Below are 40,463 nucleotides of genomic sequence, written 5' to 3'. Positions count from 1 at the left end.
TAATGGCAGCCAGGTGCGCTGCCTGCACAGATTTAAGCAGTAGCGTTGATCCAAAGCGCATGCCATCACTTAAGTCAGTTAAGATAAATACTGGCCGTTCTTTTTCTTCCCGAAATAGCTTGGTATGCACCTTACCGGTGCGCGCGGTGACCCGCCAATCAATAGCCCGCACATCATCACCAGGTTGATAATGCCGTACTTCGTCAAACTCCATACCGCGGCCTTTGCTTTTGGCCAGATAACTACCTGCTAATTTACTCTGAATAGCAATAGTCGGGCGCAGATCTAATAGCTGTGTATGGCGTTGATACCAGAGTAGCTCTGGCAAAGCCAAATTAACGCCATCGGCTTGCAAGGTGTTTAACCACTGCGTCGTAGTAACTTCAGCCGGTACGGCTGTCTTTGCGTGTTGCATGATCATTAAGGCACGGCAACCTGTTGCAAGATTTCATCCAATACCTGATCGGTACTGATGCCCTCTGCTTCAGCGGCATAGGTGAGAATCAATCGATGACGCAGCACATTATGAAACACCGCCTGAATATCATCAGGGGTAACAAAATCGCGGCCATTTAACCAGGCTCTTGCTCTGGCGCAGCGATCCAGTGCTATGGTGGCGCGTGGGCTGGCGCCATAGCCTATCCAACTCGCCAATTTTGCACTGTAGGCGGCAGGTTGGCGACTGGCCATAATTAACTGCACAATATAATGTTCTAAACTTTCTGCCAGATGCAGTTTTAAAATTTCCTGGCGAGCGGCAAAAATATCATTTTGGCTAATTTGCGGGGCTTTTGCCATGGCATCATGCCGAGCTTCTGCTCGGGTCAGACGTAATATTTCCAGTTCAGTTTTGCTATCTGGGTAGTCAACTTTTAAGTGCAGTAAAAAGCGATCTAACTGTGCTTCAGGCAGAGGGTAAGTACCTTCCTGCTCCAACGGGTTTTGAGTTGCCATCACTAAAAATAACTCGGGTAGCTTATAAGTGTTGCGGCCTACCGTCACTTGTTTCTCGGCCATGGCTTCTAGCAAAGCCGATTGCACCTTGGCTGGGGCCCGGTTAATTTCATCGGCTAAGATGATATTGTGAAATAAAGGGCCAGACTGAAAAGCAAATTGTCCGGTTTCAGGCCGGTAGATGTCGGTACCAGTCAAATCAGCAGGTAGCAGGTCTGGCGTAAACTGGATACGGTGAAACTCGCCTTCTACGCCATGCGCCAGGGCATTAACGGCGCGGGTTTTTGCTAAACCTGGAGGCCCTTCTACCAGCAAGTGGCCATTGGCCAACAGCGCCAGTAAGATGCCTTCGGTGAGTGCCGGTTGCCCAAGAACCTGACTATCCAGATAAGATTTTAGTGATGCAAATGCCTGAACCATAGTTATTTGTCTTTTTAGTGATTAATTAAGTAATTTCTGTTTAGCAAGAGCCTGTATCCTAACAGCTTTTCAAAACTTGTGCTTCAAAGCTGTTTGGGTAAAGCAGCTAGGCTTTGACGGTGAGTCCTTTATAAGGTTCCCTGCATCAGAAAACAAGAGGTTTGAATAGTGCGGACTTTAGGCTAAGTTTTAAAACAACTGTTTTAATTTTGGCTGACAGTGGTTACAATCAATTAAGATATCAGAGGTCAGACCTGTGATAATGCCTAACACAGCTAACGAGGATAACTATGGCCGCGCCAATAAATCTAACGACTCGCCAGGGCGAACGAATTGCTATCGTTGCCGGGTTACGTACACCTTTTGCTAAGCAAGCGACTGAATTTCATGGTGTCTCAGCATTAGACTTAGGGAAACTAGTCGTCAATGAACTACTTATTCGTTCTGAACTAGACCCTGCCTTAGTAGAGCAAGTGGTATACGGTCAGGTTGTGCAAATGCCGGAAGCGCCCAATATCGCTCGTGAGATAGTGTTAGGCACCGGCATGCAGGTCCATACCGACGCTTATAGTGTAACCCGGGCTTGCGCTACCAGTTTTCAATCGGTAGCGAATATTGCCGAATCAATGATGGCCGGCATCACGCAAATCGGCATTGCCGGTGGCGCCGATTCCAGCTCAGTGCTGCCGATTGGTGTCAGTAAAAAATTAGCCCGTGCACTGGTTGATTTAAATAAAGCTCGGACCTTTGGTCAAAAATTAGCTATTTTCCGTCGCTTAGGTTTAAAAGATTTATTCCCGGTACCGCCGGCTGTCGCAGAATACAGCACAGGCTTGTCGATGGGTGATACGGCCGAACAAATGGCAAAAAGTCATGGCATTAGCCGGGCGGCACAAGATGAAATGGCGCATCGCTCGCATAGCCTGGCGGCCGCAGCTTGGCAGTCAGGTAAGCTAGCTGGCGAAGTAATGACCGCGCATGTTGAGCCCTACAGTCGCTTTTTGCAGATGGATAACAACATCCGGCTTGATTCCAAACTCGAGTCATATGCCAAATTAAAACCGGTATTTGATCGGGTACATGGCACCGTCACCGCCGCCACCAGCACACCGCTGACGGATGGCGCCTCTGCGGTGCTGATGATGACCGAAGGCCGCGCTAAGGCACTTGGCTATAAACCGCTGGGGTATATCCGCAGTTATGCTTTTGCCGCTATAGATGTGTATGACGATATGTTGATGGGGCCGTCTTATGCTACACCACTGGCGCTTGATCGGGCAGGACTAACGCTGGCCGACTTAACGCTAATTGAAATGCATGAGGCCTTTGCAGCACAAGCGCTCGCTAATATGAAAATGTTTGCCAGCCGTAAATTTGCGCAGGAAAAGCTGGGACGGGATCAGGCCATTGGTGAAATTGATATGGCAAAATTTAACGTCAACGGTGGTTCCTTGGCTTATGGTCATCCGTTCGCTGCCACGGGTACTCGCTTAATCGTGCAAACATTAAATGAATTGAACCGCCGCGGTGGTGGTATTGGATTAACCACCGCCTGCGCGGCAGGTGGCCTCGGCGCTGCCATGATAGTGGAGACAGAATAATGAGTGAGCAACTAGCGCAAAGCTTTACCTTAAGTGTACGCGAAGATAAAGTCGCCCTGTTAACCATGGATATTGCGGGCGAGAGCATGAACGTGCTTAAAGCCTCCTTTGCCGATGAAATTGAGCAGATCTTAAAGCAGATCGCCAGCGACAGCACCATTAAAGGAGTGGTCTTTATCAGCGGTAAAAAAGATTCCTTTATTGCTGGTGCCGATATCAGCATGCTGGATAGCTGCACCACGGCAGAGCAGGCAGAAAATATTGCTAAAATGGGCCAGCAAATGTTTGACCGGCTAGAGCAATTGCGCCTGCCGGTAGTGGCAGCTATTCATGGCCCCTGTTTAGGTGGTGGTTTAGAGTTGGCAATGGCTTGTCACGCCCGCGTTGCTACCAGCAGCCCGAAAACGGTATTGGGATTGCCAGAAGTGCAGCTGGGTTTACTGCCTGGTAGTGGCGGTACTCAGCGCTTGCCTAAGTTAGTCGGCGTGCAAAAAGCCCTGGATATGATTTTGACGGGCAAACAACTGCGCGCGGCTCAGGCGAAAAAGCTAGGGTTGGTAGATGAAGTGGTACCAGAGAGTATTCTACTTGAGGCAGCGGTTAAAAAAGCCCTGGCCGGTAAGCCCAAAGCAGCACCTAAAAAGCTGAGTTTAATTAATAAGCTACTAGAGCAAACTGCACCAGGGCGGAAGCTTGTGTTTAACATGGCAACTAAGCAGACTCTGGCGAAAACCCATGGCAACTATCCGGCAGCGTTAAAAATTCTTAACGTGATCCAAATTGGAGTAGAGCAGGGCTATGTGAAGGGCTTAGCCGCTGAAGCCAAAGCTTTTGGTGAGCTTTGCATGAGTGAAGAATCAGCCGCGCTACGCAGTATTTTCTTTGCCACGACCCAAATGAAAAAAGAATCCGGTGCCGGCGATGCCAAACCGCGCAAAGTGCGTAAAGCTGCGGTATTAGGCGGTGGCCTGATGGGTGGTGGTATTGCGAACGTTACAGCGACCAAGGCCGGTTTACCGGTGCGGATTAAAGATATTTCGGAGCAGGGCATTAGCAACGCGTTGAAATATAGCTTCGATATTTTAAATAAAAAATTTAAAAAGCGTTTTATCAGCAAAGCTGAGATGCAGCAGCAATTGCTAAGAATTACTGGTACTACCGATTACAGCGGTTTCCATGATGTCGATATGGTGGTCGAAGCGGTATTTGAAGATCTGGAATTGAAACAGCGAATGATTGCCGATATTGAGCAGCACTGTGGCGAACACACCATTTTTGCTAGCAATACCAGCTCTTTGCCTATTCACAAAATTGCGGAGAAGGCGAAGCGGCCTGAGAATGTGATTGGTCTGCATTATTTTTCACCGGTAGACAAAATGCCACTGGTAGAAGTGATCGCTCATGATAAGACCTCGCCGGAAACTATTGCCACCACGGTAGCTTTTGCCCGTAGACAAGGTAAAACGCCGATCGTAGTAAAAGATGGGGCTGGCTTTTATGTTAACCGTATTTTAGCGCTCTATATGAATGAAGCCGCTAATATTCTGCTAGGCGGTGAGCCGGTAGAGAAAATTGATAAAGCCTTAGTGCAGTTTGGCTTCCCGGTTGGACCTGTCACTTTGCTAGATGAAGTGGGTATTGATGTTGGTGCTAAGATTTCACCTATTCTGACTACCGAGTTAGGTGAGCGTTTTGCTGCGCCCGCCGCTTTTGATAAACTATTAGCGGATGGTCGCAAGGGTAAGAAAACTGAAAAAGGGTTTTATCTGTACGGTAAAGCAGCGAAAAAAGGCAAAAAGCAGGTTGATGAGTCGGTGTATAGCGTATTGGGTGTCACTGCCGCACCTGCACTGAATGCCGATGAGATTGCCAGCCGTTGTACCGTACAAATGCTTAATGAGGCGGTGCGCTGTCTGGACGAGGGTATTATTGCCTCAGCCAGGGATGGTGATATTGGTGCCATTTTTGGGATCGGCTTCCCGCCATTTCTGGGTGGACCATTCCGCTATATTGACAGCCTGGGCGTAAATAACCTGGTGGCCACTTTGCGTCAGCTAGAGGCGCGCTTTGGTACCCGTTTTACACCTTGTCCGCTGTTATTAAAAATGGCTGAGCAAGGTGAGCGTTTTTATCATTCAAGCTAAATAGTGGTCATAAACATCGATTAAAAAAGAGCCTGCGGGCTCTTTTTTATACTAAAGAATAATGTTTGGCCGTCTAGATTTCTGATATAATGCGTAGCAACTTTTACGTTTACATTGGGTTGTATTCCAAGGGGGTTTAGGTGTTAATGGTGCCTGTTATTTGGTTAATGGTTGTCATTGGGGTTTATATTGCTGCGTTACGTAGCGGCATGCGCGCGCTACAATGGGCTGTAGCAGCGCTATTTACAGGCCCCTTGCTGTTACCCTTATTTAATAGTTACAAACGCTTGGCGATTCACCGGGCTCGTGTTAAAAATGCCAGTCTTTTTCGACCTTAGTGAGCTAGGGCATGTCCTAGGCATTACTTAACTGAGCCGTGGTAAATTGTTGTTGTAGCAGGCCGACCACAGCCTGTAGCTCTTGATTGTACTGGTTATCAGTTAAGTAAGCGGCATAGAGCTCCAACGCTATAGTTGGCATTGCGCTGAGCTGTCGCAAGCTGCCTTGTGCAAGGTGTTTTTTTACCATCATTTCTGGCAAGTAAGCACTGCCTGGAGCCTGTAACAACCAGCTGAGCGCTAAATGGGCGCTGGAACAGCGTAGTTTTACTGGAGCCTTTTCAATAAAAAAGCGGCCATGCAGGGTCTCAAAGGTGCTACCCCAGTCTACATAGCAATAGGGCTGTGACGTTAAGTCTGTCAATCTCTCATCAGTGCAACTGGTCACAGCAATCAGCTGTACTTCGCAAAGCTTCTCTATGCTAATCTCATCAGTCTTCGGTGGGTCGAATAAAATGGCTAAATCTAACTGATGCTCGAGGAGCTGCCGGGTTAATGTCTCGCGAGTAAGATGATCTGTGCGCCAACTCAATTCCGGTTTTTGCTGTTGTACGTCGATAAAAGTGTTGAGTAGTAATGCATCCCAAATGGTGGTGGGCGCGGCCATAGCGAGTTGTCTGGGCTGCTGCGCGCTAAGGGCAACATCGTGCCGGGCCCGTTGTAATGCGCTTAACACCGTTTGTGCATGAGGGAGCAAGCGCTCGCCAGCTGCGGTCAACTGAATGTTATTACGATACCGGACGAAGAGGTTCACCCCAAGTTGTTGCTCCAGTTGGCGGATCCTAAAGCTGACTGCCGATTGGGTTAAATAGAGGTTTTCTGCTGCCTTGCCAAAATGCCGGGTACGTTGCACTTCCAAAAAGGTTTTCAGTAACTCTGTATCCAAAATGCATCCTTATTTATTTTTATCGTAACAATAAAAAATTTTTGTTTTACGACAGGAATTTTGTTAACCATACTCCGCACAGTTTAAACTGGCTAGCTTGATATTCAACGACATGAGAGGAAAAAAGTGATGCAGCAAAGTTTTGTCGCTAATCGTCGCTTTTTCGATGACCGGAATTTCCCACGTGGCTTTACCCGGTCCGGGCGCTTTACTCTGGCAGAAGGCAATTTGCTAGAGAAACATGGTTTAGCAATGCAACAACTGGAGCAAGGATTAAGAGAGCCCATTAATGAGGAAGAGCAGCGTTTTCTGCTGGTCTGCCGCGGCGAATCTGAGGCCACTACAGTATTTGAGAAAACCTGGCTTAAGTATAAGCAGCGCTTGGCTGAAAAGCGGAAATTTCATACGGTGTTCGGCAAAAAACGTATTGCCGATGGTTCCGACGATTTCTCCTACGTAGAAACCGACACTGAATAAAAAAGGCCCTAACGGGCTTTTTTTATTAAACTGAAATTAATGGCTGGCGCTGTTTTTTTTGCGCCATTAAAAAGGCTGCGAAATCGTCAGCAGACAGCGGTTTACTGTAATAGTAGCCCTGAATAATTTCACAGCGCAGTTTGCGTAGTTGCTCGAGCTGCTCGTGTGTTTCGACCCCTTCGGCGACAACGCTCAAACTTAAGTTATGTGCAATGGTTACAATGGTATCTACCATATTACGGCCGCGTGCGCTGCTCATATCATCAATAAAAGCTTTATCTATTTTTAGTGTGTTAAGCGGAAATTGCTTAAGGTAAGCTAAAGACGAATAGCCGGTGCCAAAATCATCCATTGCCAAGTGAATACCACGAGCGCGCAGCTTTTTCATTGTATCAATAGCAAGTTTTGGCGACTCCATGACTGTACCCTCGGTGATTTCTAACTCCAGATGGTAAGACGCCAGGTTGGTTTGTTGCAGAATATCGTCAATTTGATCACATAAAAATGGCAGCATAAACTGCTTTGCTGAAAGATTTACGGCGACCCGACCATGAAACAATCCTTGGTCTAGCCAGCGTTTCACATCCAGACAGGCTTTACGCAGCACTACGGTACCAATATCGACGATTTGCCCCGTTTCTTCTGCGACGGGGATAAAGCTACCAGGGCTAATCAAGCCCCCTTTGGGCGTGATAAAGCGCACCAACGCTTCCATACCGACAATTTTGCCGGTCAGTAAATCCATTTTTGGCTGATAATAAACGGTAAAATAATCTTCTTTTAAACCATGGCGGATCAAATTCTCAATTTGTAGCCGCTTTACTGCCTGCTTATTCATGGTGTCGTTAAAAAATAAATAACGGTTAGCGCCCGCATTTTTGGCGTGGTACATGGCAGTATCTGCATTGCGCAACAGGGCTTGCGGATCTTTACCATCTTCCGGGAATAAGACGATACCGATACTACTGGTAACGACTAACTCATGCTGATCAACCGCAAAGGCTTTATTGATTTGTTGCAGTAGTAGCTTGGCTACGCTGGTAATAGCATGAATATCGTTGGTATTGTCTAGCAAAATAGCAAATTCGTCTCCGCCAAGACGGTATAGTTTTTGCCGGAATACTTTATTGTTGTGCAAGCGCTCAGCCAATTTACATAACAGGGTATCGCCCAGTTCATGGCCGAGCGAATCATTAATTTTTTTAAAATTATCTAAATCAAATACCAGCAAGGCGTGTTCGGTTGTATTCGTCACCAGGCTGGCCAGTTTAGTCATAAATACGGCGCGATTAGGTAAGCCAGTCAGTGTATCACTGTTGGCTAGGCGGCTGAGTTCAGCTTCTCTGCGCTTGCGGTCTGATATGTCTGAAAAAACGGCAACATATTGAGTAATTGAGCCTTGTTCATCCTTAATCACATCAAAGGTCAGCTCTGCCTGATAGTAATCACCATTAGTTTTCAGTTCACGAACTTCGCCACTCCACCTGCTGTGTTTTACCAAGGTTTTTTCGATATCTTGCATAAAACGGGTTGGGTAAAGCGTAAGCGTAAAGCGGCTTTGTAATACTTGGTCCCGTTTTTTGCCAGTAAGACTACTGTATGCCGGGTTGACTTCAATGATATTAAATTTGGTGTCACAGATGACAACGGCATCAGAGATATTCTCTAAACAGCGTGAGAATAATTGCATGCGCGCTTCAGCCTGCTTGAGTTGACTGATATTTTTCAACGTGCCGGTCATGCGACGGGCTTTACCTTCGTCGTTATAAGCAACGACCTTACCGCGGTCTAATACCCAGAGATAATTATCTTTTGCTGTCAATAAACGATAGCTAGCTTCAAAGAAAGGGCTGTTACCGGCAAGGTGTTGTGACAAGGCGTTAGCAACGCGTTCTACATCTTGTGGATGGATCAGGTTTTTGTTGGGTGGAAAATCTTTTAAAGCAACCTCAGTGGTGACGGCTTCTAACCAACTGCTTGAGCGATAGACTTCACCGGACTCCAGATCCCAATCCCAAAGCTCGTCGCCACTGCCCCAAATGGACAAGCGTAAGCGTTCTTCACTTTTGGCTAATGCTTTATGGTACCTGCGCATTCGCACCAGGCTAAATTGCGCCAGCAGTAACGCTGCAATAGCTAATGCTAGTAAGCTATATAGCATAACTGGTTGGATTTGTTGCCAAGAAAACACCGCCGCGGCAAGTGGCCACGAAAAAACAGCCAGTGTGATTAGGCTAAAGAGCAAGATTATTAGATAGCGCACATTATTATTTTTATATACTGCAAGTTAGCTTAACTTAACGAAGATTGGCAAGGCTGTCAAAAGCAATTTCAACTACGGCTTAATATTTTAGTGAGTTGATTTTTATTCATCGTTTTTACATAACTTTGCAATGGTGCTGGGTCAGTGGCTAAAAATAAGACGTCGTAGTCTGCTGCTAATAATTTTTCCAAAAAGTCGATGAAATCTTGCTTGGCTAAGGTTTGCAATGCTAGCTGAATTTGGCTGGTTAAGCTAAATTGATAATCGCCTTGCCCCAAGGCCAGCCATAAGCGTTTGGCACGGGCACTTAAACTGGTGTCGCGCTCGGCCAGCTGTGCTAACAAACCTTGTTTAAAAGTACAGAACTCGTCATTTTTCAGTTGTTGTACCTGCTGCAAAAATTCCCGAAAGAACGTTACCGTTGCGTGGTATAGCGTCGGGGCAGGGTGATTGGGTGATTGAATATAAAAAGCTAAGCCAGGTAATGTATTGATAGGCACATAACCCGTACCCACTAAATACCCCAGCTGTTGCTCGGTTCTAAGTTGGTGAAAATAACGTGGTGACATTACGTGATTGGCTAGCATAAAACAGGCCATTTGCCCGGCGCTTTTTTCTTGTGCTGCCAGATAGATAACCAAGGCATGATCACTTTGCTCATCATTAGCACTTTTCAGCCATACCGGACCCAGATTGGCAATGCTATGCTGGCGGGCCGGTATAGCACTGCCATAGCTTGCCTGTTGCTGCTGCCATTGCTGTAATAATAGTTTTAAGTATTCAGCTGCGGATGCTGGCCAGTTGCCAACCAATAAGGCTTCGAGATGTTGATGTTGTAATAATTGCTGTTGAAATTGTTGGAAATGCGCAAAGCTTAGCTCTTGCAAGGTACTTTCTAACAGCGCTAGCTCTGGATTTTGCGGCTGTAACAAAGCGGATAATTGGCTAAATAACTGGGCAACAGGTTTATTTTTACTGCTGTTTTGCCAATGCCGGCAAAGCTGTTGTTTAAGCTCTGTAAAACGTTGTTCGCTAAAGTTGGGATCAGGTAATTGTTGTAGAATATCAGCCAGCAATTGCAGTTGATTCGCTGTAAGACCTGAAGTCTGGATGCTCACCCCCTGGCGATGTACATGGATATAGTAATTTAATCCCGCCGTGGTTGCCGCATAAAGTTGCTGGTTAAAACGATCTTGCACCAGCTCCACCCAAAGACGACATGCGGCAAGTTGTACAATAGTTTGACAACTATTGGGTAAGGTTAGCTGCAAAAAGATATGGCCTTTGGGGGTTTGAAAATCAGTATCTGCTTTATGCCAGATGCTTAGTGAGGTTTCATTAACGAGCTGTTTTGCCACCGTCATATGAGCTGATAACGGTAATAAGCTGACTTCGGTTTTTAAGTAGCGATTAGGGGCTGGTAAACGCAGCGCTGTTTTAGCTGCTTGCGTGCTAAGCTGCAATAACCAGGTTTGGGGTAGTGACTCAATACTATAGGGGGTGTGGTACCAACGCGCTTCTTTATTAGTGGGCACATCATCAGCGATGAGCATTAGGCGCATATTATCACTGCGCAAATAGCCAAGCAGTTGTTGATATAATCCCTCTGGAGGCAGCTCCATCCGGTAATCACCATAGATGATATCGGCAACCGGGTAGTACTGCATATTCAGCGATAGATCGGTGGCAGTTTGCAACGCGGTGGTCGGTTCATAAAATTGAAACGACCAGTTAAGTAAGCGTTGTCGTTCTAAAAAGAGGGCTTCAGGAAAGGGCGCCTCTGTTAGCAAGCGCAATTTACTAAACAGTGCCGCAACAATATCCCGATAGTGTGCTTTACCCGCCGCCGTCAGCTCAAAGGCTACGGTGAAATCTTTATAGTTACTACCATCTATACCGCCACCAGCACTGAGCTGATTAACAAGTTCACGACTTTTCAAATACGCTAGTAGCGAATGCTCGCCTTCATCACCCAATAAATGAGCAATAAAACTCACCAGCTTATAGGGATACCAAGGATGGATATCCGGCATGGCAAAACTAACAACCAAGCGGCTGCTACTCTTATGAGGCTTGATATTAAGCTGTATTCCTTGCTGCTCCGCTAAATAAAGCGGCGTCGTTAAAGCGGGCTTAGCCGGCAGATGCTGCGGTAAATCTGAAAAATAATCCGTAGCCAGCTGCGCTAACTTGGCCAGTGGTTGATTCCCCACCAAACACAGAGTCATCCTGTTGGCACTGTATTGCTCTTGATAAAAGCGCTTTACGGCCTGCTGCAGGCTGTCATTGGGTAAATCAGCCAGTGTTTGTGCGTTACCGACAGAGAATTTAGCAAAGGGATGTGCTGGGTTAATGCTTTCTTTATGTACTTGATAAATGCGGCGACTATCGTCTTTAAGCTTCATCGAAAACTCAGCCTCTATCGATTGCCGTTCTTTTTCAACATAACTGGCGGTAAACAGGGGCGCGCTAAACATATCTGCAAATCGGGCAAGGCCGCCATTAAAGCTATGATGTTCAATATCAAAATAAAAATGGCTATGCTCAGTGCCTGTCCAGGCGTTATGGCTGCCACCATGCTCACTGATAAAGTGCTGAAAATCTCCGGCATCAGGATAATTTTTAGACCCCAGAAATAGCATATGCTCTAAAAAATGTGCCAACCCTTCACGTTCTGAAGGATCATCAAAATGACCAACATTAATCGTCAGTGCCGCCGCGCTTTTTTCGCTATCAGCCTGATGTACCAATACCACCTTCAAGCCGTTTGCTAGCACCAGGTATTGGTATTGTTTTGGATCATTTGGGCTTTTAATGAGCTTAGCGTGCTGCAAAGGGGTTCCTTAATTTATCCGGATGCTTATCAGACCAAAGTTTGATAGCGATAAGTAATAACCAAGCGCTATCTTATGCTTTAATAGCAGTTACACTGTCGAAAGACTTTCTTTATCATAGCGCACTATTTTCACCTGTCGCATGCTTATTTGATAAACAGCGGACGGAACGGGACAGACACAGCAGTATGGTAACATTTTTATGATAAACGTCGTCATCATGCGACATGGCGAGGCACAGCCCCTGGCAGCAACAGATAGCCAGCGCACGCTCACTGAACATGGTCGTCACGAAGTGCAACAAATGGCGCTTTGGTTCTCAGAGGCCTACCCTGCTTTTGATTATGTCTGGGTAAGCCCCTATGTTAGAGCCCGTGAAACGGCAGCGCTGATGTTAGAGAGATTACCGCAAGGTGCCAAACTTGAGGTTTTGCCTGAGTTGGTGCCAGAGGCTTCTGCAGTAAAACTGCAGCAGCGACTGGATCTGTTGCTCGCCGCAGAGCCCGATGCCAGAGTTTTGATGGTCTCTCATATGCCATTAGTCAGCTTTTTAGTCGAAGCGTTTACCATGCCGGGGCAAGCACCTATTTTCAGTACTGCGTCACTTTGCTGTATTGGTTACACCACGGCACGAGGGGGCAAGCTACTTGAACGCAACTCGCCGTTAGAATTGAGTTTATTGCAGCCGGTATAGTATTAGCGTCTGGTAAGTTCGCGAAATTGCTGTTCGGTGCTTTGGTTAATTTTCAGTAATAGCAACAAGGCGCCATGTTTACCCCAACTGCGTGGGGCGGTGTGAAAAGCCCGCACATTGGGGTGCTGAATAAGCCAGTTTGGTACCTTGCGGGCTAAAATCCCCAGCCCTTTACCATGCACCACACAGGCGCAGTTAAGTTGCTGTTGCTCACAGTAGTTAAGTAAACCGGCCAGTTCGGTTTTCGCTTGTTGCGCCGTCATGCCATGTAAATCCAGCACCACTTGCGGTTCAAGTTCACCCCGGCGTAAGCGCCCGGCCAAATGCGGATCATCGCCATTTTGCACATAAGATAATGTACCTTGAGTCTCAGCAAAAACTTCAAACTCATCAGAAAAAAAGAACAGCTTTTCAGCAGTTGAGCTGTTACTGGTCGCTGCAGGGCGTTTTTGCTTGCTGCGTTTCACAACTGGCGCTATCTTGTCTTGCTCAAGGGGGCGGGTGCCGGCAACAAAGTCGCGAAACAGCGCCAGATCGTCCGGATCCGGTGGGCTAGTTTGCAATTTTGCTACTGTGTGAGCAGGGGAGTGCTTTTTCTGCATGCGCGAACGTCTAATCAATATTATCTAAATTCTGGAGTGCAGCATACCATGACTGAGCAGCCGCTATCACCTTTTGATCCTGAGCAACTACAGCATACGTTGACCGATTTGCTTACGGTGCATGATTGGCTGCGCTGGGCCGTCAGCCGCTTTCATCAGGCGGGTGTGTACTTTGGTCATGGTACTGATAATGCCTGGGATGAGGCTGCCGTACTGTTAGCGCATGTCTTATATTTACCCCCTTTGACCGATGATAAGTTATTGAGCGTTAAGTTAGATAAGGCTGAACGCCAGGCTTTTGTTGCAATACTACAGCAGCGTATTGAGCAACGTATACCGGCAGCTTATCTGACGCATCAGGCTTACTTTTGCAATTTGCCTTTTTATGTTGATGAGCGGGTGCTTATTCCACGCTCACCTATTGCTGAGCTGATTAACGACAAATTTGCCAATGTATTACCTGCGGGCACTGCACCAACACAGATTTTAGATCTGTGCACTGGCTCGGGTTGTATTGCTATTGCTTGTGCCTATGCCTTTCCAGACGCGCAGGTCGATGCGGTAGATATCAGTGAAGAGGCGTTAACGGTAGCCGACCTGAATATTAGCGAACATCAGCTACAGGAGCGGGTCTTTCCAGTATTATCCGACGGTTTTAGCGCCCTTAACGGCCAGCAATATGATTTGATTGTTACAAACCCGCCTTATGTCGATGCTGAGGATATGGCGGACCTGCCCGATGAATACCGCCATGAACCCGAGCTGGGTTTGGCCTCTGGCCATGACGGTTTAGCCTTAACCCGGCAAATTTTGCGCGATGCGGCTTCGCATCTTAGCGACAACGGCATTTTAGTTTGTGAAGTGGGCAATAGTATGGTTGAATTGCAGTATAGATATCCAGACGTCCCATTTCGCTGGTTAGAATTTAAAGCTGGCGGTTTAGGGGTATTTACACTGAGTAAGCAGGACCTTATCGACAATCAGCATTGGTTTGAATAAAACCTGCGCTTGGTTTATGGCGCTGGTAGCAAAGACGGAGCCTAGCCAATAAAGGTTCAAGCATAAAGATGACAGGAAATAGCGATGGCAGGTAATAGCATAGGGCAACTGTTTAAAGTCACCACCTTCGGCGAAAGCCATGGCCCGGCGATAGGGGGCATCATTGATGGTTGCCCGCCAGGGATGACACTCACTACAGAAGATTTACAACTGGACTTAGACCGGCGTAAACCGGGGACCTCGCGCTATACCACCGCCCGACGTGAAGAAGACTCGGTCAAGATCCTCTCTGGCGTCTTTAACGACACGACTACGGGTGCCAGCATTGGTTTATTGATTGAAAACACCGATCAGCGCTCGCAAGACTACTCCACTATACAGGCCCAATTTAGACCTGGGCATGCCGACTATACTTACTGGCACAAATTTGGCTTGCGTGATTATCGTGGTGGTGGTCGCTCGTCTGCGCGTGAAACCGCTGTTAGGGTAGCGGCAGGCGCTATCGCGAAAAAGTATTTAAAAGAGCACTGTGGTATTGAAATTCGCGGTTATCTGGCACAGCTTGGGCCGATAAAAGCTGAGCAATTACAGTGGGCAGAAGTTGAAAATAATGCTTTTTTCTTTCCAGATCCCACTAAGCTAGAAGCGCTGGATGACTATATGCGCCAGCTAAAAAAAGCCGGTGATTCAGTTGGTGCCCGCGTTAATGTGGTGGCAACAGGGATGCCGGTGGGCTTGGGTGAGCCCGTATTTGACCGTTTAGATGCCGACGTTGCCCATGCCATGATGAGTATTAACGCGGTAAAAGCGGTGGAGATAGGGGATGGTTTTGCGGTGGTGGAACAATTGGGCTCTACTGGGCGCGATGAACTAACCCCAACGGGGTTTAGTGCCAACCATGCAGGCGGCACCTTAGGCGGTATTTCCAGCGGTCAGGATTTACTGGTCAGTATGGCGCTTAAACCCACCTCCAGTATCAGTATTCCGGGTAAAAGTATCAATACGGCGGGGGAAGTGGTTGATATCGTTACTAAAGGCCGGCACGATCCCTGTGTAGGTATTCGTGCGGTACCGGTAGCCGAAGCGATGTTGGCTATCGTGTTACTCGATCATCTGCTGCGCCACAGAGCACAAAATGCCGGTGTGCAGGTGAGTACGCCGGATATTGCCGCCATAGCACGACAACAACAGCTAGATTAACGAGAAACCTTTGCAAAGATTATCTGCTAAGCCAGCCTTGTCGCTGGCTTATTTCGCTTATTTTGGGGTACTGGGCATTTTTGTGCCCTATTTTGGTTTATTTTTGGATGGCCGGGGGTTCGACTCTGCGCAAATTGGCTTATTACTGGCGCTGGTTACCGCTACCCGTATTGTCGGTCCTGCCCTGTGGGGAACGCTGGCTGACCGTACCGCAGAACCACTGCGTATTATGCGTTTGGGAGCCGCTATAGCCATTCTGGCCTGGTTTAGCAGCTTTATTGATGCCGGTTTTTGGCCGTTACTGCTGGGTTTTGCCTTTTTTAGCTTTTTCTGGACCGCCATTTTACCGCAATTAGAAGTCTGTACCTTCCATGCTTTAAATGATGATGCCGGTGCCTATAGTAAAATTCGTACCTTTGGCAGTGTTGGCTACATTATTTTAGTGATGCTTGGCGGCTGGCTTTATCAGCAGTTTGGTAGCGAGTTTATGCCTGCTACTGCCACCTTGTTTTTGTTATTACTGTTAGTCAGCCTGTTAAATTTGCCTGCTATGCCGGTTGCACCAGCAAGTTTACAGCGCAAGATGTCTTTTACTGAACTGTTTTCCAGTAAGGTGCTCTGGCTCTTTATGGGGGCGGCCTTTTTATTACAAATGAGTTTTGCTCCTTTTTATGGTTTTTTTACGTTGTATAGCCGTGATTTAGGCTACAGCGGCACGGTCACCGGGCTTTTTATCGGCGTAGCAGTGTTAGCAGAGATCGTGGCATTCTATTACGCTGGTGCTATTTTAAACCGCTATCGTTTTCGTAGTTTGTTGGCACTTTGTTATGGTTTAACGGTGGTGCGTTGGTTAATGGTGGCCTTTTTAGCGCATTCGCCACTGGCTCTGGCGCTTAGTATGCTACTGCATGCTGGTAGCTTTGCTATTGCCCATAGCTGTGCCATGCAGTTTATTCAGCAGTTTTTCCCAAAAGCACAGCGTGGTCGCGGGCAGGCGTTTTATGCCGGTATTATTTATGGCGGCGGCGGGGCGCTCGGGGCATATATTGCTGGTATTAGCTGGCAGAATGGCGTGGGTGCCAGCCAAACCTATGTGCTGGCGGCTGTGGCTGCCTTTTTTGCGATGCTGTTAGCCATTAGCTTACCGCGACAAATGCCGCGGGCAGACTAAGCTTTATATTGCGAAGGATCGCGAAGCGTCAGGCGTCAACGGCTAAGCCAGTTTAACAGTGCGCGAAACAGCGGGCGGTTAAAAGGCGGATAGATAAAGCGGCTGCTGCTAAAGCGGCCTTTTTTATGGATAGCTTTTAAGTGCGAAAAACGCTTAAAGCCCTCGGGGCCATGATAGTGCCCCAAACCAGAAGGGCCCACCCCGCCAAAGGGTAAATCATCCTGTGCTACATGTAATAGCGTGTCGTTAATACACACGCCACCCGCCTGAACTTGGGTAAGTACCTGTTGGATCAGCTTTTGCTCATCGCTCATCAGATAGAGCGCCAGTGGTTTTGGTCGCTGCCGAATATAGGTCAAGGCCTCTTCCATACTGTTGTAAGGAATAATGGGCAATACCGGGCCAAAGATCTCCTCCTGTAGTATTAGACTGTCAGCAGGGGCATTTAACACCAATGTGAGTGGCATTATCCTGTTGCTGGTTGTATCAGCTTGAGCACAAGGGATAAGTTCAGCACCTGCAGAATGCGCCTGTGCCAGTAGCTTTTGTAGACGTTGATATTGCCGCTCATTTATCACGGCGCTGTAATCTTTGCTATTTGGAAAATCAGGGTAAAACCGCTGAAAATCTGCTTGTAATTGCGCAACCAATGCTTGCTGCATGGCTTGTGGCACTAACACATAATCTGGCGCCACACAGGTTTGACCGGCATTGGCTGTTTTACCAAAAAGTAAGCGTTCACTAATACGGGCAAGGTTTGCATCAGGCGCTATTAACACTGGGCTTTTACCGCCCAGCTCTAGGGTAACAGGAGTAAGATTGACCGCTGCCGCTTGCATCACTTTATAACCTACCGCTGTTGAACCGGTAAAGAGTATGTGATCAAAGGGCAGTGCCGCAAATTGAGCGGCAACAGCGGCATCGCCTTCGATAACAGTGACGCAATCGCCCAGCGCCTGTTGACAGAGGGTGCGTAGAACAGCATTGGTGGCAGGAGTAAACTCAGAGAGTTTTAGCATAGCCTGATTACCGGCGGCAATGGCAGCCATCAGCGGCCCCAGCGCCAGAAAAATAGGATAATTCCAGGGAACTATTATGCCGACAACACCCAATGGTTGAGCCAAAACACTATTACTGGCAGGAGCAAAGGTGTAGTGCACCCGGCGCTTTTCTGGACGCATCCATTTTTTTAGGTGCGCTAATTGATATTTTAATCCTTGCAGACATGGCGTTATTTCTAACAGACGTGTTTCATCGACACTACGATGACCAAAATCAATTGAAACGGCCTCACATAAAGCAGAGGCGTGCATTTTTAACGCCAGGGTAAGTTGTTGTAGCCGTTGTTGCCTGAGGCGGAAACTTGGGTAGGGCTCTGCATAAAAAGCGCGCTGTTGCTGGCTAAACTGCTCGGTGATAGACGGCATAAAGTTTCGCTTCTGATAACTAATACAGGCTCTAATGTAGAGCAGTGTTGTTGCTGTTGCAACAGCCCTATTGGCTGTTCGGTTGGTTATGCCTGCGTTGTCAACACTGGGCAAGGTGCTGCTTAGCAGGTACAATGCGCGCATTGAAAATCCAGCTTGTAATCTAAAACAAGCCGTTTGGACACGTATCGGTATGACAAAGCAGTTTCGGTTAGGACTTATTATTAACCCGCTTGCCGGTTTAGGGGGCAGCGTTGGTTTAAAAGGTAGCGATAATTTAGCAGATCAAGCGCTGGCGCTAGGTGCTCAGCCCATGGCAGAACAGCGTGCAAAAATTTGTTTAAGCCAATTATTGCCGCTGCGCGATAAGGTACAGATTGTCACGGTAGCCGGTGAAATGGGCGAAGCGTTGTGTCGGGAACTAGGGTTTGACTATATATGTTGTTACACCCCCGAAAGAATACCTACACAAGCCGCTGATACCGAGCAAGCCGCGCGTGTCATGGCTGCAGAAGGTGTCGACCTGTTACTGTTTGCCGGTGGAGATGGTACTGCCCGCAATATCTGTAGCATAGTGGCTGCGAGCACCACGGTACTGGGTATCCCCGCAGGCTGTAAAATTCACTCTGGCGTTTATGCCATTTCACCGTTAGCCGCAGGTAAACTATTAGCAAAGCTAGTTGCCGGTGAGTTGGTTAGCCAGCAAGAGGCTGCGGTAATGGATATTGATGAAGCCGCCTTTCGTGACGGTGTGGTGAAGGCGCGACGCTATGGTGAAATGCGGATACCCGCCGAACTGCGTTATGTACAAAGTGTTAAAATGGCGGGTAAAGAATCTGAAGAGTTGGTGCTGGATGACTTAGCTGCCTATGTGGTGAGCCAATTGGAAGATAACGTACGTTATGTGATGGGATCCGGTTCTACCGTCGCCGCCGTGATGGCTGAGCTTGGCTTAGACAACACCTTATTAGGTGTCGATGTCGTCGAAAATGGCCAATTGCTGGCTAAAGATGTCACCGCCAGCCAATTACTCGAGTTGGTAACAGGCTATCCCAGCAAACTCATCATGACGTTAATCGGTGGTCAGGGCCATGTGTTTGGCCGCGGTAATCAACAACTATCACCTGCGGTGATTCGGGCGATAGGCCGCGATAATATTCTGCTGTTGGCCACAAAAACGAAATTACAACAACTCGCAGGACGGCCACTGTTAGCCGATACCGGCGAGCCGGCATTAGATCGTGAATTACAGGGGCTGCTCAGTGTACTGACCGGCTACAACGACTATGTGATGTATCGCCTTGGCTATGAGGATGACCATTAAAATGAATGATAATACCCAAACTGAGCGTTTTATTCAGCACGCGGCAGATTATTTTGATCAACTTGTACCTGTGGCGACCGACGACGAACTCTTTGCTGCTGGCTATTTGCGCGGCCATGTTGATTTAGTCGTCGGCACTTTACAGCTAACGGAGCAACCCTTTAGCACTGCTACGCTCATTGCACAGGTTGAGCGAAGCTTATCTGATGCTGTTGAAAAGGGTGAGCTCACAGCGTTGGATGAGCTGCAAGTTCGCACCGTTTGGCAGCAATTACAGCAGTCAGACAAGACTTTTGCTGCCTAATAGCGTACTATAAGTTTAATTTTTAACCCTGCTGGTATCTTGTTTCACCAGCCAAAAATAAGTGGACCTCATGTCAAAATTTACCACCTTAGAACAACACGCGAGTTACGGTATTGGTTTACAAATGGGCCAGCAATTAGCTGATCGCCCCTTTGATGGTTTAGATATTACGGCAGTGGCAGCAGGTTTAGCTGCAGCTTATAACGAGCAAGCACCAGAAGTGACAGACGAGCAAATTCGTGCCGCTTTCGGTGTGATTAGCGAGCGTATGCAAGCTGCTGAAGCCGAGAAAGCAGAAGCTTTAGCCGAAGCCGGTGAGCTGTTTTTAACTGAAAATGCTAAGCGTGCAGAAGTAACGGTAACAGCGTCTGGCTTACAGTATGAAGTTTTGGTTGCTGCTGAAGGTGAAAAACCAACGACAGCATCTACAGTACGTACCCACTACCACGGTACTTTAATCGATGGTACGGTGTTTGACAGTTCTTATCAGCGTGGCGAACCTGCCGAGTTCCCGGTATCGGGCGTTATTGCCGGTTGGACCGAAGCACTGCAACTGATGGCGGTAGGCTCTAAGTTACGTCTGTTTGTACCTCATAACCTGGCTTATGGCGAACGTGGTGCTGGTAATGCCATTGCCCCGTTTAGCACCCTGGTCTTTGATGTAGAACTATTGGCCATCCTGTAAAGGCTAATATGTTGCAGATTGAGCCGGACTAATGTCCGGCTTTTTTGTATAGCATTCGACTATCATCTAGTAAAATTATTTGCTGTTTGAAAGCGCTTTTTTATATTTCCATTATAATCAGATAGATCGCGATAACAATAAACAGCTTACCGAGAGCACTCTATGGCAAATTTAACTATCCAAACCCGAATTTTACTGCTGGCTTTATTACCCAGTACTTTGTTAGCAATTCTGCTAGTGAGTTTCAGCTTGTATCAGACTAAGCAACTTGGGCAGCAAGGTGTTGAAAGCTTTGAGGAAATGTTCCAGCAAAATCAACAAGCCGTTATTAAGAACTACTTACAACTTGGAAGGAGCGCGATAGCACATCTTTATAACGCACCTGATGCCAGCACTAACCCAGAAATTAAAGCTCAGGCACTCGATATTCTGCGTCAACTTCGTTTTGATGATAGCGGCAGTATGGGTTACTTCTTTGTGTATGATCAGCAAGGTATCAATCTGGTGCATGCCGCTAATCCGGCATTGCAGGGACGAAACCTGATGGATTTGAAAGATCCTAATGGCGTTGAAGTGATCCGCGGTTTATGGAACGCCGCCCGCAGTGGCAAAGGCTACCTCTATTATCACTGGAATAATGCTGAGACCAGCACCACCGATCCGAAACTCGGTTATGCTGAAGAGCTTAGTAAATGGGGGTTGATGCTGGGTACCGGTTTTTGGATAGATAGCTTAGATAAACAAGTTGCTATTATGCAAAACAGAGCGGATGAGTCTTTGACGACCAGCTTATGGAGTTCAGTAGGTGCGGCGACTATTGCACTAATTGCTATTATGTTATTGGCGCTGGTGGTGGTTCGCAGTATTATTTTGCCACTAAAATCGGCAGTAAGTGCGATGACCGATATTGCAGAGGGCGGTGGTGATTTACGGCATCGTTTAGCGGTAGAAGGACATGATGAATTATCACAGTTGGCGCAAGCTTTTAACCGCTTTGCCAGTCAGGTGCGCGATTTGGTTGCTCAGGTAGCAGGTTCTACTTCAACACTTAATTTAAGTGCGAACGATCTTAATAAAATTATGCGCCAGGCTGAACAAGGCGTGCAACGCCAGCAGTCAGAAAGTGATCAGGTTGCCACCGCGATGAACGAAATGGCGGCCTCTGCTACAGAAGTTGCCGACAGCGCTATGCGAGCGTCCAGTGCTGCCGCTGACGCTGAAGACCTTGTCGGTAATTCTAAACAAACCTTGCTAAAAACAGTGCGGGTTATCGATGGTTTAGCTGAGCAGGTTACTCATGGTGTATCGGTTATTGCGGATCTCAGCAAAGAATCTGACAGCATTGGTGGTGTGCTAGATGTTATTCGCAGCATTGCAGAGCAAACCAACTTACTGGCATTGAACGCAGCCATTGAGGCAGCGCGTGCCGGTGAAGCCGGTCGGGGGTTTGCGGTAGTCGCTGACGAAGTTCGTACTTTAGCCAGTCGTACGCAAAAGAGCACTCAGGAAATTCAGCAAATGATTCAACGGCTGCAAGCGGGCATCAAGGGGGCTATTGAGCTGATTAGTAACTTAAAGCAAAGCAGTCAAAGCAGTGTGGATGAGATCCGCCAGGTAGAGCTGGCGCTTAATCAAATTAGCACTGCAGTGAACACCATTAACAATATGAACGCGCAAATTGCCACAGCAGCAGAAGAGCAAACTCATGTTTCAGGGGCAATTAATGAGAACGTGCATCAAATTGTGGTGGTAATAGAGGAAACGGCTGAGGGTACCCGAAGCGCTTCTGCTACCAGCGAGCGATTAAATGCGCTGGCTACCGAGTTAGATCAATTGGTCAGTAACTACAAGGTCTGATCATGCTTAATGACGTAAACCCAGCTAACCAGCTGGGTTTACGGACATCAGATTACATATAAGGGTTTTTATTAGGTTTAGTAAATTGACTAAATAATACTAACAAACCCACCAGCGCATAGGCCGCTAAAATAAACCGACTCCACTCTGCCATCGTGAATCCTACAAATTGCCAATCGACTCCACCACAGGTACCGGTTACTGCAAATACTGCAGAAAACCATTTGTCTAAAGCCAACCAAGCTGGAAAATCGGCAAATAAAGCACAGGTAGTAAAACCACCGCTAGCAAGAATTTGTTCGATGTTTACCAGCTCTTGTGCTTGCAACGTGCCATAAATTGCCGCGGCTAACCAGGCTAAAATACCCATTATGCGCAGTAAGCTCTGACGTGGAGCACATGCGACCAGTATGGCTGCCAGTAGTACCCCAGCAAAGGCGGCTCGCACATAAATACATTTAATACAGGGCTGATAGTTGAGGCTATATTGAAAATATAAGCCTGTTGCCAGCAACAACAGGGCAGTTAAAGCCAAGAGTAGCCAAGGCCAACGTTTTACGGATAGAGATTTTAGCGCTCGAAACATAGCGATTTCCGCATGATATTGTTCAGGAAAGTCGACTAATCTAAGGTATTTCAAGCCAATACACAACCTGCTGTATGCTGCTCAAGTAAAGCGAATTTTACACGGTGACTTGTTAACTGCTTTGGCTCTGGTACAATCAGTGAATTATTTGCTGATATTAATGAGACGGATCGCTCCGCATGACCAACCTGATTAAAGCGCAAAGCCCTGCTGGCTTTGCAGAAGAGTACATTGTTGATTCTATCTGGAACGGTAAATTTGCCCCAGGTTCAATTTTACCAGCCGAGCGTGAATTGTCTGAGTTGATTGGCGTAACACGCACCACTTTGCGTGAAGTGTTGCAACGTTTAGCCCGCGATGGTTGGTTAACCATTCAGCATGGTAAGCCAACCAAAGTAAATAATTTTTGGGAAACCTCGGGTTTAAATATTCTGGAAACGCTGGCGCGTTTAGATGAAGAAAGAATGCCTGATCTGGTTGACGAACTGTTATCCGCCCGAACTAATATCAGCGCGATTTATATTCGTGGCGCAATAAAAACGCATCAACAACAAGTAATTGATGCGCTTACTGGCGCAGAAGCCTTGGCTGATACACCAGAAGCCTTTGCTGAGTTTGATTATAATTTAAACCATGAACTAGCCTTACATTCGTCTAACCGCATTTATGTGTTAATTCTTAACGGTTTTCGCGGTTTGTATAACAAAATTGCTCGTTTTTATTTTTCGCACCCAGCGGCACGTGAACTGGCACGGCGGTATTACGAGCAACTTAAGATGCTCGCCCAGGCCGGGAAACATGATGAAGTTGTGATGGCTGTGCGTAAATATGGTATTGAAAGCGGCAAAGTATGGTTAGAGTTGCGGCCACAGATCCCGCGCGATCTGATAGAGTAATTCCTGTTATGTTAAAAAAGGCCGCACATACTGATGGTATTGCGGCCTTTTTTATTTTTAAGCAAGCGCTGGGCGCTACAGACAAAGTGTTATAAGATATAGCTAATAGTTATAAAGCGTATTTGCGACCGGAAAAGAGGAATAAATATCATGTCTGCGCCTATTCAACGCGGTAGAACGCTCAGTGAAGTATACCTGGATAATAACGCTACCACGCCGGTACTTGCGAGTGCCGCGGCCGCAGTACTGCAAACTATGCAGCAAGATTTTGGTAACCCAAGCAGCAGCCATAGTACAGGCATTAAAGCTAAAGCTGCGCTGGAGCAAACCCGCAGTTTGGCTCGTTTGTTGTTAGGTGCTGATAATGGCGATATTATTTTTACCTCGGGAGCCACCGAAGGGATTCAAACCTCAGTTATCTCAGCGTTGCAAGCTATCCGGGCACATGGCTTGGCCGGGCCAGAGACGTTATTACTGTATGGCGCGACAGAGCACAAAGCCGTACCAGAAAGCTTAAAACATTGGAATACGCTGTTACAGGTAAATGCCACTATCGAAGCTATTCCTGTGCTCGATACTGGTTTGCTGGATTTAGATGCATTAAAAAAGCTACTGCCACGGGCGGCTTTGGTTTGTACTATGGCTGCGAACAATGAAACCGGCGTACGTCAGGATCTGCAAGCATTAGAGCAATTAATTCGCCAAATAAAACCGGATGCTTATTGGTTGGTCGATTGTGTGCAAGCTTTAGGTAAAATGTCATTGCAGCTTGCTGCTACAACTATCGATTATGCCCCTTTTAGCGGGCATAAGCTTTATGGCCCAAAGGGGATCGGTTTTTTATACGTTAGAGCCGGCGCTCCGTACCGACCACTGATTACCGGTGGTGGACAAGAGGGGGGGTTACGCTCTGGCACGGAAAACTTACCCGGGATAGCAGCATTAAATGCCATTTTTAGTGAGCTGTTAAAAACCGGGCCTAGCCAGTTTTGCTCAGAAGAGGTGCTGTGGCATTATCGAACGGAACTGTTAACGGCATTAAAAAAAGTGTTTCCTGCTTTGGTGTTAAATAGTGATGCGCCTTTCGTTATTCCAACCACTATTAATTTCTCGGTACCAGGTTTTTTTGCCAAGGATATCCTGGATTTATTCGATGCGGCAGGTATTAGGATCAGCTCGGGTTCTGCCTGTAGTTCAAAGGTAACCGGCAGTTTTGTGCTCGATGCAATGGGATTGGAGCGTTGGCGTAGCGAAGGTGCTATCCGTTTATCTTTTGGGCCAGCAATGACTGCAGCCGAATGTGCTGAGGCCTGTGCGCGGATCAGTAGTTTGGCGGCGGTAGTGCGTGAGCATTGTTTGGTGTTAACGGATACGGATCCACTGAATGTGCCCAGTGCTGATGGCTTATATCAGTTTAAATATGATGCTTGTTGTAGCTATCTGCTTATTTGTGCGAAAAGCCGCCAGGCAATTATTATTGATCCGGTGTTGCCGCTTGCCGAGCGTTTTGTCAATATTATTCAAGGGCAGGGATTGTCGTTGTTAGCGGTGTTGGATACACATTTGCACCAGACAACAAACCAGGCATCCGTTCTGCTACGCCAGTTACTTGCGCTTACAGCCCAGCAGGATCTGCTTGGTTGGCCTGTGGCACTAACTGAACTGCAGTTAGGATCTTACCAGTTAAAACGCCTTGCTACGCCAGGACACAGTGAGCATGCCTTTAGTTTTTTGCTGCATCATCAGGGTAAACTAAAAGCCGCCTTTGTTGGTGATCTTATATTACCGGGCGGCTTAGGACGTACTGATATGCCAGGGGGTAACGCCGCCGCCTTACAACAAAGCTTGCGCACACTAACACAACACTTATATCCCGACACCTTGCTTTTCTCCAGCCACGATTACGCACAGCGTTTTGTTACGACCTTGGAGCAAGCGGTGCGGGAAACCCCATTATTAGAACCTATTTTGGCTGGCAGCGCTTTAGATGCTTGGCAGCAAACCTTAAATGAGCAAGCGTTAGTATTGCAACAAGCCAGTTCGCACCTTTGTGGTTTGGTCGAAGTAAGTCCGCAGGACGCCATTGCTTTAGTGCAGCCAGTGGCGTTGATGCAACTGCTTGCGCAGCAGGATCTTATTGTGTTGGATGTGCGTGAGCCATACGAGCAAAGTGCCGGTGCCTTGATCCATTACCTACCCACAGCGGCTGAGGTATTGCAAGTTCCGTTATCGAGGCTTTGTAACGCAGTACTAGATGGCAAATTACAGCCAGAACAACCGTTACTCTTGGTATGCCGTAGCGGTAATCGTAGTTTGCTGGCTGCCAGGGTGTTACGTCGTTTAGGTTTTAGTCAGCTCTGGAATTTACAGGGTGGGGTAGCACTGCTGAGCTAAAAAGCACAACTCAGTGCTGGTTTGCAGGCTAAAAAAAAGCGCCGATAAAGTGTCGGCGCTAACGCTGCATCATCTAACAAAACACTAGTAAAAAAACTGTTGAAGTGGATTGAGTAAGCGCACCAAGCCTTTATTAAACTTCAATGGTGCACTTAATACCGATAAGCACAAGCAATCTTCATCCGCTTTGGTGTGTGGAGTATGGGTGTCGTCGGGAGAGTTAATTAACAAATCACCTGCGCCGTACTCGCCATTTTCATCGCAGATACGCCCACTTAACACTAAGGTTAACTCCATGCCCAAATGGGTATGGTTCGGTACTTCAGTGCCTTTATTTATGTATAACAAGGACACATGTAATTTATCGCCAGCGGGCAATTTTGCCGTTGCAATACCACCTAATTGCAACCACTTGCCATGTTGCTGCGCCATTCGGCTTAGTGCACGTGGAATTTTAAATTCGCGATTGTTAATGGTTACAGTAACCATCTCGCCTTGAACTCTTTTAACCGGCTTTTGTTGCGGAGCTTGCTCGGTAATAAAAGCCAGCATCTGCTCGAATTCGGTTTCATTATGACTTAATGCCGGCTCTAACTGTGCTAACTGGCTGCCATGATCATTATGCAGATCCTGACACAAGCGTTGGCAATGCGGGCACAAATCAATGTGTGTTGCTACTGCTAAGGCGACATCAGCGGATAACGTGCCTTCTACGTATTGTTCCATCAGCATCATGCCTGGATGATATTTAACTGCGTGTGTCATCTAATGCCTCTCTCAGCCGATCCAGAGCCAGTCTGATCCGTGATTTTACTGTGCCAAGTGGAATGTCTAACTCATCAGACACTTCCTGATGGGATTTTTCTTCAAGATAAACTTTTTGCATTACTAAGCGTTGTGCCGGCGGTAAACTGTCGAAATGCGGTGCAAGCTTTTCGCTTAGCAGCATGGTTTCCCATTTATCGCTGCTAGAGTCTTCTTGCTCCGGATAATCGCCGTCTGCCCATAGGTCGTCTGCGCTAATATCGTCTTTACGACTCTGCTTCTTACGTAGCATATCAAAACGTACGTTTCGTGCGATAGTAAAAATCCAGGTTGAGGCACAGCCGCGGCTAGCGTCAAACAAACTGGCTTTTTTCCACACATTTAACATGGTGTCTTGTACCATTTCTAATGCTTGCTGCTCATTGCCAAACATTTTCATACCAAAGGCTTTAAGCCGTGGTGCGAAGTAGCTAAACAACTCAGCATAAGCTGCTTTATCTGCGTTTACCGCAACAAAAGTCAGTGCATCTTCCCATTGGCCACTTCTAATATGTGGCTCGGCACTAATTGTCATACGGTCTGGCATCCTCGTCGTTACTCGCGAGTTATCATGATGCCCTGTCAGCGCGGTAGATTCCAACATATTTGTTCTTTCCCGGCGTTAAAGTGCTTGTTTTCGACTGTCACTTTATACGCGGACTAATTCTAGCTGGTTTAACTTTTTTTAAAATAAAAAATCGAATGATTTTGGCGATTTTTTGCGATTTATTTTCTATAAAATGCAAGTAATATAGCGACCATTGAAATCGCCAAAGGAGGCAATTTATGAAAAATGTTTTGGTTATAAAAAGTTCAATTAGTGGCGACAACGGCAAGTCAAATCAACTGATCGCGCATTTGTTAGCGCAGGGCGCTGCTACTAATGTTTCAGTCACTGAAATCGACTTAAATTTGAACCCGCTACCGCATTTAGAGATGAGTGAAATAGCGAGCTGGATGACAGCTGCCGCTGACAGAACAGCAGAGCAGCAGGCTTTGGCTGCGCACTCGGACGATCTTATTGCTAAAGTTACCGCAGCTGATGCGTTGGTTATCGGTGTACCTATGTACAACTTCGCTTTACCAAGCCAATTGAAAGCATTGTTTGATCGCCTGGCTCGGGCGGGCGTTACCTTTAAATATACCGAACAGGGGCCGGTAGGTTTACTGGCAGATAAGCCTGTAGTCTTTGCTCTGGCCCGCGGCGGCATTTATGCCAATAGCCCGGCAGACAGTCAGGTACCTTTTTTAAAGAGTTTCTTTAATTTTATTGGTTTAACGCAGTTGCATTACGTCTACGCGGAAGGCTTAAATATGGGGCCGGAATCAGCAGAAAATGCTTTAAGCAAAGCCCAAGCTGAGCTGTCGGAAATAGCGAAAATACTTTTTGCCTAAATTAGGTTAGCGTGTTTACAAAACCAGCCTTGGCTGGTTTTGTGCTTTTTAGCGTAAAGTAGCAGCATTGCACCGCATTGGGTTGCGTTATTTTGTTGAGCTTTGTATAACTTAGCCGTCTTTTGCAAAATAAGTATAAAACTATGAAAATCTTCCACAAAGCATTAGTCGCGCTGAGTATCAGCGCATTGTTCTGGCAAAGTGCGCCGCTTGCTGCCAAGGCTGAACCCCAAACCTGGAAACAAGATACCCTAACAATAAGCCAAGTATATGAAACTGATCCAGCTATTCGCTTAACCATGGAACAGATTATGGCCGATCCTGACTGGCTTGGTAGGCAACCTGAGACGGCATTCTGGGCACCAGATAGCAGTACGGTGTATTACCAGCGTAAACGCGAGGGTAGTGAGTTACGTGATTGGTTTGCCAAGCCTTTAGAGACAGAGGGAAACGGTGAACTGGTTAAACTGGCGCATTGGCACCAGATGGGGGCGCAGCAATTGGTATATAGTGCTGATCGTTCTAAAGCGGCCTATGTATTTGAAGGTAATATTTTTGTATTACAACAGGGCGAGTTATTACAGCTAACACGCACTAACAGCAGCCAAAGCCGGCCGCAGTTTTTACTGGATGGCCGTTTAGTTTACCAGCAAGGCTGGGATTTTTTTGCGTATGACTTTAGCACAGGCAGCCATACTGAGCTGGTCAGTTTAAAAACAGACGATGCACCTAAAGCGCCTGCGGTACCTAATGGCTATCTGGCGCAAGAACAACACAAGCTTATTGAATACGTCGCCCTGCAGCAGCGTAATCAAAGCGAGCGTTTTGCAGCGCAGCAACAATTACGCGCTGAAAATACCAGCATGGCAACGGCTGCTATTTACCTTGGCAAAGGACAACAAATTGTTGATGCCAGTTTATCCCCCAACGCGAATTTTATTATTCTGGCAACCCGTAAACAAAGCCCGCGTAATGAAAAAGATATTATGCCAAATTATATTACCGCTAACGGTGATATTGCTGCGCAGCCAGTTCGCGCCAGGGTGAATGATTTTAAACCTGAACCGCAAAAACTGATACTGATTGATTTAACCAACGGTAGCCGGCATGAGCTTAGCTACACGGCATTACCAGGCTATAACGAAGATGTTTTGGCTGAGGTAAAAGCAGAAAACGCTAAAGCGCGTGGTGAGCGTTATAAATCGGAAAAAGTTATTCGTGATATCGGCCTGATGACCGACTGGTATTGGAGCCAAAGTGCAATGCGCTGGCATGCCAATGGAAACCAGGTCGCCGTAATGCTAAAAGCGTTCGATAATAAAGATCGTTGGATCGCTACTGTTGACCTAAAGCAGAAAAAGTTGCTGCCGCAGCATCGTTTACACGATAAAGCCTGGGTTAATTATGCTTTTAATGACTTTGGCTGGTTAAACAATAGCGAAACGCTGTATTTCCTATCGGAAGAGAGTGGCTATTCTCACCTTTATACCAAAACGCTTAACAGTAAAAACGCCAATAAGTTAACTGCTGGCACCTTTGAAGTGAGTAACCCTGTGCTAACGCACGATGACCAGTATATTTATTATACGGCCAATACGACGCATCCTGGTATCTACAATGTCTATCGTCAGGTACTGGCAACAGGTAAAACTGAGCAACTGACTAATTTATTGGGTAGTACAGAGTTTACGCTGTCGCCGGATGAGCAAAAACTATTGCTGCGTCATTCCACTAATCTGATGCCGCCTGAGTTGTTTGTTGCGGATGCAACGCCCGGTGCCAGTATTCGGCAGTTAACTAATACTATCTCAGCAGAATTTCGCCAATTACCTCTGCTTGCGCCGCAGGTTGTCGCGGTGCCATCCAGCCATAGCTCACACCCGGTATTTAGCAAAGTATACTTACCAGAAAACTACCAGGAGGGTGAGGCACGTCGCGCAGTAATTTTTAATCACGGGGCAGGCTACTTACAAAACAGCGATCTGGGATGGTCAGGCTATTTCCGTGAGTTCTTATTCCACAATCTGTTAGTACAGCAGGGCTATGTGGTCATGGACATGGACTTTAGAGCGTCAAAAGGCTATGGCCGCGACTGGCGTACTGCCATTTACCGCCAGATGGGAACACCAGAAATTCAAGATTTGGTAGACGGTGTTGATTGGCTGGTAAAAAATGCCAATGTCGACCGGAAGCGGATTGGAACCTATGGTGGTTCTTATGGGGGCTTTATGACCTTTATGGCATTATTTAAAGAACCTGATCTATTTCAGGCAGGCGCAGCTTTACGGCCAGTCAGCGATTGGGCCTATTACAACCACCCATATACTTCGAACATTCTGAATACACCAGATATCGACCCAATCGCCTATGAGCGTAGCTCACCCATATACTTCACTCAGGGACTAACCAAGCCCTTATTAATCAATGCCCCGATGGTCGATGACAACGTGTTTTTTCAGGACGTAGTGCGTTTGGTACAGCGGCTAATTGAACAGGAAATCATTCACTTTGAAACAGCAATATACCCGGTAGAACCGCACGGCTTCCGTCAACCAAGCAGCTGGTTAGACGAATATCGCCGCATCTACAAACTATTCGAACAAAACCTCTAACACCTATCCACACAACTCCGGTACCGGTACGACCTCTGAGCTCTTACCCGTACCGGAGAGCGGTGTATAACTGAGTGTGGTGTATAACTATTTATCCACACAACTCCGGTACCGGTTCGACCTCTGAGCTCTTACCCGTACCGGAGTTGTGTGGATAACTTTAGTGGTTTGGCCAATGGCCGTTACTGCTAACGAAGTCTGTGTCGGCGACAAAAGTGAGTGGTTGTTGATTGTATGGCTGGAATAAACTCAGTTCTGCTGCGTGAAGTAACAGGCGCGGCGCTGCTTGATGCACTGATTCAGGGGCATAAAAAGTATCTCCCAGTATTGGATGACCCAGTGCTGCCATATGTACCCGTAATTGATGTGAGCGACCGGTAACGGGTCTCAGCTCTACTAAGGTACGCTCAAGATGATCTTTGCTACTCTCCTGCAACACGCGGTAAGCGGTTTCTGCCGTTTTTCCCTCTGCGTGCACTTGCTGGGTAGGGGGATTGAGCGGATCTGCTCTAAGTGGCAGCGTTATAATACCTTCCTTGCTAGTCATCAGGCCCGCAACCACCGCCAGATAACGCTTTTTTACCAGCCGTTCTGCAAACTGACGTTTTAGCTCACGCTCCGCTTTACGCCTTAGGGCAAAAACCACCACCCCTGAAGTGCTAAGATCTAACCGATGTACCAACAAAGCTCCAGGGTAGGCTTGTTGCACCCGGCTTAGCAACGAATCCGCTAATGCCTCACCGCGACCAGGGTTAGTTAAAATACCACTTGGCTTGTTAACTACGAGTAGATCTCTATCCTGATATAGAATGACCAGCGGCAGTTGTGGTGGGTTATATACAAAAGAATTTGCCATGATAGGGTGGAAAACCTTTGCTGATGATTTTTGCAGGCAGCTTAGCGGATTTTTGGCTGCTGACAATGCTTTTTTACGGCATAATGCCGGGTGTTTGAGTAAGCATTGAGAATTAGTATGTCTACCGCTTTAGATGATCTGGTTATTTTGCCTGCCAGCACCCAAGCCTATGAAATTCATTATCAGGATGATGTGCTGCTTGTCGTTTCTAAGCCAAGCCACCTGTTGACGGTGCCTGGGCGACATCCAGAAAACAGGGACTGCTTAATTAGCCGGGTACAGCGTGAGTTTCCTTCGGCACAGGTTGTGCATCGTCTGGATTACGATACATCAGGTTTAGTTGTCTTGCCTTTAACGAAAAAAGCCTTGTCTGAAATTAGTAAACAATTCCAGGCACGCACGGTGCATAAAGAATATCAGGCGCTTGTGACTGGGCAAGTTCCATTGGCAGGTGAAATTGCGTTGCCCATAGCTGCAGATGCTGATAACAGGCCCTTGTATAAAATTTGTCAGCATACAGGTAAGCCCTCACTTACTCGTTATCAACGGCTAAGTTATGATACTGAGCGCAATGTTTCGCATGTACTATTGCAACCTGTCACGGGCCGGTCACATCAATTACGTTTGCATTTAGCGGCTATTGGCCATCCAATCATCGGGGACACATTGTATGCCGCAGGGCCCGTAGCGCAAGCAGCCAGCCGTTTGCTGCTCCATGCCTGGCAAATTAGCTTTAAGCACCCACTAACAGCGGTTTCACTCAAGGTAACACTGCCGCCGCTATTCGAGCACTAGCGGGTAGCGGCTGCATTAATACGCTGACACCTTGGGCCGCAGGATAAACGCTAAAAGTAATTGGCAGAGCTGTACCTGGCAAGGTAAAGCTCAGCTGTTCAGTTTGTTGCTTATAGAAAGAACGTTGAATGGCTGTAATTAACGGGCTAAAATCTTTGCCTGCTACATAACAGACTTCAGAGAGTAACTTACCGGGCCCTGGTTGCTTACAAGCCGCTAAAAGCTCCGCTGCACTTTGATTTAAATAAGTAAAGCGAAAATCCTGATCAAGAGTAAAGAAACCATCAGTAATGCTCCCTAACGTTTGATAGAGTGATTGTTTTAGCTGATCGGCTTTTAGCCATAATGCCTTTTGTTCGCTAATATCCATGGCGGAGCCAAACCAATACATTACCTCACCGTCATCATTAAAAATGGGCGATGCAGAGGTAAGGTGCCAAAAATAATTGCCATCTTTGCTTAAGATCCTAAACTCTACCTTATAAGGTGTTTTAGTTTTAACAGCATGTTGCCAAATCTCGATGGTAGTGGCGCGGTCATCAGGATGTAAAATATCCAACCAATCGGCCACAATCGTTTTAGTGTCACGGCCGCAAAAGTTAGCAAAAGTAACAGAAGCAAAGTCGACTATCCCTTCAGCAGTTGCTGTCCAAACTTTCACTGGTAAACTATCGGCAAGTTGCATAAAACGCATTTGTTGCTCAGCGAGCAAAGAGGCCTTTTGGTAATTTTGCTCAATATTTTGTAATAGCCCCCTTATCAATTCGGGGTTGTTAGGGTCTGGATACGCTACAATTTTCACCCAGACAGGGCTGGCGGCCTCTTGATGTAATTTAGTTTCTAGCGTTGTGGCTTTTTGCTGTGTGACACTGAGCTGCAAATTCTGTTTAATAAAACGTTGAGACTTCTCATCAAAGCAGCAAATAAATTGCTCTAGTGTGAGCTCTTGCGCAGTGATCCCCAGCAATTGTCTGCTGGCTTCATCCAGCGTGACTATTTTTCTATGGTCATTCAAATACCAATGACTTAATGCCGCCACAGCACTCGCTAAATTTAGATCGAGCTTGGACTGTTGTTCTTGCAAATATTGCCGCTTCTGCTGCTGTTGTGCCTTAATCGCCATTAGCCCCAGACACCATAACAACAGTATTGCCAGTGTTGCCAACAAACGATTAGCCAGAATATAAGCACCAGAAAAGCCCTCTGGTGCAGCTGGAGACACCAAATAACCCAGCCAGAGACTGCATATTGAGAGTACACTTATCGTATGCAGTAATCCCAGGCGACCGGTAAGGCTGGCTAATACAACTAACGGGGTAAAAAGCACACCATGCGCAAAACCTAGCTGGGTTTGACTATCGGCAAAAAACACCAAAAATACCGCACTAACCAATAAGGGGCTAGTGGCACGATGGTACTTGAAAAAATCACTAAACGCCGGCATTCATACCCTGATCTATCTGAGTTAGTAATATCACAATCCGTTGCTAAGCTTAGTGAATTCAAACGACGAAGCTGATGGAGTTACCTCTGTTTGAATTTATGCTACCGGCAACAATATTGTTAATCTCGCGCGAGAGTGCGCTTTCGGTTGAAGAGTCTTGCCTTGGTGTTGCTGTGTTCACTGCTTCATCAATAGCTTTATTTAAACGTTCACTATTATTTTGGGCTGATAACTCTGTTTGTTCAGCAGCTGACAGGTTATTTTTGAGTAAGCTTGACTCTGCGGCAGCTTGTGCAGCCTCCGCATCTAATCTTTTGGCTGTCGCTTCAGCCTGACGGGCTTCTCGTCTTTTAGTTGCGGCCTGCTCTTCCAAGGTTTTAGCTTGTTGTTCAGCTTGCTGCGCCTGGCGTTCAGTTTGTTGTCGCAGCAAGGCATTAACTGGCATGGCACCCGTGTTGATTGTGGATATCATTGCTGTTTATGCTCCAACCCAAGGCTACAAGATGTAGCCGTAACACCTTAAATATAGTGTATTGGGAGACAGATGCAAGTTGGGTTTGTACTGATACGTAAACGTACGTTAGCGCCCCAAATCGGCAGGCAAGTTAAGTTTCCTATGGGACAGTTGGGTTAAATAGAAAAGACCTATCACCGTCTGCGTGTGTGTTAAATGCTTTGATGCTCTGGCAGTTAATACACTTAAACCAATAGGATACTATTAGACTATAGCCACATTGACCTGACTGCCACCGCTTCTTAGTATCTGCCTATATTTTTTTCAGGTATTACCTTAATGTCAGATGTAAAAAGCTCAGGTTATCAACGTAAGCATAAATCCCGCCAATTGTTTTCTTCACGCGCTGACTATCTGGAACATGAACTGCAGGCGATGGCTCCGAAGCGCTGGCGTCCTAACTATCCTTTTCGGGATTACCGCTTCGAATGGGAAGATTTAGTTCCAGCAACTGCTGCTACTATCGGTAAAATTGTCATGGTCGCAGCGATAGTCGCGGCCTTTGCAGCTCCGCTAGGCTTATCAGATGCTTTTGTCATTGCGAATGTGCGTTTTGAAATGCTAATCGCAGCTGTGTTTTTTGTGATTTTATTCTCTGGTTTCTTAAATCCTAATGCCAATTTAGCCGGCACCCATGGCCCACTAATTCCGCTGATTCCGTTAATAGTGGCCTCCGGTGGTCACCCGATGGCGCTTGGTATTATGATCGGTATCCTCGGTTTTATTTTAGGCATCACCAAAGGCGGGAGTTTACTAGCCAAGCTTACCAGTAACGGGGTTTGCGGCGGCTTATTGCTGTATTTGGGCTTTATCGGTTTAATGGCACAAATTAAAAACTTGTTTAGCTGGGCGAATGGTTTTGAGATGGGGTACATTGCTTTTGTGGTGATTTTGTCTGTTATTATCCTCTATGCCTATCTGGAGCATATGCAAAAGCGCTGGTTAGCCATTCCACTGGGCTCGGGTTTAGCCGCGGCCATTGCCTTGGCGTTGGGGGCTCCTTTTGAATTTACGACCACACCGGGTATGCCGAACCTAAACCCGGCCTATTGGTGGGGCACAGATAGCGGCTGGCAACTAGGACTACCAGAGTTATCCCACTTTCTCGCGGTTGCCCCTTTTGCTGTGCTTGCTGTGGCTATGTGGTCGCCCGATTTTCTTGGGCATCGAGTGTTTCAGCAGTTAAATTACCCGCCTAAAACCGACAAGGTTTTGATGAATATTGATGACACTATGTGTGTTGCTGCGTCGCGGCAAGTGGTGGGGAGTGTGCTTGGCGGGGGAAATATTGCTTCATCCTGGGGGACTTATATTATCCCGGCATCTATTGCTAAAAGGCCTATTCCGGCTGGCGCGGTGCTCACGGGGATCTTATGCATCGTTGCTGCGCTTTGGGGATATCCTATGGATCTGGCAGTATGGCCACCGGTATTAAGTGTTGCGCTAATGGTAGGGGTATTTATTCCGTTGCTGGAGGCCGGTATGCAGATGACACGGGAAGGTAAAACGACTCAGTCAGCCGCGATAGTAATCTTTTCATCTGTGCTGGTTAATCCGGTCTTTGGTTGGTCACTCACTGTACTGCTAGATAACCTGGGTATTATTGGTTGTAAAGAACGGGGTAAAACGCTGGGACATATTGGCCGCTGGATAGTCCCTGGTATCGTTTTTCTGGTGCTTTGCTTGGTTATGGCGGCTATTGGCATGTTTCCGGGGGTGCCGCCTTTTTTACCCTCATTTCGAGGCATAGCGTAGGGCTGTTAATCTGCCCAGCGTGCTTTAATTTCAAGAATTTTGGTGAGCTCTTGCTCCAGCAAGGGGACGAGATCCGGGTCAAAATGTTTGCCAGCTTGCGACTTTATAAAATCTAAGGCCTCTGCAACAGGCCAGGCTTTTTTATAAGGTCTCTCGCTGGTTAATGCGTCAAAAACGTCCGTTAATGCTACGATACGTGCTTCAATAGGAATAGCAGTGGCTTTTAAGCCATGCGGATAGCCACTACCATCCCACTTCTCGTGATGATAACGGGCAACACTAGAGGCCATTTGCATCAGTGTTGAATCACAATCACCCAAAATTTCAGCACCAATTAGCGCATGTTGGCGCATAATCGTCATTTCATCATCGGTCAGCTTGCCGGGTTTAAGTAAAATATGATCAGGGGTGCCAATTTTACCAATATCATGCATTGGGGCTGCGTGTAACAACTCCTCTGCCCATTCTGCTGAGAAACCTGCAGCCAAGGCAATAACTTGAGCATAATGGCTCATCCGTTTTACATGTAAGCCCGTTTCATTATCTTTATACTCAGCCGCACGGCCAAGGCGCTCAATCACCTGCAATCGCGTACGTTTTAATTCTTCCGCATGGACCAATGATAGGTGTGTCTTTACTCTGGCGCGCACTATCGCTGGACTTAAGGGCTTGGTAATATAATCTACAGCTCCTACTGTAAACCCTTGTGTTTCATCCAGCTCAGCTTTTAACGCTGTGACAAAAATTACCGGTATTTTCTGCAGCTTTACATCTGCTTTTAGTAAAGCACAGAGCTCAAAACCTGTCATATCGGGCATCATGACATCAAGCAAAATCAAATCGGGAGTTTCTTTTTTTAGCAGTTCCAGCGCTTGCTTGGCATTGGTTGCAAACATGAGTTGGTAGTGATCCTGCAGGATTTGCTTCAGAACACGTAAATTAAGGGGTTCATCATCAACCACCAGGATCCGTGCAAATGATTTGCTGGTAAGATCAGCTAACATAGGGACTGCTCTAATTCGGTTAAAAGGGCTTGAAGTAAGCTCTGTGCTTGTTCAAAATCAAAGGACTCAGTGGCATCTATAATGGTTACTATTTGTTTAGTATGGTAGCCATTGTCACTATATTGCCGCAGCTGTCGTAATAAGGCATCATCAAAGTTAAAACTACTTATTTGCGCGGTAAGTGTTTTTAACAAAGTGGGTAAAAGGGTGCTATCTTGCTCTTTGTCTAATCGCTGTGTGGGTGCATGCAAGCTATTAATCATTTTTCGGCTTTGCTCCGCTTTTACACAAAGTTGTTTCACCCGCTCTCTGAGTATGGCTAAATCTGCAGTTCTTAAAGCTTGCTCCAATAGATGGCAGCAGTCGGCTAGTGCCATTAAACTTAGGTTGCCGGTTAGGCCTTTATAACTATGAGCGATACGCTGTAAGGCTGCCTTGTCAGCCTCGGCTTCAGCGCTTAATATATCTTCGCATAAATGCTGCAATGGACCATTCGCAAACCGCTGTAGTTCTGTGTAGTGCTTTTCTGTGCTCCCCCACAATTTTTTTCCCTGTTCAAAATCGATAATAGCAAAGCTTCGAGGGGAGGCAGTACTTGCCACATTCAGTAAGTCGATATTGAGTACCCTGGCAATTTCACTAAACAAGACATCGGTATCAATGGGTTTAGAAGCGAAGCCATCCATACCTGCTTCGATAACAGCGTGACGGTCTTCTGTCAATGCACTGGCGGTAAGTGCAACTATAGGTAGACGTGGTAACCGATGTGTAGCTTCATATTCTCGCCTCAGCCTGGTAGCCGTCAGCCCATCCATTACTGGCATTTGTACATCCAGCAACACTATGTCTGGTTGAATTTTGTCTAACTGTTGTAGCACTTCTTCGCCATTAGCAGCGGTAGTTACCTGATGTTTGTCACGTTGTAAAATGGCACTCAGTAATTCTAGATTTTGCGGAATATCATCGGCAATTAGAAAATGCATTGGGGGTAGTTTATTTAGCGTTGTCGCCATTTCAACGGCTTGGCCTGCTGCTAGAGGAAGAAGCACAGTAAAGGTTGAACCTTGGCCCAAGGTACTGCTGACGTTAATCGTTCCCCCCATTAGCTCTACCAATTGCTTACTAATAGTGGTACCTAGACCAGTGCCACCAAAGCGGCGGCTCATACTGGCGTCAGCTTGGGTAAATGGCTCAAAAATACTGGCCAAACGATTATCAGCTATGCCAATGCCCGTATCGGTAATGGTAAAAGCAATCTTGTCGGCAACCGGTGCTACGTTTAGTGTGACGGTACCTTGCTCTGTAAATTTGATAGCATTGCCTAGAATATTTAATAAAACTTGCCGGATCCGCGGTGCGGCACCGAAATAAAAGTGCGCTAATTTCGGGCTTAACGAAAAATTTAATGCCAACTGTTTATTGCGGGCATTTACCCAAAGCGTAGAGACAACATTATCGATCAGTTCGGTAAGATTAAAATTAACTTGTTCGAGCTCCAACTTGCCTCTTTCCAGCTTTGCACTGTCTAAAATATCATTAAGTAGCACGAGTAACGATTTTGCCGATTGATTTACTGTTTGAATATAACGTACCGCATCTGGTGAATCGGGGTTTTCCAGCAAGAGATCTGTAAAACCAATAACGGCATTAAGCGGGGTGCGGATTTCGTGGCTCATATTGGCCAAGAAGGCTGTTTTTACTTCAACCGCTTGTTCTGCTTTTTGTTTGGCTTGCTGTAATTGTTCTTCAAATAAACGCCGCTCAGAAATATCCATAATAAAGCCGTCCAGAGCCTGGACGTTGCCCTGATCATCGAGCAGGGCATCACCTTGCTCTAATAGCCAACGAATACTGCCATCTTTGTGACGGATCCGATACTCCAGCATAAAGGTCTGTGTATGGTTAATGCCTGCAACTAAAGTGTGATCTTCCGCCAGTATTAAGTCGGTCCAGTTGCGTTTGGGATTCGGTAATAAAAAATCAGTAGCAGGGTAACCGCATAAGCTTTCTACGGCATCACTAATAAAAATCATGCTCCAACTGTTATCTGGCAAACAACGAAAGGCTGCGCCAGGGATATTTTGGATAAGCGAGCGAAATTTTTGCTCACTTTCTTCCAACGTTTTCGCGGTGGCCAGTTGTTTTGAAATATCACTTAAACAGGCAACATAGATAGGGCGCTCATCTAAAGTACTGCGGCTTAACATTACTCGCACCGGATACTGCTGTTGCTCGTCAGTCAAGATCCATAGTTGCCGCTCGGCACCGGTCAATTGAGATACTTCGTTATGACTAGCCTGTGCTAACAGTTGTTGATATTCAGCAGCATAGGGCGCTGGTAATAATTGCTTAAAATGTCGTCCGGTGAGACTGCCGGTTTTCACTTTAAATAAGGTTTGTGCCGCACTGTTACTGTCAATCACAATGCCTTTGTGATTAAAGGTCAAAATAGCATCTAAGGCAGTATTCATAATGGCACTGAGACGAGCGGCACTGTTCTCAAAGCTATGTTTAGCATGATAGAACTTTAAGACGGCTTGAACTAACAACACCAACAGTGTCACCACGACACTAATAGAAGTAACAATAAGTGCTATTTGCTGGCTATTTGCCTCTTCCCCAGTTGCAGTAAAGCCTGGCGGAGCGACAAAGCGCGCCGCTAGCATGCCAGTATAGTGCATGGCACTAATAGCCAGTCCCATCACTAGGCCACTTAATAAATTGAGTTGCCAGCCAGCTAATTTAGCTTGCAGACTTTGCACGCCAAATCGGATCCAAAGTGCTAAAAATGCCATGACGACCGCAACAATAATAGATAAGGCGAAAAAGAGTGGGTCGTAACGTAGTTGTACAGCCATTTGCATCGCCGCCATACCAGAGTAATGCATAGCGCCTATGCCAGCGCCCACTAATACACCACCAATGGCTAATTGTATTAATGCTATTTTTTCGCGGACAAGGAGGTTTAGGGCTACCCAAGAGGCTAAAACACTCGGTAGCAATGACAATAAAGTAATACCGCTTAGGTACTCAACCGGGGTACAAAGCTGAAATGCCAGCATGCCGATAAAATGCATCGACCAGATACCAATACCCAAGCTGATACTGCCAGCAACCAAACCAAGTTGTTGCTGCCAACGAAGTGGGTTTTGACGGCTAAGTTCCACAGAAAATAGAGCGGCGGAAGAAGATAAAATGGCTATTACTAAAGAGAGCACTACTAAAGCA

General features: G+C 46.7%; 32 protein-coding genes (1 of these 32 running past the window's edge). 17 read left to right on the top strand and 15 right to left on the bottom strand.

Annotated features, from left to right (window positions below):
- Positions 1-421 (bottom strand): DUF58 domain-containing protein (locus IE163_RS17800; protein ID WP_229833500.1); only part of this gene is annotated, 421 nt, incomplete at its 3' end.
- Positions 421-1,374 (bottom strand): AAA family ATPase, encoded by a 954-nt coding sequence (locus IE163_RS08960; protein ID WP_189432365.1) that lies wholly within the window; start codon positions 1,372-1,374, stop codon positions 421-423. The genes IE163_RS17800 and IE163_RS08960, both read right to left, overlap by 1 nt.
- Before the next feature lie 290 nt (positions 1,375-1,664).
- Here IE163_RS08960 and fadI point away from each other — a divergent pair, with 290 nt between their 5' ends.
- Entirely contained in the window at positions 1,665-2,975 is a 1,311-nt protein-coding gene (gene fadI / locus IE163_RS08955) for an acetyl-CoA C-acyltransferase FadI (protein ID WP_189432364.1), read from the top strand.
- The gene (gene fadJ / locus IE163_RS08950; protein ID WP_189432363.1) at positions 2,975-5,119 is read left to right on the top strand and encodes a fatty acid oxidation complex subunit alpha FadJ; all 2,145 of its coding nucleotides are present in this window, start codon (positions 2,975-2,977) and stop codon (positions 5,117-5,119) included. Before fadI ends, fadJ begins: the two co-directional genes overlap by 1 nt.
- A gap of 354 nt (positions 5,120-5,473) precedes the next feature.
- On the opposite strand, the gene IE163_RS08945 is transcribed toward fadJ, so the two are convergent.
- On the bottom strand, positions 5,474-6,343 hold the full coding sequence (locus IE163_RS08945; protein ID WP_189432362.1) for a LysR substrate-binding domain-containing protein: 870 nt from the start codon (positions 6,341-6,343) through the stop codon (positions 5,474-5,476).
- A 129-nt stretch (positions 6,344-6,472) separates the two neighbouring features.
- Between IE163_RS08945 and IE163_RS08940 the strand changes: the two genes are divergently transcribed.
- Positions 6,473-6,820, top strand: coding sequence for a MaoP family protein (locus tag IE163_RS08940; protein ID WP_189432361.1), 348 nt, complete (start codon positions 6,473-6,475; stop codon positions 6,818-6,820).
- A 25-nt stretch (positions 6,821-6,845) separates the two neighbouring features.
- Here IE163_RS08940 and IE163_RS08935 read toward each other — a convergent pair whose 3' ends face one another.
- Together IE163_RS08935 and IE163_RS08930 are read right to left on the bottom strand one after the other, a co-directional pair.
- Positions 6,846-8,915 carry a putative bifunctional diguanylate cyclase/phosphodiesterase gene (locus IE163_RS08935; protein ID WP_373297882.1) on the bottom strand — a complete coding sequence of 690 codons (2,070 nt, stop codon included), beginning with the start codon at positions 8,913-8,915 and terminating at the stop codon, positions 6,846-6,848.
- A gap of 236 nt (positions 8,916-9,151) precedes the next feature.
- Positions 9,152-11,917: an insulinase family protein gene (locus tag IE163_RS08930; RefSeq protein ID WP_189432358.1), complete on the bottom strand. Its 2,766-nt coding sequence runs from the start codon at positions 11,915-11,917 to the stop codon at positions 9,152-9,154.
- Positions 11,918-12,119: 202 nt separating this feature from the next.
- Between IE163_RS08930 and sixA the strand changes: the two genes are divergently transcribed.
- The gene (gene sixA, locus IE163_RS08925) at positions 12,120-12,611 is read left to right on the top strand and encodes a phosphohistidine phosphatase SixA (RefSeq protein ID WP_189432356.1); all 492 of its coding nucleotides are present in this window, start codon (positions 12,120-12,122) and stop codon (positions 12,609-12,611) included.
- A 2-nt stretch (positions 12,612-12,613) separates the two neighbouring features.
- Here the strand turns inward: sixA and smrB are convergent, their stop codons facing one another.
- Entirely contained in the window at positions 12,614-13,174 is a 561-nt protein-coding gene (smrB, locus tag IE163_RS08920; RefSeq protein WP_229833499.1) for an endonuclease SmrB, read from the bottom strand.
- Positions 13,175-13,261: 87 nt separating this feature from the next.
- Here smrB and prmB point away from each other — a divergent pair, with 87 nt between their 5' ends.
- The 3 genes from prmB to IE163_RS08905 all read left to right on the top strand — a co-directional run bounded on the left by prmB (position 13,262) and on the right by IE163_RS08905 (position 16,583).
- On the top strand, positions 13,262-14,212 hold the full coding sequence (gene prmB, locus IE163_RS08915) for a 50S ribosomal protein L3 N(5)-glutamine methyltransferase (RefSeq protein WP_189432351.1): 951 nt from the start codon (positions 13,262-13,264) through the stop codon (positions 14,210-14,212).
- An 84-nt stretch (positions 14,213-14,296) separates the two neighbouring features.
- On the top strand, positions 14,297-15,412 hold the full coding sequence (gene aroC, locus IE163_RS08910) for a chorismate synthase (protein ID WP_189432350.1): 1,116 nt from the start codon (positions 14,297-14,299) through the stop codon (positions 15,410-15,412).
- Between the two features lie 10 nt (positions 15,413-15,422).
- A complete protein-coding gene (locus IE163_RS08905; RefSeq protein ID WP_189432348.1) occupies positions 15,423-16,583 on the top strand; it encodes an MFS transporter in 1,161 nt (386 codons plus the stop codon).
- Positions 16,584-16,618: 35 nt separating this feature from the next.
- Here the strand turns inward: IE163_RS08905 and IE163_RS08900 are convergent, their stop codons facing one another.
- Positions 16,619-18,010: a coniferyl aldehyde dehydrogenase gene (locus IE163_RS08900; protein ID WP_189432345.1), complete on the bottom strand. Its 1,392-nt coding sequence runs from the start codon at positions 18,008-18,010 to the stop codon at positions 16,619-16,621.
- Between the two features lie 193 nt (positions 18,011-18,203).
- Between IE163_RS08900 and IE163_RS08895 the strand changes: the two genes are divergently transcribed.
- The 4 genes from IE163_RS08895 (at position 18,204) to IE163_RS08880 (ending at position 22,180) form a co-directional block, all read left to right on the top strand.
- Positions 18,204-19,334, top strand: coding sequence for an ATP-NAD kinase family protein (locus IE163_RS08895; protein WP_189432431.1), 1,131 nt, complete (start codon positions 18,204-18,206; stop codon positions 19,332-19,334).
- A 1-nt stretch (position 19,335) separates the two neighbouring features.
- Positions 19,336-19,638 (top strand): YfcL family protein, encoded by a 303-nt coding sequence (locus tag IE163_RS08890; RefSeq protein WP_189432343.1) that lies wholly within the window; start codon positions 19,336-19,338, stop codon positions 19,636-19,638.
- 70 nt (positions 19,639-19,708) lie between these two features.
- Positions 19,709-20,323, top strand: a complete 615-nt coding sequence (bamJ, locus tag IE163_RS08885) for a BamJ family beta-barrel-assembly machinery protein (protein ID WP_189432342.1) — start codon at positions 19,709-19,711, stop codon at positions 20,321-20,323.
- A gap of 162 nt (positions 20,324-20,485) precedes the next feature.
- Complete coding sequence (locus IE163_RS08880) at positions 20,486-22,180, top strand: methyl-accepting chemotaxis protein (protein WP_189432340.1); 1,695 nt, start codon at positions 20,486-20,488, stop codon at positions 22,178-22,180.
- A 52-nt stretch (positions 22,181-22,232) separates the two neighbouring features.
- On the opposite strand, the gene dsbB is transcribed toward IE163_RS08880, so the two are convergent.
- Positions 22,233-22,820, bottom strand: coding sequence for a disulfide bond formation protein DsbB (gene dsbB, locus IE163_RS08875; RefSeq protein ID WP_229833498.1), 588 nt, complete (start codon positions 22,818-22,820; stop codon positions 22,233-22,235).
- A gap of 125 nt (positions 22,821-22,945) precedes the next feature.
- Between dsbB and fadR the strand changes: the two genes are divergently transcribed.
- Both fadR and IE163_RS08865 read left to right on the top strand, forming a co-directional pair.
- Positions 22,946-23,662 carry a fatty acid metabolism transcriptional regulator FadR gene (gene fadR / locus IE163_RS08870; RefSeq protein ID WP_189432338.1) on the top strand — a complete coding sequence of 239 codons (717 nt, stop codon included), beginning with the start codon at positions 22,946-22,948 and terminating at the stop codon, positions 23,660-23,662.
- 150 nt (positions 23,663-23,812) lie between these two features.
- Positions 23,813-26,056 (top strand): aminotransferase class V-fold PLP-dependent enzyme, encoded by a 2,244-nt coding sequence (locus tag IE163_RS08865; protein WP_189432336.1) that lies wholly within the window; start codon positions 23,813-23,815, stop codon positions 26,054-26,056.
- Positions 26,057-26,140: 84 nt separating this feature from the next.
- On the opposite strand, the gene IE163_RS08860 is transcribed toward IE163_RS08865, so the two are convergent.
- Both IE163_RS08860 and IE163_RS08855 read right to left on the bottom strand, forming a co-directional pair.
- The gene (locus IE163_RS08860; protein ID WP_189432334.1) at positions 26,141-26,821 is read right to left on the bottom strand and encodes a ChrR family anti-sigma-E factor; all 681 of its coding nucleotides are present in this window, start codon (positions 26,819-26,821) and stop codon (positions 26,141-26,143) included.
- Positions 26,805-27,395: a sigma-70 family RNA polymerase sigma factor gene (locus IE163_RS08855; protein WP_189432412.1), complete on the bottom strand. Its 591-nt coding sequence runs from the start codon at positions 27,393-27,395 to the stop codon at positions 26,805-26,807. The genes IE163_RS08860 and IE163_RS08855 overlap by 17 nt, the downstream gene beginning before the upstream one ends.
- Before the next feature lie 251 nt (positions 27,396-27,646).
- Between IE163_RS08855 and IE163_RS08850 the strand changes: the two genes are divergently transcribed.
- Both IE163_RS08850 and IE163_RS08845 read left to right on the top strand, forming a co-directional pair.
- Positions 27,647-28,255: an FMN-dependent NADH-azoreductase gene (locus tag IE163_RS08850; protein ID WP_189432333.1), complete on the top strand. Its 609-nt coding sequence runs from the start codon at positions 27,647-27,649 to the stop codon at positions 28,253-28,255.
- A gap of 143 nt (positions 28,256-28,398) precedes the next feature.
- Entirely contained in the window at positions 28,399-30,867 is a 2,469-nt protein-coding gene (locus tag IE163_RS08845; protein ID WP_189432332.1) for a S9 family peptidase, read from the top strand.
- Positions 30,868-31,027: 160 nt separating this feature from the next.
- Here the strand turns inward: IE163_RS08845 and IE163_RS08840 are convergent, their stop codons facing one another.
- Positions 31,028-31,723 (bottom strand): RluA family pseudouridine synthase, encoded by a 696-nt coding sequence (locus IE163_RS08840; RefSeq protein ID WP_189432331.1) that lies wholly within the window; start codon positions 31,721-31,723, stop codon positions 31,028-31,030.
- Positions 31,724-31,840: 117 nt separating this feature from the next.
- Between IE163_RS08840 and IE163_RS08835 the strand changes: the two genes are divergently transcribed.
- Positions 31,841-32,518 (top strand): RluA family pseudouridine synthase, encoded by a 678-nt coding sequence (locus tag IE163_RS08835; protein WP_189432330.1) that lies wholly within the window; start codon positions 31,841-31,843, stop codon positions 32,516-32,518.
- Here IE163_RS08835 and IE163_RS08830 read toward each other — a convergent pair.
- Together IE163_RS08830 and IE163_RS08825 are read right to left on the bottom strand one after the other, a co-directional pair.
- A complete protein-coding gene (locus IE163_RS08830; protein ID WP_189432329.1) occupies positions 32,484-33,962 on the bottom strand; it encodes a PAS domain-containing protein in 1,479 nt (492 codons plus the stop codon). The genes IE163_RS08835 and IE163_RS08830 overlap by 35 nt on opposite strands.
- 58 nt (positions 33,963-34,020) lie before the next feature.
- The gene (locus tag IE163_RS08825) at positions 34,021-34,434 is read right to left on the bottom strand and encodes a hypothetical protein (RefSeq protein ID WP_189432328.1); all 414 of its coding nucleotides are present in this window, start codon (positions 34,432-34,434) and stop codon (positions 34,021-34,023) included.
- Between the two features lie 321 nt (positions 34,435-34,755).
- Between IE163_RS08825 and IE163_RS08820 the strand changes: the two genes are divergently transcribed.
- Positions 34,756-36,231 carry a DUF3360 family protein gene (locus tag IE163_RS08820; protein WP_189432327.1) on the top strand — a complete coding sequence of 492 codons (1,476 nt, stop codon included), beginning with the start codon at positions 34,756-34,758 and terminating at the stop codon, positions 36,229-36,231.
- Positions 36,232-36,236: 5 nt separating this feature from the next.
- On the opposite strand, the gene IE163_RS08815 is transcribed toward IE163_RS08820, so the two are convergent.
- Together IE163_RS08815 and IE163_RS08810 are read right to left on the bottom strand one after the other, a co-directional pair.
- Positions 36,237-37,235 (bottom strand): response regulator, encoded by a 999-nt coding sequence (locus IE163_RS08815; protein WP_189432326.1) that lies wholly within the window; start codon positions 37,233-37,235, stop codon positions 36,237-36,239.
- Positions 37,229-40,463, bottom strand: partial view of an MHYT domain-containing protein gene (locus tag IE163_RS08810; RefSeq protein WP_189432325.1) — the 3' portion only. 62 nt of this gene lie beyond the right edge of the window; the window shows 3,235 of its 3,297 coding nt (coding positions 63-3,297); its start codon lies beyond the right edge, outside the window — the gene reads right to left on this strand; it ends in the stop codon at positions 37,229-37,231. The genes IE163_RS08815 and IE163_RS08810 overlap by 7 nt, the downstream gene beginning before the upstream one ends.

Origin of the sequence: Alishewanella longhuensis (genome assembly GCF_014653435.1) — a bacterium.
In the GTDB taxonomy this organism is placed as follows: domain Bacteria; phylum Pseudomonadota; class Gammaproteobacteria; order Enterobacterales; family Alteromonadaceae; genus Alishewanella; species Alishewanella longhuensis.
The sequence above is the reverse complement of the archived record's forward strand: the minus strand, read 5'-3'. Positions and strand labels throughout refer to the sequence as shown.

Excerpts from the sequence above, each read along its gene's own strand:
- IE163_RS08840 (WP_189432331.1), bottom strand. The coding sequence starts at position 31,723 with ATGGCAAATTCTTTTGTATATAACCCACCACAACTGCCGCTGGTCATT.
- fadR (WP_189432338.1), top strand. The coding sequence starts at position 22,946 with ATGACCAACCTGATTAAAGCGCAAAGCCCTGCTGGCTTTGCAGAAGAG.
- prmB (WP_189432351.1), top strand. The coding sequence starts at position 13,262 with ATGACTGAGCAGCCGCTATCACCTTTTGATCCTGAGCAACTACAGCAT.
- IE163_RS08895 (WP_189432431.1), top strand. The coding sequence starts at position 18,204 with ATGACAAAGCAGTTTCGGTTAGGACTTATTATTAACCCGCTTGCCGGT.
- IE163_RS08890 (WP_189432343.1), top strand. The coding sequence starts at position 19,336 with ATGAATGATAATACCCAAACTGAGCGTTTTATTCAGCACGCGGCAGAT.
- IE163_RS08860 (WP_189432334.1), bottom strand. The coding sequence starts at position 26,821 with ATGACACACGCAGTTAAATATCATCCAGGCATGATGCTGATGGAACAA.
- IE163_RS08935 (WP_373297882.1), bottom strand. The coding sequence starts at position 8,915 with ATGCGCAGGTACCATAAAGCATTAGCCAAAAGTGAAGAACGCTTACGC.
- IE163_RS08815 (WP_189432326.1), bottom strand. The coding sequence starts at position 37,235 with ATGTTAGCTGATCTTACCAGCAAATCATTTGCACGGATCCTGGTGGTT.
- aroC (WP_189432350.1), top strand. The coding sequence starts at position 14,297 with ATGGCAGGTAATAGCATAGGGCAACTGTTTAAAGTCACCACCTTCGGC.
- IE163_RS08865 (WP_189432336.1), top strand. The coding sequence starts at position 23,813 with ATGTCTGCGCCTATTCAACGCGGTAGAACGCTCAGTGAAGTATACCTG.
- fadI (WP_189432364.1), top strand. The coding sequence starts at position 1,665 with ATGGCCGCGCCAATAAATCTAACGACTCGCCAGGGCGAACGAATTGCT.
- IE163_RS08880 (WP_189432340.1), top strand. The coding sequence starts at position 20,486 with ATGGCAAATTTAACTATCCAAACCCGAATTTTACTGCTGGCTTTATTA.
- fadJ (WP_189432363.1), top strand. The coding sequence starts at position 2,975 with ATGAGTGAGCAACTAGCGCAAAGCTTTACCTTAAGTGTACGCGAAGAT.
- IE163_RS08960 (WP_189432365.1), bottom strand. The coding sequence starts at position 1,374 with ATGGTTCAGGCATTTGCATCACTAAAATCTTATCTGGATAGTCAGGTT.
- sixA (WP_189432356.1), top strand. The coding sequence starts at position 12,120 with ATGATAAACGTCGTCATCATGCGACATGGCGAGGCACAGCCCCTGGCA.
- IE163_RS08850 (WP_189432333.1), top strand. The coding sequence starts at position 27,647 with ATGAAAAATGTTTTGGTTATAAAAAGTTCAATTAGTGGCGACAACGGC.
- IE163_RS08855 (WP_189432412.1), bottom strand. The coding sequence starts at position 27,395 with ATGACAATTAGTGCCGAGCCACATATTAGAAGTGGCCAATGGGAAGAT.
- IE163_RS08820 (WP_189432327.1), top strand. The coding sequence starts at position 34,756 with ATGTCAGATGTAAAAAGCTCAGGTTATCAACGTAAGCATAAATCCCGC.
- bamJ (WP_189432342.1), top strand. The coding sequence starts at position 19,709 with ATGTCAAAATTTACCACCTTAGAACAACACGCGAGTTACGGTATTGGT.
- IE163_RS08835 (WP_189432330.1), top strand. The coding sequence starts at position 31,841 with ATGTCTACCGCTTTAGATGATCTGGTTATTTTGCCTGCCAGCACCCAA.
- IE163_RS08845 (WP_189432332.1), top strand. The coding sequence starts at position 28,399 with ATGAAAATCTTCCACAAAGCATTAGTCGCGCTGAGTATCAGCGCATTG.
- IE163_RS08825 (WP_189432328.1), bottom strand. The coding sequence starts at position 34,434 with ATGATATCCACAATCAACACGGGTGCCATGCCAGTTAATGCCTTGCTG.
- IE163_RS08940 (WP_189432361.1), top strand. The coding sequence starts at position 6,473 with ATGCAGCAAAGTTTTGTCGCTAATCGTCGCTTTTTCGATGACCGGAAT.
- IE163_RS08830 (WP_189432329.1), bottom strand. The coding sequence starts at position 33,962 with ATGCCGGCGTTTAGTGATTTTTTCAAGTACCATCGTGCCACTAGCCCC.
- IE163_RS08900 (WP_189432345.1), bottom strand. The coding sequence starts at position 18,010 with ATGCCGTCTATCACCGAGCAGTTTAGCCAGCAACAGCGCGCTTTTTAT.